Source organism: Waltera acetigignens, from assembly GCF_025567015.1.
Lineage (GTDB): Bacteria > Bacillota > Clostridia > Lachnospirales > Lachnospiraceae > Acetatifactor > Acetatifactor acetigignens.
Window position 1 is genome coordinate 11,726 of record NZ_JAOQJO010000010.1, and the last position, 57,671, is coordinate 69,396.

The window sequence follows — 57,671 nt, forward strand, 5'->3', positions numbered from 1 at the left end:
AGAAGTTCACAGATGGCATTGGCTCCGGCACGGGAAATCACCACGTCTGCCATGGCGAAAATATCCTTTAGTTCCGCCTTGATATATTCAAACTGTTTATATCCGGGTGTATTTAACAACAGGTTGTCGATTTTGTCCTTACCGCAGAGATGTACTACCTGGAAATCCTCCAGAAGCTTCGGCAATGCATCGCGGACAGCCTTGTTCACGTTAGCTGCACCCAGACTTCCGCCAATGACCATGATGACAGGTTTATTGGCAGTAAAGCCGCACATGTTCAGTCCGGCCAGCCGGCTGCCCTGTGCCAGCTCCGCACGAATGGGAGAACCGGTCAGGACAGCTTTGTCGGCAGGGATATTTTTCATAGTCTCCGGGAAATTGCAGCATACCTTTTCTGCCACGGGAATGCACAGCTTATTGGCCAGTCCCGGTGTCATATCCGATTCGTGGATGATACAGGGAATATGTAAGGAAGCTGCAGCGCGGACGACCGGGACGCTTACGAAGCCACCCTTGGAGAAGACTACATCCGGCTGGTAATTTTTCAGGTAATTTCTCGCTTCCACAAATCCCTTCATGACACGGAACGGATCGGAGAAGTTCTTCGGATCCAGGTATCTGCGGAATTTGCCCGTAGAAATGCCTGTGTAAGGAATGTTGAAATCCGCAATCAGCTTTTTCTCAATGCCTTCATAAGATCCCACATAGGCAATTTCATAGCCGGCCGCCTGCAACGCCGGTAATAAAGCAATATTGGGGGTTACATGTCCGGCAGTTCCGCCGCCGGTCAATACGATTTTTTTCATAATAAAATCCTTCTTGTCGGTGAGATTACTGTGCGATCATTTCTTCCAGGGCATGAGCCAGCTGGTCAGGACAGGAGGTAGGCTTGAAACCGCAGCGGATCCCCTTGAGACGGCTGATTGCTTCTTCCGGCTTCATTCCTTTTACCAGAGCACTGATTCCCTGCAGATTACCGTTGCATCCACCGGTGAATTTTACGGAATCAATAACACCATCCTTTAATTCTACATCGATCGAAGTGGAACAGGTACCTTTTGTCTTGTATATCATATGTAAAACCATCCTTTTCAAACTGAATTTCTAAGGAGTGATTATAGCAGATTTTTGGCATTTATACAACAATATGTACAAGGTTTTCTTTTCACGAAAAATGTAAAAGAAATACTTTTTCTGTTCGGCAACGTAGAAGAATGACGATGAAAAAACGTACAAAACAAGCCTCTAATACGTTATACTCTAAGGAAGCGATAGAAAGGAGCGCAGGTTATGTTTACGATTTTCAAAGAAGAAAAAGTGATCACAACCGGAATTCTGGTATTTCTGGGACTTAGTATTCTGGTGCGTCTGCTTCTGGCAGGATTTTACCATACGATGATAAAAGAGACAGATAATATGGCAACGACGAATAACCGCCTGTTGAAACAGTGTAAAGTAAAATTTGCAAATTGTTACCAGTTAAATGGTGGAGTATCAAACATTCCGGTGTTTGTGGACAAGTTCCTCAACCGGCTGGCGTTTGGACACCTATCCTTTGATGCCTGGTATCATCTGTCCGGCCAGTGCATGCTGTTTTCCATTGTGTTTGCCGGTATCGGGATCTGCAAGGGGATCATGGGCGGAAGGATGCTGGGGGAAATCCTGCCTTTTTACATAGTAAGTTTTTTAGGGATGTATCTGTATTTTTCTCTGTCGGCCATGATGGATATCAAGGGGAAACGCAGGGTTCTGAAGACGAATCTCATAGATTATCTGGAAAATCATCTGTCGGGCCGGATCTCTGTCACGGAACAGGATTATGAAAGACTCTACGGACCGGGAAGCCTGGGGGAGGAGATCAGTGCGGCCGGAAGAACGAGAGGACGACAGCAGAGAGCTTCCGGCAGGCGGACGGTGGAACTGATGCCGATCAGCAGCAGAATGGCGCAGCCAGAAGAAACGGGAGATCGTCTGGACAGAGAAGTATTTTCCGTAGAAAATGCCGCACATGAAAAGCCGGGAGAAAAAGTGCTGCCGCAGAGACCGGAGGATCCCGCCAGAGTCACGGAGGAAGAATTACAGGCATTGCTTCAGGAATTACTTACAGTATAGCGGAAAATGTCAGACGTCCGAAAGAATTCAGAAAACATTCCCCGGATCTATAGATATGTCTTGAAAATGAGATGTAACTTTGTTAAAATAAAAACGGATTTTTTAAGTAAGTAACGCAAGAATGCGTGATATATCTGCAAGATATAAGGAGGAGCATTATGAGCAGACAAGTTACATTTGATTATTCCAAGGCCGGCTCTTTTATTTCTGAAGAAGAGATCGGTTACATGAAGAAGCTTACCCTGGATGCGAAGGAGACCCTGGTATCCAAGACCGGCGCAGGCAATGATTTCCTGGGATGGATCGATCTTCCCGTAGATTACGATAAGGAAGAGTTCGCCCGCATCAAGGCAGCAGCGAAGAAGATCCAGAGTGATTCCGACGTTCTGTTGGTTATCGGTATCGGTGGTTCTTATCTGGGAGCCAGAGCGGCTATCGAGTTCTTAAGCCACAGCTTCTACAATGTACTGGATAAGAGTGTACGTAAGACTCCGGAGATCTACTTCTGTGGTAACTCCATCAGCTCCACCTATCTGAAGCACCTGATGGATGTAGTAGGCGACAGAGATTTCTCCATCAACATGATCTCCAAGTCCGGTACCACCACAGAGCCCGCTATTGCTTTCCGTGTATTCAAGGAGAAGCTGGAAGCTAAATATGGCAAGAAGGGCGCGGCAGAGAGAATTTATGCTACCACCGATAAGGCGAAGGGAAGCTTAAAGCATCTGTCTGATGAGGAAGGTTACGAGACCTTCGTAGTACCCGATGATGTGGGAGGACGTTTCTCCGTACTGACCGCGGTAGGTCTGTTACCGATCGCTGTCAGCGGTGCTGATATTGACAAGCTGATGGAAGGTGCAGCCAGCGGAAGAAAGCGTGCCCTGGAGAATGATTTCGAAGAGAACGATGCTTTACAGTATGCGGCTCTGCGTAACATCTTACTGCGCAAGGGCAAGAGTGTCGAGATCCTGGCGAACTATGAGCCCGCTGTTCACTATGTAAGTGAGTGGTGGAAGCAGCTGTTCGGTGAGAGCGAAGGTAAGGACAACAAGGGTCTGTTCCCCGCAAGTGTGGATCTGACCACCGATCTGCATTCCATGGGTCAGTTCATTCAGGACGGTTCCCGTGTAATGTTCGAGACCGTGATCAATATCGACACTCCGAGAGAGGAGCTTACGATCGGTGAGGAGCCTGTAGATCTGGATGGTCTGAACTATCTGGCAGGCAAGACCGTTGATTTCGTCAATAAGAGCGCTATGAACGGAACCATTCTGGCACATACTGACGGTCAGGTTCCCAACTTCATGGTAACCGTTCCCGAGGTAAATGAGTTCTATCTTGGCGAGCTGTTCTACTTCTTCGAGTTCGCGTGTGGTGTCAGCGGATACCTGCTGGGTGTAAATCCTTTCAACCAGCCCGGTGTAGAGAGCTACAAGAAGAACATGTTCGCTCTGCTTGGCAAGCCCGGTTACGAGGCACAGAGAGAAGAACTGCTGAAGAGATTGTAAGCCACAGAGGCGGGATCACTCCGGCAGTAATATGTTTCAAAAGCAGAAAAGGACAGCGTAATGAATTGATTTCATTACGCTGTTGCTGTATGATGGAATAAGTAAGTAGGGCGATAGCCCGGAAAAATCGTTTATTCTACTATGTTATTATGCTATTACGAAAAGAAAACAAAAGACAGGAGAAATTGCTAGAGATGAAGATTGTTTTACTGGAGAGAAACAGCGCCGGCACGGATGTGCCGGTGGACTGCTTTAATGAATTGGGAGAAGTGACCAGTTACCCGAATACCGTTACTGCACAGGAAGTGGCAGAGCGTGTGGGCGATGCGGATGTCATTGTCTGCAACAAGGCTCCCATGAAAGAGGAATCCCTGAAGGATTGCCCCAATGTGAAGCTGATCTGTGAGCTTGCCACCGGATACGACAACTGTGATCTGGCATATTGCAAGTCCAGAGGCATCAAGGTGGCAAATGTGGTGGACTATTCCACAGCCATGGTGGCACAGCATACTTTTACTCTGGCGCTGGCATTGAGCCAGAAGCTGCCCTACTATGATGAATATGTAAAATCCGGCGCTTACAGTGCACAGGATCGTTTTTCTAATTTTGACAGACCTTTTTATGAATTAGAAGGTAAGACATGGGGCATTGTAGGAATGGGGAATATCGGCAGGAGAGCCGCAGCGATCGCTACCGCTTTCGGCTGTAAGGTAATCTTTTATTCCATCACGGGCAAGAGCACCTGTACGGATTATCCGCAGGTGGACAAGGATACCCTGTTAAAAGAGAGCGATTTCCTGTCCCTGCATTGTCCGTTAAGTGACTTATCCCGTAATTTCATTGATAAGGAAGCCCTTCGTAAGATGAAAAAGACAGCAATCCTCATCAATGTGGCAAGAGGCCCCGTGGTAAATAATGCTGATCTCTATGAAGCACTGGTGGCCGGAGAGATTCAGGCAGCAGGTCTGGATGTCCTGGAAAAGGAGCCTTTGGAGTTATCTAATCCTTTAAGCCAGTTAAAAGACAGTAACAAGCTGATCATCACACCGCACCTGGCATGGGCCAGCGTGGAGGCACGTACCCGTTGCGTACAGGGCGTCTACGAGAACATTAAGGCATTTATGCGTGGTGAGAATCGTAACGTGGTAAATTTATAAGCCATACGGTGGTATAGAATTTCATAAACAGTGATTAAGATATACACAAATGTCTTTGGAATGCTTGCATTTAAGGGGATATTTGTGTATATTTGTTATTTGTAGTTAACTATTTATAGGGCGAAGTAACCACATGAGCAAAAAGAAAGCCTCGTAGAGGCGATTTTGCGAATGGGGTTCTGAATAGTTTTGTTAACCTTAGCACAGAGAAATGAGGAACAATATGGTAGAAAAAATAAAGGCACTTTGGATCAAGTATGAAGAGATCATTGCATACCTGATCGTAGGCGGACTGACCACGGTCGTATCCTGGGCAGCAAAATTCCTGGCAAACTTCCTGTTATTTGACAACACAATGTATCCCACACCCTTTCAGAATGTTGTATTAAGTGTTATCAACTGGACGGCGGGTGTCATTTTCGCATATTTTACCAACCGTAAGTTTGTATTCAAGAGCAATGCTCCGATGCTGTCCGAAGCACCGAAATTTGTACTTTCCAGAGTATCCACGCTGATTCTGGATATGGTAGTGATGCAGGTACTGACCGCAATCGGTGTAAATCTGCTGGTGGCAACCCTGATCTCCGCAGTTCTGGTCATCATCGGCAACTATGTATTCAGTAAGCTGTTCGTATTCAATAAGAAAAAAGATACGGAAGCGGAAGAAGCCAAATAAGTAGATCAATAGTAGAACATAATATAAAAGCAGCCCGTAGACGGCAGAAAATCTGTCGATCTTCGGACTGCTTTTTGTGTGCATTCTATTTCTCTGCTATGCCAGATAAGCCTTCAACAATTCCAGCGTTGCGGCAACTGCATCCTTGTGGGAACGCTCGTAGCCGTGGGAAGCGTAGACACCGGGGCCGATGAGTCCGTGTCTGGCATCAATACCGGCGCTTAATGCGGCATCAGCATCGGAGCCGTAGTAGGGGTAAACATCTGCGGCGTAGTCGACATGATTGTCCTTTGCGGCCTGGATCAGGCCTTTGACGACATCATAATGATAAGGTCCGTGGCCGTCCTTGACGCAGATGGATACCTGACGATCCGTGCATTCCAGACCCTCTCCGACGCAACCCATATCTACGGACAGCAGTTCCTCCACATCTTCCGGAGCGGAAGCGCAGGCACCGTGACCCACTTCCTCGAAGACCGTGATATGCTGGTAGACCTTACGGGACAGCTTCAGATCCTCGTCTTTTACATATTTTGCGAAGCCAAGCAGAATAGCGGTGCTGAGCTTGTCATCCAGAAAACGGCTCTTGATGTAACCGGACTCCGTGATGCGGGTCCGGGGATCCATGCAGACGAAGGAACCGTTCTCAATACCCAGTGCCTTGACATCTTCCCTGGAAGATACCTTTTCATCCAGCAGGACTTCCACGGAATCGAAGGTACGCTCGGACTTCTGGTAATCGCCGTTGACATGGATGGAAGCATCCGTCAGCTGTACGGTGCCTTCGTATACTTTGCCGTCCAGCGTATAGATACGGCAGTTCTCGGTCTCGATATTGTTGGCGTTTAAGCCGCCGACCTTAGTCAGACGGAGACGGCCGTTGATCTTGATCTCTGCCACCATGCCGCCCAGCGTGTCTACATGGGCCATGGTCAGAACCGCGTTGCCTTTACCGCAGATCTCTACGAGAACGCCGCCCTTTTTGGTCTTGACCGGTTTGTAGCCGAGGCGCTTGTATTCTTCACAGAGGTAATCCGTTACTTTTTCCGTGAAGCCGGAAGGACTGTCGATAGCCAGCAGGGCTTCGGCCTGTTTTAAGATATATTCAATGTATTTCTTTTCTTTTTTCATGTTAATATGCATGCCTTTCTATTGCCTGCAAAGCCTGTGTAGCAGGCATTGTTTTCGATCCACAGGACAGCCGCCCGGATCAGATCCGAGGCATCATAGCCTCTACCAGCTTGGCGGAGTGGAGCGCTGCGGCCTTTTCAAAGGTAGGATAATCCATCTCGGCACTGTCATCCGCCTTGTCGGAAATGGCACGGATGATGACAAAGGGAATACCGTTCAGGTAAGCACCGTGGGCAATGGAAGCACCCTCCATCTCGGCACAGTCCCCCTGAAATTCTTTGATCAGGCGGTCCTTGACTTCTTTGCTGGAAATGAACTGATCTCCGCTGACTACACGCCCGGTATGAACGTGAATGTCCGGATTGACCTCCTGACAGGTGCTGGCAGCAACCTCGATAAGATGCTCATCTGCAAGGAATTCCCGGCATCCCAGCTGGGGAACTTCCCCAGGCTTGTAACCGAAAATGGTGGCATCTACATCATGGTGCAGGGCATCCTTGGAGATCAGAATATCTCCGATGTCCAGAGCGGCATTCAGGGATCCTGCCACACCGGTGTTGATGATGGCAGTGACCTGAAAAAGGTCTGCCAGAATCTGTACGCAGAGAGCGGCATTGACTTTGCCGACACCGCTGCGGACGATGACTACGGGAGTACCGTTCAGGGTACCCTCGTGAAATTCCATATTTGCTTTGGTCGTGATATTAGTGGTGGTCATGTGAGCCTTGAGAGTTTCCACTTCCAGCTCCATGGCACCGATGATTCCGATTTTTTTCATGTGTGTTTCCTGTTCTTTCTTAAATAATTGTAATCACTCCGGATATACCAGACGGCTGTCGTCAATGCCGTACAGCACATTATCCAGATAGCGTTTTGCCAGATAGTTGGCCATACCCAGATTCATATCCAGATAGTTGCCGCAGTCTTTGGGAGAAGCACCGGGTACCTCACCCTTGTAATCGCGGATGAATTCAAACATTTCCACCATCAGAGGAACAATATCCTTAGAAGAGAGATCTCCGGCCAGCAGCAGATAGAAGCCGGTACGGCATCCCATGGGGCCGAAGTAGACGGTCTTGTCCTTGTATTCCGGATGGTTGCGCAGGAAAGTTGCCCCCAGATGCTCAATGGTGTGTACTTCTGCGGTATTCATCACAGGCTCTTCGTTGGGACTGGTCATACGCAGATCGAAGGTGGTGATGACCTCTGCACCGATGTGATCCTTGCGGGATACATAGACACCGGGCTGAAGCTTGATATGGTCAATGGTGAAGCTTGCTATTTTTTCCATGATATTCTCCATTCCGCACAATCTTTCAGGTTAATAATTGCGCTTTTTCTCTGCATAGTATACACTAATTCAGTAGAAAAGAAAATAGCCGGAGGGATAAGAGTATGAAGCATTCAGCGGAATATTATATAGAGCATCTGGAAATGGAGCCCCATGTGGAGGGCGGTTATTTCAAGGAATGCCTGCTGGAAAAAGAAGAGAGGAACCTGTGGAGCAGCATTTATTTTATGCTGGCAAAGGGGGAAGTGTCCCATTTTCATCGCCTGAAGTCGGATGAGGTATGGTATTATCATGACGGCAATGCGTTGACGATTTATATGATCGATGAGGCCGGAAAACTCACAGCGGCGAAACTTGGGCTGGACCTGGAAAAGGGAGAAGTCCCGCAGGTACTGGTTCCGAAGGGAATGATCTTCGGGTCTGCCATGGAGGAAGAGGGTTTCAGTCTGGTGGGCTGTATGGTTTCACCCTGTTTTAAATATGAAGAATTTGAACTGTTTGAACGGAAAAAACTATTGGAAAAATATCCGGAACACAGCGATGTGATCCTGCGTCTGACCCGTGAGTAAGCACTTACATTCGCAAAGTAGCGCAATAAAGCGTTGCATTCTGCCATTTTGTGTGCTATACTGGCTTCGCGTGCAGATGACTGCATGCACAATAAGGGTAATGAGAGGGAGAAAGAAAATGAAAAAATTTGTTGGAATTATTGTAGCAACTGTACTGGCATTTAGTCTGGTAGGATGTGGTCCTGTAGACAGCGTAATTCAGAATATTGCAAGTTCCGGATCCAATACCAGCAGCAAGAGTGGTGTGGTAACCGCAGATGATGACGGCTATGCAGAAGGACGTATGGGAGATGTAATGAGAACTTACTTCTTCGATTACACTGTAAACAGCGCATATACCTGCAATGACTATGAAGGATATACCCCTTCCGAGGGAAATAAGCTGTTAGTAGCAGAAATAACCGTTAAGAACACCGATCGTTCTACCGTTACCATGTATGACACCGATTTCCAGATCCAGTGGGGCGATGATGATAACGATGACGCATACGCTGCACCTATCACCTACTATGGTAACACTGTAAGTGACGAACAGCTGCCGGAAGAGTATGATCTGGGTGTTAACGAAGAGAAAACCGGTCTGCTGGTATTTGAAGTACCGGAAGATTCCAAGGATTATTCCATTTCTTATCTGGAGCAGTTCTCCAATGACACTGAGGGAGATGTATTCTTCGTATTCTTTACTGCAAAGGATAAGTAAGAGAAAACAAATAAGTAAGACTGGCGGTTTTGCCTGTAAAAAAGAACCGGAGTACTGTGAATCACAGTGTTCTGGTTCTTTTTTGCAGTTTATTTTTAATTTATAATTATATAATTTTTCCTTAATTGACATACTTATATATGCGTGTTATAGTACAACTAGAACAAGGGAGAGGAAGAAAGATCAAGAGATTGATCGAAGATCCTCTGACTGGTTCCGAAATTCTCCGGCGGTTGCCGGAGGACAAAAGGTAAGAGGTATCGAAAGACACCGACATATGTTTAATAGAAAAGGAGAGATGACTTATGTTATTACCTAGCATTTTTGGAGAGAACTTATTTGATGACTTTTTTGATGATGTACCTTTCTTTGACAACAGAGCAGAGAATCAGATAGAGAAGAAACTGTATGGCAGACATGCACATAATGTAATGAAGACCGATATCAAGGAGACCGATGACAACTATGAGTTGATCGTTGATCTGCCCGGCTTCAAGAAAGATGAGATTAAGGTTTCTCTGGAGGATGGTTATCTGACCATTGAGGCTGCCAAAGGTCTGGATGAGGATGAGCAGGAGAAGAAGACCGGTAAATACATCCGCAAGGAGCGTTATGCCGGAGCTTGCCAGCGTAGCTTCTATGTTGGTGACAACCTGACTCAGGAGGATATCAAGGGCGAGTTCAAACATGGTATCCTGACTCTGAATGTTCCTAAGAAGGAAGCAAAGCCTGCGGTAGAGACCAATAAATACATCGCTATTGAGGGATAATCTTTGAATACAAAAACCGTTGCCCCGTAAGGGGCAGCGGTTTTTTGCGTTATACGAAATAGTTGCGTAGAATCTCAGGATGACTGTCTTTTCCGTAAGACAGCCCGTTCTTTTTTTATAATATATTGTTCCAGTCCCGGAACCGGATTGTTGAGACGGCAGCCGTAGAGAAACAGCCCGTTTTCCAGTTCCTGTATCCGTGCAACCAGTCCATAGAGATGGAAGTTGAAGTTTTCGGCGGTTTCATCCATATGATCATTCAAGACGGCATGGACGGTCTGATTGACCTCCAGTTTTAAATCTTCTTTGCTGACCACGGAAAAGCCGTTGTAGCTGATGTCCTTGATGATGGCATCGTGGGCGGCACGGTTTAGGCCGCATTGGACAGCAGTTTCGATACCGACATAGCAGCGGTAGCTTTGCCGGCGGTTATAGGTTTTGCTTCCGGCGATGGAGGAGACAGTATAGCACAGTGTTCCATCGGAAAGCTTTACTACATTGGTAGTAACGTTTTTGAACAGCTGCGGTTTATCCTCCGGAAGTGTGACAATGAGATCTACGACGAGTCCTTTTCCACGGAAAGAGATAATTTTATCATCAGTAAACACACCCTGCGCCAGCAAAGTGTGCCTGCGAGGATATACCTCCAGAATTTTGGATTCAAATTGAAGCTGCTCGGTATTAAGATTGATCAAAAAGCTAAGGGATAACCCTGCTGTCAAGTCATCGATCTGCATAAGTCTGGTGATCTCCTATCTTTACAAAATCATTTAATTCACCATTTTTGCATTGGGATAGATGCGTTCCATCCGTGCATCCGGATAATGCGTATCTAAAAATTGTTCCAGTCCGTTAAGCTCTGTTGTTTCCACGGAATAGGAAGCACCGTTGCGCTCCGTATATCTGGCCAGCGCCAGTGCGGAGATCAACATGTTCACAATCATAAATACAATCAAAATATTGCAGACAATTGTGCCGGTTCTTTTCGGAATCTTTTCAATACAGCCGGAAAGCTTCGGATAGATCAGTTTCAGCCATACCACAGCGGCAATTCCCCAAAAGAAGCAGTACAAGAGGTTGATACGGCCGCCTAAGTTAAAGGCAAATCCGCTGTAGTCCCAGAAAATCGTGCCGAAGACCATTTCCGTGAAGACACTGCAGATATATTCGTAAGCACCGCCCAGCAGGGTACCTGCCAGAAAAATAGTACTGTCGCTCTTGTTGCGGTAACGGTAGAGCAGCAGGGTAAGGAAGGCACAGCCCAAACCCCAGACAATACTGAAAGGCCCGTAGATGACACTGCTGCGGCTCATCCATACACCGGCGGTGACACGGCAGAAGATCGTCTCTGTAATGTCGCCTAAAAAAGCACCGATGAAAAAGAGGGAAAACAATTTATAAAAGCAGCAGCCCTCAGCAAAAATGGTGGACTTCTTATGTTCGGCTCTGGCCTTTACCAGAGCATCCAGGCTGATAGAAGGATATGATTTCTGCAGTCGCTTCTGTATATGTCTTGTCAGGGCATTTTCCAGAAAACGGGAAGTCTGGCCCAGCCCTTCTGTAATCTGATCCAGGCGGGCGGTCTGCTTTTCCAGAGAGGCCTCCACCCGGTGCTTTGCCTGTACCTGTAGGCTTAAAGTAGATAAAGCGGAACCAACGGCATCCAACAGGAGCAGCCCGCCCAGCACCAACAGAAGTACAACGGAAAGCAAGTGCGGAATGCGGTCAAAAAGTCCGCATAATAACGGATCTGCAAACATTACCGTCACAACACTTAAAGCACCCCACAGCAGGGAAAAAGGCAGGCAGATGTAGCCACCTACGTTGTAGCGGAAACGGGAGTAATCCCACAGTTTTTTCTTATAGACTTTCTCGAAAAACATTCCCGTGAAATATTCCAGCAGGGAAGCCAGAACAAAACCACCCAGGAACAGGAAAAACGGGTCTTCCGTTAGTTCCGGCAGGAAAATCTCGAACAATATGGCACCAAAACCGTAGATCGGGCATAGGGGACCCGCTACGAATCCGCGGTTAACGAATTTCCGATGCTGCACCGCAGCAGCACATACCTCAATACACCATCCAATAAAGGAATAGAAGAAAAACAACCAGAACAGGCATAACCAGGTTATTGTCATAGGGGCACCTCTTTCGTCGAAGAATGTCGAATATTGTCTTGTTCCATCATATCACAACGGCATGATAGAAACCATGACTAAATTACAATGTTGGAAAAATGTACAAAATGGTGATAAAAACCGTTGGAAAAGTGTACGAAGCCATCGACATATTCTTCGGTAGGCTCTACACGGTAATTTCCCTGCCCTATCTGAACTAAGATCTCGGAAATCTCGGCGATATGATTTATCTCCTCCCATTCATTGTCTGTTAGACCGTCCTGCTGCAGACTTTCCCAGGCAATGTCACAATTCTTGTCCTCGTGTAATTCCTTCATATTGTTGTAATAGGTCTTATCTCCGGTGACGGCATAAGGCTGTACGGCAGCGGTCAGCGTTTTGGAACCCAGACGGTATTGGCTCATATACATGGTAGCTTCCAGCTGTTGAGAATTGATCCGGCTCAGATATAGATTGGATCCCACGAACAGGATCATCATGACGATACTGATGATCAGTATCCGATAGGTAGACCTTGTTAAAAAGATAAAAAAAGCGTAAAATTATTTTGAGGACCACCGGTGATGGCTTGCACCCTATACAGGAAGATGGTACTATAAAACGTAAGAGGCATGATTCGGAAAAGAGAAGATAACGGTAAAAATAACGATAAATAAAGAACCAGGGGTGGTTACATGAAAAAAAGAATAGTTGCCGTGACTTGTGTGCTGATGTTTTGTCTGGGGTTGATCGGATGTGGGACTGAACGAGCCGACAAAACGCAGCAACTGATCCGGGGTGCGGCACCGGGGTATAATGACGGTCTCATCCGGGTGGGGATGATCCAGACGGGAAAAGAGTCTGACTGGAGAGATGCCAATACCAATGATTATCTGAATACGTTCACCAAAGAAAGAGGCTACGATCTGATCTATATCGACGGCAATTCCAGTTCGGAGCGCCAGGTAAAAGCCATGTACGATCTGATCCAGCAGAAAGTAGATTATATTATCCTGCAGCCCATCGTGGAGACCGGATGGGAGGATGCTATACATGCCGCAAAGGAAGCTGGGATACCGGTCATCGTAGCGGATCGTAAAATCGCTGTGGATGAAACGGAATACGTGTCCTGGATCGGTTCGGATTTTGAAGAGGAAGGCCGGAAAGCTGTAACGTGGCTGGATCAATATTTAACAGAGCAGGGACGGGAAAACGAGACAATCCACATTGTCCTGCTGGAAGGAACTGAAGGAGCTACCGCTGCCATCGGAAGAACGAACGGTATTTTACATGGAGTGGAGGAACATCCGAACTGGACTATCGTAGACAGGGGATGTGCCAATTTCACTCAGGGGGAAGGCCAGACCTATATGGAAAATCTGCTCAGCAAAGGAACGGTAAAGGATATTGATGTTATCATTTCGGAAAATGATAACATGATCTTTGGTGCCATGAAAGCACTGGACCGGAACGGCAAGAGCTATGGGCCTGAGGGAGACATCATTATGATCTCCTTTGACGCTTTGCACGAAAGCTTTGAAAATATGATGGCGGGGAAATTACATGCCACCGTGGAGTGTAATCCGCTGCTGGCATCCACTGTGGAGACGGTCATAGAAGAACTGGAAGCCGGCAGAGAGGTGGACAAGATCTATAACACTGAGGAAAACATCTATACCTATGAAAATGCAGCCGACTATATAGATCAGAGAAAGTATTGATTTCCGAGGATTACGAATGAAAAAATCATTAAAGTATAAAATCGTTCTGGCTATTGTTATCATCGTATGCATTATGGACGTGAGCTTCATATTTGTAAACTACGTCAATTATATGAATGTCAATCGGAATTACACAGATTCTCTGGCGCAGACTGTGGCGAATACCTGCAGACTGGTGGTAGACGGAGACAGCGTAACGGGCTATCTGGACAACAGACGGAGAAATACGGCGTATTACGAGGTATGGAATAAACTCATTGACTATCGCAACACCAGTGAAAATGTATTGCAGATCAGCGTGGTCAATTTCAGGGATGGTGGAGGCTGTTATGTGTATGACACAGATCTGACAGAAAACGGAGCATTTTTAGGAGATATCCGCCCCTATGATGAGGTACAGAATGCTATAAAAGACGAGTTGATCGCATGTGAGAAAATAGAACCGTTAGAGTATAACGGAAGAAGCGATTACTACATTCCGCTGAATTCCTCATACAATATTCCGGTGGCTTATATTATCGTAGGAATTTCCACAGAAAATGTCAGAAGGGAGCAATTGACTTATTTAGGGTATATTACCATCATTGTTACATCGATTACGGTGCTTTTCGGAGTCTTTATGATCTGGTTTATGCAGCACAATGTGCTGGGACCGTTAAATGCCATGTCCAAGGCGGCTTCCAGCTATTCTATTGCCATTTTGCGGGATGGTAAGGAATCTCCCATCAGCCGGATGAACATCAGAACCGGAGATGAACTGGAACGGCTGTGTGAATCCATGAAGAAAATGGAGCATGATATCATTGCGTCCAGTTCCCAGCTGGCTATTGCCGATTGGAACAGCAATCATGACAGCATGACGCAGCTCTACAACAAGAGACACTACAAAGAACAGTTAAAAGAACTGCAGAATGACTGTACCATCGGTGTAATTTATTTCGACATTGACAATTTGAAACGCATGAATGATACCTTCGGACATGAAAAAGGCGATGCTGTGATCCTGAAAGCAGCGGAATTTATCCGGAGGTATCTCACGGAGCAAGCAAGCGGATTCCGTATCGGCGGAGATGAATTTGTAATGCCGATCAGAGATTGTACGGAAGAAAAAGTACAGGAACTGGTAAGTACCATGCGTGGAGATGAGAAAGGAAATTTATCGGATGTAACAGCAGAGTTTTACTGCCGTCTTGCAATCGGCGGAGCCTTTCGCAAGACAGCAGAAACTCTGGAAGAAACTATAAAACGGGCAGATGATGAAATGTACAAGAATAAACATTCCGTGAGAAAAGCCTGAAATTTCAGGCTTTACTGAATAGTCAGCCGGAAGCTGGCATCGCTGCCCTTCAGCCGGATCCGGTACAGATCATGATCCCATGCCGTTTTCAGGCGTGCGTCCGTGATCGGTAAAGTTTCTATGGCAAGTAGATCAGCCCCTTCGAAGGAGGTAGATGCTTCTCCGATGGAGAGTTTACCGTCAGAAAGAATAACAGGTTTTTCATAAGTAATAAAATTAAGAATAACATCTTGTGCATTTGTATGGTCTTCCAATACGACAGTGTTGGAAGACTTTTTTAATGTCACCCTGCGGCTATAGGTCAGACCCGGTACAACGGCTCCGGCATCGGGATAGGCGGCAGCCAGTTCCATGGAAATAGAAGGTTCGGCTCCGGTCAGCTCCGTCACCACTTTTTCCGCACGGTATTCCACACCGTCCTTCTGATCCGTACCGCAGATTGTAGGCAGGTTGTGATACCCTGACTGCATGGTCCAGATCTCGTAACGTCTGGGAGAGAAGGTCTTCCGGGTGTAGGTCTCCACACCGATATCCGCCAGAATGGGCAGTCCATTTTTGTATAAGGTGATGCTGCCGGTATCATTGTGGTTGTGGCTGTCGGCATTGTCTCCGGCTTTGACTGCCAGATCCAGAGTATCGGAATGCACGAGGAACAGCCCTACGCTGGGATAATAGACATCCCGGTGGGAAAGTGTTCCGGAAGTATTCTGCTGCATCAGTTCTTCATAATGAAATACGGTCTGCATACGATAGAATAGATTCCCACCGTTCACTTCATCTGTGACAAGCTGACCCTGTCCCGCCTGAAAATCTTTTGCAGCGAACAGGCAGAGATCCGCCTGCCCGGTGGCTTTGCCGAAGAGATATTCCCGAACCCCGGCGCGGCCGGCGATGGGAGAGCAGTCAGCAAAATTGAAATAGTATTTATCATTCACATGCACGTTCAGAATATAGGATGCAATATTTTTTACCTTATCCCACCGGAACAGGGTGTCGAAATGACCGTCGGTAACCGTGTTCAGCACAGTCATGGCACCGTACAGGCATAGTCCTGCATGGCGATAATATTGGGCACCCTCCTCGCAACAGCCGTCATTGCCGTAATCCTTGAGAAAATAATCACAGCTTTCAGCGGCCTTATGCAGAATCGCCTGCAATGTGACAACTGTGTCAGACGTATTCTCCGGCAGGAACAACGGAGCATTTCCACAGAATGTGCGCACCGGAGAGGACAACCGAGAGGACATTTCCACACTCCAGGGCATCAGGAACGTGGTCAGCAGTACATTCTGTGTACACCATACGGTCCAGTTGCACATAGGCTCATCGTCATGTCCCATCCACCAGAAATGTGCGGTCAGGTAGGGCAGCAGGATCCGGCGCTTCAGATTGTCCTCGATGCAGGTCAGGATAAAAGGGCTGACCGCATTCAAATCGTCTTCCAGCAGATAAGCCGCACAGGCCAGCAAAGCTCCGGTCTCGCAGGCGAACAGATCCATGACGGGCCTGGTCACATCCGGCAGGATCAACTGCGGGGTATCGCGGATATAGGAGTTATGCGCGGGAAGCTGCCAGGCAGTCTCTTCGCAGATAGAATAAATACCGTTGAGAATATCATTCAGAAAACGTCCCTGATGCTCCACACATTCTGCCTGAATCAGATCATTCAGGGCATTGCGTTTGGCAAAATAGAGGGCTTCAAAAGCAGCCCGGTCACCGTCTTTTTTAAAACGCATGTAATCTGTGGCATGTATCACCGGGAATTCATATCCCAGCTTTGCCTCACCGGCCTGAATCAGAAGTTCCTTCAATGCTGCCGGGAGTCCTTCATAAGCCTTTCGGTCCACAGCCTTCGGAAATGGGTGAAAAGGGTGGCTGTTTCCGTGGAATGCATTTGCTGTCTCCAAAAAACGCTTTTCTATACTTATCGGTTGTGAATTCATTTCTCTGATCCTGCCTTTCCATATTCATAATTCCCAATAAGAGACAAACCGTAATAGCAGTTAACTGAACTTATTGTTGACGTATTCCGTGGGGGAGACACCTTCCACCCGTTTAAATACCTTGCTGAAATAGAAGGCACTCTCGAAGCCCAGAGCCTCTGCGGCCTCGTAGACCTTCATATTTTCTTCTTCCAGCAGCCGTTTGGCTTCCGTGATCTTGCAGATGTTGATATATTCACTGAAGCCGGTATCGTTGTATTTGCTGAACAGCTGGCTTAAGTAATTCGGGCTGATGCCGAATACCGCTGCTACTTCATTCAGGGACAACCGCTCGCTAACATGTTCATTAATATATTTCCGGACGTTAGTTACGATGTGGTTTTTATAATCCTTTCGACGGGATTGGAACAATTCGCACAGCTGTCCGCAGAAGAATTGCAGCCACTGGATCACGTGATCCACATTGGACTGCTTATAGAGGGAACGGTAGCCATCCGGATCGTCTGCAAAAAATCCGGATACGATAGATTCGCCATCCTGCAGCAGGGAAATCGACAGATAGAGAATATTGCTGGCAGCGTCCAGAGCCTGCACATAGTGCCCAGGGTGATCCCGGAACAGATCGCAGAGGGACTGAATTGTAGTCTGCAGAATATCCGGATCATACTCTTCAAAGGCTCTGGTGAGATCATTTTTAAACAGGCTGATGTTAAAAGAATTCTTGGCGTTTTCCTGCGAATGATCGGTATCGAAAGCTATAATTGCGTCCTTGGATTCCGTATTTCGGAAGATCTGTCTCGCGTACTGGTAGGAGTCACAGATGGTAGCGGGAGTCTGAACCGGGATGCCGATGCCGCAACGCAGTGTTACATTATAGTAATTCTGCAGTGTTCCGCTGATGCTTTGCAGAATGTCTGTCAGACTTTCCACATAATCATCGGTATCGGAGGAATCCGCAAAGCAGAAAATCAGTGCAAAATGGCGCAGATCCAGAGACAACGCATAAAGAGGCAGATATTTAGCCCCCAGTTCCCGTATCATCTGTAACGAACTGGTGAACAGAGGCATCTGTTTTTCGGCAGACATCTGGTCGGCCTGAGGGCTGATGATCTCTCCGTAACAGCACACATAAGCACCGTAATCGAAATTCAGATTCAGATCTCTGCTCTGCAGACGGAACTGTTCTTCGGACTCGAACAGGTCATGCAGGAGACTGATCAGGAATTTGTCGTAAAAAGGATGAATATTTACGGCGGACAGCTGCTTTTTACGAGATTGGGAAATCTGTGTGAGCACCCGGCCTATGGCATTTTTCAGTACTTCCGGTGTCAGTTCCAGTTTGACCAGATAATCGGATACCTGATAAGACAAGGCATCCCTTGCCATCTGGAAATCCTCATAGCTGGTAAGAATGATAAAATAAGGGCAGTTATCCCCATAGCGTTCTCTGCATGTTTTCGCAAGCTCCAGACCGTTCATGACCGGCATTTTAATGTCCGTGATCACGATGTCAGTAGATTTTTCTTCAATAATCTTCAGCGCCGCCTGACCGTTCATGGCAGTTCCACAGATCTCGATATTCATTTCGTTCCAGTTCAGCATGGAACGGATTCCAGCCTGAACCAGAGGTTCGTCATCCACAATTAAAAGCTGATACATAGTAACTCCGTTCTGGACAGCTTCCTGTCCGGATTAAGTGTTTTCAGATGAAATAGTTTCGGATGAAACAGTTTCATTGTTATGCAGAGGAATATTCGGTATGTGTATGGACATAGTCGTATATTCCCCTTCTTTGCTTTCTATGGTAATGCCATATTCTGCACCAAATTGGTATTGTAAGCGTTTATGCACATTGCTGACACCGATTTCCCGGAAGAAATCCGCGGAACTGTCGTCGTTGGAGCGTAATACCTGTGCAGCTTTATCCGCTGTCATGCCTACACCGTCATCTGTGACATCAATACGGATCTTTTCGGTGTTGTCCGATGTCTCATAGCCGACATGTATCCGGATGTGTCCGGCACAGCCCTTCGGTTCGATACCGTGGAAAATTGCATTTTCCACCAGAGGCTGCAATGTAAACTTGATAATCTCACTGTTGTACAGAGATTCATTATCCACCTGAATGTCCATGGTAATGGTGCCGCCGTAGCGGTAGCTCTGAATGGTGAAATAGTTCTCCAACAGAGATAATTCTTCCCGGATATCGATCAACAGGCTGGTGCCTTTGGAAATACTTTTTAACAGACGGGACAGGGAGGTGGTCATCTCGGAGATACCGGTTGCCCCCTGTATGGTTGCCATCCATTTGATAGAGTTCAGTGTATTATACAGGAAATGAGGATTGATCTGGCTTTGCAGCATCTTGTATTCCAGATCCTGTTTCTGTTTCTCATCTTCCAGTCGTTTCTCCATAAGTTCCGATACATTTTCCGACAGATCATTGATTCCCCGTCCGATATCCCCAAGTTCGTGATCCCATTCCACAGAAGGGTCTCTGGAGAAGTCTCCGCCGGCGATGCGTACCATCCGTGTCTGCAGCCTAGATACAGGTACCGTGATCATACGATTCATCAACAGCATCAGAACGACACCGATAGACAAAATGCCGATCAGGATGCAGGCAAGGATTCCCATGAACAAAACCGCCTGATTGGTCCGCTCCGCATGTGAAATACGCTGACTTAAGTAGCAGTCCGGCATATTTAACGGAGTGGTGACCAGAATCTGTTCTCCCATGGTAGCACTGTGGATTTTGGAAATCTGTGTGGTGCCCGTGAGAGAATATGTGCTCAGGTCATCCAGAATACTATATTCGGGCGTAAATTCCTGCAAGCCTCCGTTTTCATAAATATAGGTATGTCCTGCAATGGACAGATAGAGAAAGCTGTCTGACGGACAACTGTAATCCTTCAAAGGTATGGTGAACAGATCTGCGGATATTTCGATGAACAGATATCCTGCCTGCCTGTTATTGTATTGGTAGGTAATGGGACGGATCACAGGTAATACTTTACGTCCCGCACGGTGAAAAGGATCGGATACAATACCGGGCGAAAAATCATAATCATCGGCAGTCAGTAATTCTTCATAATAAGGAAGCTCCGGAATCAGCGTTGCAAGATCTGCGGTAGAAGAGTACGTTGCGGTTACCACCTGCAGATAATGCTCCTGTGAGACAATGGCAATTCTGGGCATATAATTATAAGAAGAATTCCGGCTGCATTCCTCGTAGAAGGAATCATAAGTGGATACGGACAGGACAGAGCCGGGATTGGGGTTATGTTCAATATAATTGGCAATATTGGAATCTGTCTGGCAATATCTGACCAACCGGTACACTTCATCAATACTGTTGTCCATGGATTCCGACAACAGTCGCAGGCTGGTCTCGGTGGACTGGATCAGAGTGTTCTGCAGATAGTGCCGGAATATGTAATAACTGAACAGGCTGATCAACAGGCACATTCCCAAAATGGCACTCAGCGTGAAAATCAATATGCGATTTCGTATGCTTTTTGAGTGATAAACAGTCTTTTTCATGCATTCAGTATAACATAACGAAAGAAAAAAGGTAGTTGGAAAAACAAGATACTAAAAAAAGTGCATGTTAAAATAAAAAAATACATTTTCTGAAAGCGCTTTCTGAAAAAATGTAAACAAATTATAAAAAATTGTGAATACTATTATAAATTTTTCCATGTCATGTCTCGGCCTTTTTCGTTATACTTTAGTTACAGTCAAGGAACCGATAACAACGGATTCGTAACAGACGTAACATAGTATCAAATTAACAGGAGGGTTTACATGAAAAAGAAAGTATTAAGTTTAGTACTGACAGCAGCAATGATGACCACCATGCTTGCAGGCTGCGGCAGCTCCGATAACGGCAGCACAGCAGCTTCCACCGGTGAGGCACCCGCAGCAGCAACCACTGAGGCTGCAGCAGCTTCCACGGAAGCAGCACCTGCAGAAGAAGTTACTTTAAAGTGGGCTATCTGGGATCAGGAGACCACACAGTACTGGGGTGACATTAAGGACGCATATGAAGCATCTCATCCCGGTGTAACTATTGAGATGGTAGATCTTGGTTCTACCGATTACATGACCGTTCTGGCAACTGAGCTTTCCGGCAGCGGATCCGATTTCGATGTAGTAACCGTCAAGGATGTACCCGGATATGCAACGCTGGTACAGAAGGGATCTATTCTTTCCCTGGATGATTACATCTCCAAAGATGGCGTGGATTTAAGCAAATACGCAGGTGTTACCGATCAGGTAACTGTAGACGGAAGCCTGTATGAGCTGCCTTTCAGAAATGACTTCTGGGTACTGTTCTATAACAAGGATCTGTTTGATGCCAAGGGTGTTGCTTATCCTACCAACGATATGACCTTTGATGAGTACGATGCTCTGGCAAGAGAGATGACCGATACCACCTTCGGCTCTCAGGTATACGGTGCTCATTATCACACATGGAGAAGTGCAGTTCAGCTGTTCGGTGTTCTGGATGGTAAGCATACTATTTTGGATGGAAACTATGATTTCTTCAAACCTTACTATGAGATGGTTCTGAATCAGGAAGCTGACGGTGTATGCAGAAAGTACACGGATCTGAAGACCGAAGGTTTACATTATTCCGCAGCATTCTCCGGTGGAGACGTAGCAATGATGAACATGGGCTCCTGGTTCATCGCAACCATGATGTCCAACCTGAAGTCCGGCGAATATGATTCAAGCCTGTGCGGTAACTGGGGTATCGTTAAGTATCCCCATGCAGAAGGCGTAGAGCCCGGTTCTACTCTGGGTACCATCACCGGTCTGGCTGTAACCACTGCAAGTGATACTCCCGATGCGTCCTGGGATTTCGTTAAATGGGTAAGCGGTGAAGAAGGCGCAGCAGTTATGGCTTCCAGTGGTAACTTCCCTGCAATGATGACTGATGAAGTAGTAGACATGATCTCCGGTCTGGAAGGATTCCCCACCGATGAAGCCAGCAAGGAGGCTCTGACTGTATCCAACCTGTACCTGGAAGTTCCTTACGCTCCCAATGTATCTGAGATTAACTCCGCTCTGGATTCCTATCATGGAAGCATCATGACCGGTGAGATGAGCATTGATGATGGTATTGCTGCAATGAATAAAGCGGTAGCTGACCTTCAGGCTCAGTAATGAAGATCTTCTCTATAAAAGTATTGAATGTTTGTTGAATGTTGAATAAGACTTAAGGGGTCGTACCTACGGCCCCTTTCTTATCAGAAAAAGACGCAAAAGATGACACAAAAAGCGTTTGAAAGGAGAATTGTTATGCGGAAATTAAGCCGTCAAACCAAAAGAGATCTGGTGGCCTACTCCTTTATTGCACCTAACTTTATCGGTTTCTGCGTATTTACTTTGATCCCCATTATTTTTGCCTTTGCCCTTGCTTTCATGAAGTGGGACGGGAGTAACCCGATCCAGTGGGCAGGCATCAGTAATTTTACAAGACTGTGGAAAGATACTTTCTTTATCGCAGCATTTAAAAACACCATTATTTATTGTATCGGTACCGTGCCTCTGACCATGATCGCATCTCTGGCACTGGCCATCGTGTTAAATCAGAAAGTAATAGGAAGAGGCATTTTTAGAACTCTTTCCTTTTTCCCATATGTAGCTTCTCTGGTAGCAATCACCGCAGTATGGAAAATGCTGTTCCACCCCTCCAAAGGACCTGTGAACAACATTCTGCTGAATGTTTTCAATGTACCGCAGGATCAGCTTCCCCAGTGGTTCACCGGCGGACTGGTACTGTTCTCCATGATTCTGTTCAGTGTATGGAAATATATGGGTTATTATATGGTAATCTACCTGGCAGGCTTACAGGGAATCTCCTCTGAACTGTATGAGGCAGCCAGTCTGGACGGTGCAAATACCTGGCAGAAATTCCGTTATGTGACCTGGCCGCAGTTGTCTTCCACGACCTTCTTCGTAGTCGTCATGCTGACCATCAACTGCTTCAAGGTGTACGATATCGCCATCATGCTGGCAGGCGGTGGAAGCGGAGAGTTAACCACTTCAGCAACCGTTCTTGTATACTACATCTATCAGAAAGCATTTATTGACTGGGATCTGGGCTACTCCAGCTCTGTAGCAATGGTACTGTTCCTGATGGTACTGTTCGTAACGATCATTCAGTTCCGCGGTCAGGCAAAGAGGGAGAAAGCATAATGGCAATCTTGGCTTTGAAGGTTCTCGATAAGGACAGCAACACCATCTGCGTCAGCAGCGGTGAGGATTTTGTGGATCTGGTCTGCACCCATACCTATGAAGAGGGTGACCGGATCGTGCTGGAGACCGATGAGAAAAATATACATGTACATTTACAGGTGGATGATGCTCTTGGGGATGCTTTCGTATACATAACCGACAATGTATCCTATTATGTTCCCTTCGGGGAAAAAAGGATCAGCATGTCCCCTAAGGTATTTTCCGGAAATAAACATTATCTCTATGCGGAAGTCGCAAGAGAAGATGAAATCACAGCTTACCGGAACCTGGCACTGAATCCTGCGGATCAGCATATGGATGTTCCCTGTTATCCTCATGCGACAGCCAATGTGGAGACCAGAGGCGAGAGTGTATTCGCAGCGAAAAACGCCATTGACGGTGTCCGGGCGAACCGCTCCCACGGAGAATGGCCCTACGAATCCTGGGGAATCAACATGCAGGATGATGCAGCTATGAAGCTGGACTTCGGCAGACCGGTACTGGCAGACAGGATCGTGTTGTACACCAGATCCGATTTCCCGCATGACAACTGGTGGCAGCAGGTAACGATCCGGTTTTCCGATGGCAGTGAACAGGAATTTCCCTTAGAGAAGAGCAGCAGGGCACATGTACTGCCGATCCCCGAGAAAGAGATCACCTGGCTGGAGCTTTGCAACCTGATCAAAGCAGAAGATCCATCCCCCTTCCCGGCACTGAGTCAGATTGAAGTGTACGGCAGGGTAAAACGTTAGGAGGCGCACAGATTATGAAATCAGCACATAAAAAAGCCGTTTTTGGCAAAGTGATCGTATATGCGATTCTCATTCTGATCGCAGTGGTCATGATCATTCCTTTCCTGTGGATGCTTTCCGCATCCATCAAGAGTGACAGAGAAGTATTCCAGATGAATCCTTTTGTATGGATCCCTGCGAACCCCAAGTGGGACAATTACGTGAAGATCTGGACGAAGATTCCCTTTGGCAGATTCGTGGGAAATACGGTATACTTGACATTGATCGTTACTTTCTTACAGTTACTGACCAGCAGCTTTGCAGCATATTCCTTTGCAAAACTGGACTTCCGTCATAAGAACGGATTGTTCCTGGCATACATCGCAACCATCGCAATGCCCTGGCAGGTATACATGGTACCTCAGTTCATCATGATGAGAAGAATGGGACTGAACGATAAGCTGCTTGCTATGATCTGCCTGCAGGCGTTTTCCGCATTCGGTGTATTCATGATGAAGCAGTTCTATGAAGGCATTCCCGACGATCTGTGTGAAGCCGCCAGAATCGACGGTATGAGTGAGTACCGGATCTATGCCAGCATCATGCTGCCGTTGTCGAAACCGGCACTGTCCACACTGACGATCTTCACCTTCGTGGCGACCTGGAACGACTATCTGGGACCTCTGATCTACTTAAAGAGTCAGGAGAAGAAGACCATTCAGCTGGGATTAAAAATGTTCATCAGCCAGTACTCTTCCGATTACGGTCTGATCATGGCAGGATCGGTATTGTCGCTGATCCCGGTGCTGATCGTGTTCCTGGTATTGCAGAAATACTTCGTAGAAGGTGTTGCTTCTACGGGACTGAAGGGTTAGTGTTACGCTCAGGCGCAGGCAATATTCCATCCAGACACGCTTTTGCGCACTGGCTTTTGACATGGAAGAGACCTGCACCTGGGCTGTTTTTATATGAAAATAGTAACTGTTCAGAGTAAAAAGCAAGCATCGAAGATGCGGTTTTGCAAATGGAGTTCTGAATAGTTACTGAAAATAAATGTCAGAACGATAAAAGATCAGGAGGACAATAGAAAATGATTACGTTTGACGAGAAAAAATATTCTCAGATAACAGAAAAAGAGATCAAAGAAGCATTGCGGTTTTCCACGGAGCAGGTGATCCGGGATCTGCCGGAATTTACCGATCAGTTCCAGAATGCCTACAGCGAGAACGGTTTCTATCAGCCGATTCCGAACAATTACTGGACCTGTGGGTTCTGGACCGGAGAGATCTGGCTGGCTTATGAATATTCACAGGACGAACGCCTGAAAAAAGCAGGTGAGGTGCAGGTGAAGAGCTTTTTGGACCGTATTGACAATAAGATCGAAGTAGATCATCACGATATGGGATTTCTGTATTCTCCTTCCTGCGTGGCAGCTTATAAGCTGATCGGAAGCAAGGAAGGCAGGGAAGCAGCTATCAAAGCAGCAGATCAGCTGATCACCAGATATCATCCCGTAGGCGAGTTCATTCAGGCCTGGGGCCCCATGGATGCTCCGGAGAATTACCGCCTGATCATTGACTGTTTACTGAATCTGCCTCTGTTGTACTGGGCATCCGATGAGACCGGAGATCCGAAATACCGTGACATTGCGGAGAAACATATTCATACCGCTGTTGCCAATGTGATCCGTGAGGATTATTCTACCTGGCATACCTTCTTTTTTGATATGAAGACGGGAGCACCGGATCATGGTGCCACCTGTCAGGGTTACCGTGACGGATCCGCCTGGGCGAGAGGCCAGGCATGGGGTGTCTACGGTATGGCACTGGCTTACCGCTATACCGGAAGAAAAGAATATATTGATCTGTTCCGGCATGTAACAGAGTATTTTCTGGCACATCTGCCCAAAGATCTGGTACCTTACTGGGATCTGGAATTCACCGACGGGGATGACCAGCCGAGAGATTCTTCTTCCGCTTCCATTGCAGCCTGTGGAATGCTCGAGATGGCGAAATACCTGGAGCCGGAGGAGGCAGAGCATTACATTACACTGGCAAAACAGATCATGCGGTCTGTCTATGTGGGCTATGCCGTAAAGGATCCGAAGGAATCCAACGGACTGGTGCTGCACAGCACCTACTCCAACCATTCTCCTTACAATACCTGTAATCATTACGGCGTGGATGAGTGCAATTCCTGGGGAGATTACTTCTACATGGAGGCACTGACCCGGTTATTGAAGGATTGGAGAGAGTACTGGTAGATTATATTAAATTGATATCATACGAAGCCCATACAGATACGCATGCCTTGATGTAAGGTCTCCGAGTGTGGATTTTCTAAAGAAAAGTGGCTTAGTTTTTCTCATTATGACGGGCCCGCCTACAGTCGACATCCATGTCGACGATCGGCTGACGCGAACATCGTGTTCGCTTTCGCCCTGTTGCCAGACCACTTTTCAAGAAAATCTCACACTCTACGACAAACATCTTCGGCATGGCATCCTGTCTGGGCTTCTGTAAGAAGTATTTCTAATATAGGAATATAGTTACTACGTTTGTTATTTTGGAGGGACTAACTGCATGAACTTACATAGCAAAAAAGATTTTCAGGACTGTATGTTATCGATATTAAATCCGTTAAAGCCTTATTACAGTGAGGAAAAAGCGAGACTGACCCTGGGCGTTACCATGGCACATTATGACATCGGTGCCACATGGATGGAAGCCTTTTCCCGTCCCTTATGGGGACTGGTGCCTTTCTGGGCAGGCGGCGGAAAAGAGCCGGAATTCGAAGAGATCTATCGCAAGGGCCTGACGGCCGGAACCGATGAGAAGAACCCGGAATACTGGGGAGAGTGCACCTCTTTTGACCAGAGATTCGTGGAGATGGCAGCCATTTCCTATGGCATTATGTTTGCCCCCGAAGTGGTATGGGATCCTCTCACGGAAGCACAGAAGGAGAATCTCTGCAACTATTTAAATAAGATCAATGAGCATCCTCTGCCGGTGTGCAACTGGATCCTGTTCGCCGTACTGGTGAACATTGCAATGAAAAAGGTGGGACGCCGGTATAGCCCCGAGATGCTGGAAGAATATCTGGAAGGGCTGGAGACCTTCTATCTGGGTGAAGGCTGGTATCAGGACGGAGATTCCGGTCAGAAGGATTACTATATTTCCTTTGCCATCCATTTTTACAGCCTGATCTATGCCGTGATTATGGAGAAAGATGACCCGGAGCGGGCAAAAAAATACAAGGCGAGAGCCATGGAATTTGCAAAACAGTTTATCTACTGGTTCGATGAAGAGGGTGAGGCCATTCCTTTCGGCAGATCCCTGACCTATCGTTTCTCTCAGGTCAGCTTTTTCAGTGTCTGCCTGCTGGCAGGACTGGAGCCGTTCCCGGTTCCCGTGATGAAAGGTCTGATCGCAAGGCATCTGCGCACCTGGCTGAAGCGTCCGATCTTCGACAGAGATCATGTGCTGACCATCGGCTATGGATATCCGAATCTGACCATGGCGGAGCGGTACAATGCCCCCGGTTCTCCTTACTGGGGCATGAAGGTGTTTGCCTTTTTGTTGCTTCCCGATGATCATCCCTTCTGGAGTGTGGAAGAGGCACCATTGCCGAAGCTGGCACCGGCCTGTCCCCAGAAGTATGCCGATCTGTTTGTCTACCATTACGGCAATCACACCACAGCATTTGCACCAGGCGTCTACAGCCCTAACGGACACGGCCAGATCGTGGCAAAATACGGAAAGTTTGCTTATGATACCCGGTTCAGTATCAGCGTGGCAAAGTCCTGCTACGAGCTGCATGAGAATGCCCCGGACAATATGCTGGCGTTCTGGATCGATGGTTATGTCTATGTGCGCCGGATCTGCGAGGAGTCAAAGATCACGGAGAACGGAGTATGGTCGAAGTGGAGTCCCTATCCCGGCATTACGGTAGAGACCACGATCACCCCGGATGCCGGTGGACATACCAGAGTACATAAGATCACCAGCGAGATTGACTGCGTGGCCTACGACTGTGGATTTGCAGTCAGCAGAGGTGATTTTGAAGAGGTCGGCTTTGCGGAAAAGGTGGACGGTATGTCCGCCCAGGCCAGCAACGAATTCTGCAGTTGTACTGTCAGTGCGGTATTGGATGAAAATACACAGGTTAACGAAGTGGCAGACAAACCGCCCGTAGGCTACATGATCACCGTAGATCCCAACACCAACCTGCTCTACACCAAGACCAAGATCCCGGCAGTGAAATACCACATCCGCAAGGGATCCCAGGAAATCGTCACCAGAGTGGATGCGGAAGTAATCTGAATATATAGAAATTGCAGTGGAGTTTTGCTATTTGCAGGCTCCATTGTTTTTATATGAAATAAAAGTATTATGTATACTGTAAATTGTTGAAACATAAATATTAAAAAAGTATATAGTTGCATAATTTTTTACATTATATGTAAACACTTACAAAAATAATCATAAAAATCATAGAGAAAAAAGGAAGTAAAAAGTAATTTATTGCATTTTGTACAATCTGTCTCATTTTTTATAATAAAGATGTATTGTTATAAATAATTATGGGAGGATTGTATGAAGCAAAAAACATGTAAAGTAGCGAAAACAGTATTGACTCTGTTGCTTTGTGCAGGTCTGACGGCAGGTTCGGTGCCGATAGATGCATTGGCAGCGGATGTACAGTCAGAACAGCCTGTTGGGGGCACAGAGACTGATACAGAAGCCGGAACAGAAGGCAATACGCAATCCACAGGTTCTGTATCTGATGGAAACGTAGTTATAAAGGAGAGAGAAGAAACAGGAACGGAGAGTGGTGCCCCACAGGCGGATTCCGTATCAGAAGGAGACGGAATCGCATTAATAAGCCTGGAAGCTTCCAATACACATATTGCAACTTATACAGGAAAAATTCCGGAAGGAATCACATGGGCTGCAGATGTGACGGTAGATACTTTCAGCAAGTCGTACAGCGTGGTTACGGCAAAGGCGGCGGACGGAACCAGCTATACGGTTGAGGTTGTACCGGAAGGAATTGTATACTTTATTGACAATGTAACATCAGACTTTTCGGAAACTACAACAGAGCCTTATGAAGCAGTAAAGACATTAGCAGGTGACCAGCTGATAAATAAAGTCTATGATCAGCAAAAGACGGCGGATACTGCATGGGGTCTGGTAGATACGGATGCGACAACCAAAAAATATAACAATACGACTACTGATAAAACAACCACCGGTATTTATGGAAATAATGCCATAGGAGAAACGTTGTCTTATGATCTGTATCTGGAGGCAGGCACCTATACTATTACTTCAGGACATAGAGAATGGTGGGACAAAACCCGTCCTATGGATGTGCTGTTAAAAACAGACGCAGGAGAAACAACCATTGGAAGTGTATCTGTTAGCAAAAGTGTAAAAACAGCACAATTTTCTTATACTTTTACGCTGGATACTGCCCAGACGGTTACTTATACCTTAAAGAGTACGGCAAAGCAGGCTCCTGTTTTAAGCTGGCTTGGAGTATCAAAATATATCACAAAGGAATCGGAATATTTTGGACAGGCTCTGGAAGACAATAATCAGCTCACTGTTCTTTCTGATGCTTCCTTAGAAGCAGACAGCGGCACAGGAAAGCAGCTTTCTGTGACAGGTGGCTGGACTAGTGGTGGTATCTCTAAGGCAGGCGCAACCATAAAAAATGCACCTGATTTTTTCCAGAGAAATCAGTTTACATATAATCTCAACTTAAAATACAATTACATACAAGAAGGAACGGGGAGTCGTGCTGCTGTTTTCCTTGGTAATTCCGATTCCACTGCTTTCCGTGTAATTCCGGCAAAGTCCCAGAGTCAGTCTGTGCTGAGAGTGGGTACCAATGCAGGAGCAAAGGATTATCCTCTGACAACGGCTCTTACTGCAGGGGACTGGCATGCGCTTTCTATTGTGTATACCGAGGATGAACAGCAAGGCTATGTGGCATTATACTGTGACGGAGCAAAGGTACTGAATGCCACTGGAATAGGTTTTAAATTAAGTAATACTACCAATCTGGCTGCCGGAATCGGTGCAGCTTATGGAACCAGCTATTTGTGCAACGGTACTTATGACAATATTGTTGTCATGGCAGCAGCAGCAACAGAGGAAGAAGCCATTACGGAAACACAGGCAAGACTGGATGCCATCAAAGGCGCTGTCCAGACAGACGGAAACATAGTGATATCCGGTGCAGATGTTGACAAGGCAACAGCCAATATCAATGGTCTGACTTATAAGGGCTTTGGTATGTTAAATGGTAACAGTACCAGTAACCTGCTGCTGGATTACAAGGCAGAGCATTCAGATCAATACTGGGAAATGATGCGGTATCTTTTCGGTGGAGAATATCCTTTGTTTACCCATATCAAGATGGAAATGGGAAATGACGGAAATAATTCTACCGGAGCAGAAGCCTGTACCATGCGTTATGAGAACGAAGAAGCGGATGCTTCCCGCTCTCCGGGATTTGTCATGGCAGCCGATGCGAAGAAGATCAACCCGAATGTCAAGATCAGTATTTTGCGTTGGGAGATGCCGGCATGGGTTGCTTCCAAATGGAGCAGTGACCGTACCGGTGCAGGATATGAAGCAGTTTATAAATGGTACAAGGAGACCATTTTTGATGCCTATGAAAAATATGGTTATGTCGTAGATTTCGTAGATCCTGATAAGAACGAGACAACAGACCCTAATGAGGACTTTATCAAATGGTTTTCCAACCGGGTAAAAAAAGAAACAGATTTCCCGGACTATATGGATCAGGCAGCGATTGACGCTTATCACAATATCAGAATTATTGCTTCTGACGAGAATAAGACCCTGCAAATCGTACCTTCCATGAGAAGCGACAATGATCTCTACAATGCAGTAGATATCATTGGTTTCCATTATCGTACCAGTGCCACGGAGGATTACATCAAAATGGCGGATGTGGACGACAAGGAGGTATGGTACAGCGAGGGGTGTGCAACCTTTGGTTATACAGAGTTACAGGAAAACAAGACGAGTGAATACGGTGGTGGAACGATCGGAGGATATCAGAGTCCGTTGGCTCTGGCAGACAGCTTTATCAATGCGTTTACCGGATCTCGCAGAACCCACTATATTTTCCAACCGGCTATCGGTTCCTTCTATGAAGGCATCCAGTATGGCCATAAAGAGCTGTTAAGTGCCAGAGATCCCTGGAGCGGTTATATCCATTATGATCCGGCACTGTACATGATTGCACATTTCTCTCAGTTTGCAGTCACCGGATGGGAGGATACCGACCCTTCCCAGAATGAAATCTGGCGTGTTATCACCGGTGCAACCTCCGGATCCTTCGGCTCCAGTGACAATGAGCATCAGACAGCAGGGATGGATGGGAAAGCCAGCTATATGACACTGGTATCTCCGGATAAAAAAGACTTTTCTGTAATTTTTGTAAATAACACAAGAAATCAAAAAACCTTTAAGATTACTGCAAAGGATATGGCAGTAGCCTCCGATGCAACCTTAAAAATATGGACAACCACAACAGATAGCTATTTACAAAAGAGTGATACAGATGCAGAACAGCAGAACGGTTGCTGGTATGTAACAGTTCCGGCTTATGGGATGGTAACAGCAACTACACTGAATACGTCACCTGCAAGAACACCGGAACAAGAAATCCATAACGAGGACAGAACGGTTTTGGATACTGACAGTACCGGACGCAATCAGAATACAACGGATAATGTACTTTATGCGGATGATTTCGAGTATACAGAAGAACCGGAAATGGAACAGTATAATGCCAAAACCGGGAAAACCACCAGTGTAGATTATCTGACAGCAAGAGGCAATGAGCCACGTTACATGTTGGATACGCATGGCGCTTACATTGTAGAGAACGGCAGATTAAAATCGGAACTGACGACCAGTGTGGGACAGTGGAACGGTGGAGAACCTTCAACGATCGTCGGTGATTTCCGTTGGATGGACTATGTTACCACGATAGATGTGCAGATACCGGATGCATCTGCATCGACCTATGCGAGACTGGGTATCCGTACCCAGACAGGCATGAACTGGAACCAGAGCGGCTATACGCTGGAGATTAACGGTGCCGGCTCTTGGAAGCTGTACCGCATAGGCAGTGCTGTAGCAAATGGAACGGTAACAGCCACAACAGATGGCAAATATGAATTAAAGCTGGCAGCCCTTGGCGACATGATTACCGCGTTTATCAACGGAGAACAGGTCACAAGCTATCAGGACGCATCTCCGATGCTGTCCGGTCGCGTCAAGATCAGCAACAACTGGCATCAGGTATATTATGATAACCTTCTCATTGAGAAGATTGCAGGAGGATGTGCTTATGCGTTGTCTATGGTGGATGGACAGGATGACAGCGTAAGCTATGAGGGAAGTTGGACAATCGACAATCCCGGAAGCGGCAGTGCGGACAACTGGTATCGTACCTTGTCTGTATCAGGCGGAAGCGGTGCAACAGTGAGTTTCCCTATCCATGGTGCGGGATTTGCAATTATTGGACCTAACAACGCCGGGACGAAGCTGGATGTCTATGTAGATAACAACCTTGTAGCGGAGAATGTTTCGACCACAGCAGCTGCAAGTCGTTATGAGTCTTACAGCTATAGTGGTCTGAGCCTTGCAGATCATAATATCAAAGTAGTAGTAAAGAGTGGAACCCTGAAAATAGATGCACTGTATGCGTTGGGTGAGACAACCCAGATCGGTGATGATGTGCTTGTCAGCGTAGAAACAAAATTTCCTGCAGCTTATGCAGTTGAGCAGAATCAGACCCTCAAGAATTTGCCGGCTACGGTAGAAGTAAAAACAGGAAATGGAACTGTAGTGACCAAGCCTATCGTATGGAGCAATAATACGGCGGAACATTTCTCGGAAGCTTATGCGACGACCAGTGTCACCGGTGTGGTGCAGGATGGTGTCAACAGCTTCGGAGCAAGTCTCGGAGTGACGATTCCGGTAGAAGTGGTGCCGGAGAATACGGTATATTTTATTGATATGGTAAAGGGAACTCCGGATGCAGATGCAAAAACGGAAGCCTTTGCAGCAGTGAAGGAACTCAGAGGAAGTGCGCTGTTGAACCAGACTGCGGATCAGTTAAAGACCTCCGGCAATAGCTGGGGGCTGGTAGATACTGACGCGGGAACCAAGAGTTACACCGATACTACAGATAAGACAGCAACCGGTATTTACGGGAACAATAACGAATCAGGCGAAACTCTGACCTACGCGCTGACTTTAGATCCCGGTAAATACACCATTACCTCTGCACACAGAGAGTGGTGGGGAATGACCAGACCGATGAACCTGACAGTAACAGTGGATAATATTACACTGGATGCCGGAACGATTCAGGTAGACGGCAGCAATCCGAATGCTGTAAATACTTATTCTTTTGACGTAAGAACCAAACAGACCGTAACCTATACGATCACTGCAACCGGAACACAGGCTCCTGTCATCAGCTGGCTCGTTGTCAGTCGGACCGGAGATGCCGAGGAAATTCAGCCGAATGACAGTATTCCCGGTACATCAGGCAGTGTCATCCGTGATACGAACGGAAAGGCGATGCAGGCACACGGCGGTTCCGCAGCAGCCATGAAAGAAGGAACCGGAGAGGGATGCGTCAATATTGACCTCGATGGTGACGGACAGATCACAGAGGGTAAGACCGTATATCTGTGGTATGGAGAAGATAAGACCAACAACACCAGACCGGTAGATGGTGTAAAATGTTATGTTTCTACCGATCTTTACAACTGGACCGACAAGGGAACAGTACTGTATCTTCAGAGCAGCATCCTGCCGATTGAAGAATCCGCAGAGAAAGCAATCACTTCCTCCGCAGGAGCAAATGGAACAGGAACGACCCAGAGTTATCCTGCAATGCAGCTCAGTAATACCAATTTCGAGACTCTGAAGGCATGGGGAAAGCTGTCCGCAGCACCAGAGGGTGTCACCGAAGCGGAATTCCGTGATGTCAAGCTGTTCTTAAGAGCCTATGTCACAGAGTTTGAGAAAGAGCCAACGAGCGCTGAGGATATATCCTGGATTGCAAAGAGTTATGATGAGACAAAGGTAGAGGCAGGTAGCTTCCTGTACCCTGACAGCAAGACCAATGGAACCCAGACCGTATCCAGATTACAGCTTGCTTTCGAGGGAATGTATGGTAATTATTGCATTACTGAGCGACCTAAGATGGTCTATAATGAAAAGACAAAGAAATTTGTCATTATTTTCCATGCAGATGGACCTTTGTACAACAATGAAAAGCTGTACAACTGGGTGAAGAACGGTATGCAGGGCAACTGTGAAGCCAGCAGATACAGCCGCGCTATGGTTGGTTTTGCAACAAGTGATACACCATTCGGACCTTTCGAAGTGGTAAATATGACCCGTATGAATTATGATGAGAGCCTGAATGCACAGCGGTTGGGCGAAGCCAGAGACATGACTGTGTTTGTCGATGATGTGGATGCAAATGCAGACGGAGCAAAGGATGCTTATGTAATCTACTCCAGTGAGATGAATGCAAAGCTGTATGCATCTCTATTGAACAGTGATTATACCGGGCTCGCTGCCAAGGGTAATACAGCGGACAATCAACAGATGGCAGCCCGTCTGGTATCTGACAATAGCAGAGAAGCACCCGCTGTCATGAAATACGATGGTTGGTATTACATGATTACGAGCGGAACGGATGGCTGGAACAGCACCGCACATACCTACTATCGCAGTCAGAACATTCTAAGCGGCTGGGAAAAAGTAGGAAACCCGGCAAAGAATGATACCGGAAAATGTTTTGATACACAGGTGACATATATTATTCCGATTGATGCACCTGCAGGAAAGTTCATTTATATGGGAGACCGTTGGAATGGCAACAAATTGTTCGACAGCCGTACTGTCTGGCTGCCCTTACAGGTAGATGCCACTTCCCATACTATTGCGATTCTGAATCGCACCAACTGGAAGACAGAAGAACTGGAAGATCTGATCCCGGTTGGCATACAGACTGCACTTCCCAAGATCACATGGACGGACGGCAGTAATTTGCCGGAGAAAGTCACGGTAAGCTATAAGGGACAGACTGTGGAGAGTAAGGTTGCCTGGGACAAGAGTTCTTATCAGGTCATCGGCAGAACCACTGTCACCGGTAAACTCATCGATTGCCGGAACGCGGAGATCTCAACAGAAATGCTGGTATGTCCGAAAAATGCAGTTTATTTTGCAAATGCATCGAAAGCACCGGTAAGTGCAGATTATACTTCCATCATGAAACAGCTCGGCAATACATTGTTACATACAGTGGATGTATATGATGGCGCCTACAGTACAGAAACAGGATTTGGATATGTAGGAGCAGAAGGAAAGCTGCGTAACAGCACAGATGACATTTATCAAAGTATGCGTTATGCAACAGACAAGACCCAGAGCATCAGTTATCGGTTTGATCTGGAAGCCGGAAAATATAATGTTTATGTGGGTATGTTTGACCCCTCCAGCTGGTGGGATGGAAAACGCTATGCGGATATCAGTCTGAATGATAAGGTAGTAACAGAGAAATACAATTACCAGAATAATGTAAACGATACTCTTACGTATGAAAATGTAGAGGTAGGCGAAGAAGGAACTCTGACGATAACTATTTCGCCGAATGCAGCTACATCCAGTGCCGTTCAGGTCAGCTTTATTGTAGTGGCAAAAGCGCAGAAGGATGCAGAAGTTACCCCGACTCCGGAGCCTACGGCAAGTCCAAAGCCTACGGCAAGTCCAAAGCCTACGGCAGCACCTACGGCAACGCCCTCAAACGATTCCAATCATGAGGATGACAAGGACAACAACACCTCGAATTCTCCTGTGGCAGCAACCGCAACTCCGGTTCCGGTAGCAACAGCAAGACCTGTTCGTCCTACAGTGGGTGCAACACCAAGTGATATGGTAAATGCGACACCGACCGTTCCGGCAACAACACAGAAGACAGAAAAAACAGGAGCAACCATAATCAATGCAGCCGGTGAGGCTGAGGCAATCGGATGGAAGGATATCCTTGAAAATATTCGTCAGAATGTAAGTGATAGCAGCAATAAAGAGATCTATATTGTGGCAGGCAGCGACACCGTTGTTCCTGCAGAAGTATTGCAAAGCGTAATGGGAAGCAACCTGTCTCTGAGAATCGAAATCGAGGAGGAACTGGCATGGATCATTGAAGGACGGGAGATCACAGAAAATGTAGGAGATATTGATTTCGGAATCCTTAGGTCAGCGGATCGGATTCCTGCTGAACTGATAACACAGACGACACAGGGACATGATTATATTCCTTTGTCACTGGTACACGACGGAAGCTTCGGCATGACCGCAAAACTGTCAGTCCGTCTTGGTACAGAGAATATCGGTAAATATGCAAATCTCTTCTACTATAACCCTGACAATGCAGCAATGGAGTTAGTTGCGTTCGGTCAGGTGGCAGACAGCGGATGGGTTGAACTCAACTATGAGCATGCCAGCGAATATCTGCTGGTTATGGCTGACGAGCCTATGGATGTAGAGAATCTGTCCAAGGATGCTTCGTCGGAAGCAGTTTCCGCAGAAAATGACAACACAGAGAGCCAGAACCGTAATCACAGCAAAGCAGGAAAAATTTGGATTCCTATTGTGATTGTAATAGTATTGACAGGATGTGCTGCAGGATATTTCTATCTGCGTAAGAAAAAGTAAAAGAGTATATATATTCTGTATGATCTAACATTAAAAACCGGCGAAATCTTATTTGACATGGCTGTCATTAAGATTTCGTCGGTTTTTTGTATACGGTAGGTTATGCAGGATTTTAAAATCACGAGACATCATTGATAAGATTGGGTTCAGTAGGATACAGAAAGTTGTATTACTTTGCGGAGTAAAACAAGAAAAGACAGAAAGAAGTATCTGCAAATAAGAAGTATATAAAATGTTTAGATTTGGACAGTAGAAATAAAAACGTTTTTATGCTATCATGCATATAACAGTAAGAGGTGATAGCTATGAAAATAGAACGAATTGATGACAAGACAGTAAAGTGCTTCCTGTCCAATGAAGAATTGGAAGAGTACGAGATTGATTATAAAGATTTTGTGGTCCGCAGTGAAAAAGCCAAAGAGGTTGTGCAGGAGATTATCGAGCAGGCCGAGGAAGAGGTGGGCTATAAGCCGCCGAAGTATGCTTTTGACCTACAGATCATGATGGTACCGGATGAAGGATTGATGCTGGTATTTTCCGAGAAGGAACCGCTGGAGAATAAAAACGGTGCACAGCTGTTACAGGCGTTGCAGGAGATGAAGCGTGTCTTCGAGGAGAAAAAGGCAGAGATCGGCGCTACGCTGGGAAAACAGGCGAAGGAAGAAACGGAGAACAATGCCGGGAAAAATAAGAAAGCAAAGGGAAAAGCAGAGGAAGCGGCAAAGCCCCAGTTTGCAATTTTTGCCTTCCGCAATATCGGCAGAGTGATCGAATATGCCGCCGTATTACCGGCGAACCTGCGGATCAACAGCACGTTGTACCGGATGGAAGACGGCACCTGCTATGTCTATGTGCAGAAGGGCGGTGCGTCCTACGAGCGCTACAGCAGAGCCTGCATCCAGGCTATGGAATTCGCAGCGTTGTATGCCGCAGACGAGCAGAAGATAAGATATCTGGAAGAACACGGTGAATGCCTGATCCGGGAGAAAGCACTGAAGAAACTGCGTGCATAATACTGCACCATAGGAATCTGCATGACTGCTTGTAGATTAAGCAGATTCAGGATATGCTCCATGGGGTATCTCCCGCTACCTTCGCCATATCCTCCGGCAGAGGTGCTGTGAACTGCATTTTCTCCCCGGTGATGGGATGGACAAAGGACAGCTTCCAGGCATGCAGTGCCTGACGCTGTATCAATGCCATATCGGGATTGTACAGATAATCTCCGATCAGGGGATAACCCAGGTATTTCATATGAATCCGTATCTGATGGGTGCGGCCGGTCTCTAAAATGAGAGAGACCAGGCTGTGCCCGTTTTTTTCGTCCAAAACCCGGTAATGGGTAACAGCGGATTCCCCTTTTTCAAAATCCACACAACGCTCAATGATAGAACCTTCTTTTCGCCCTAAAGGTGCGGTAATCGTACCCCCAGAAGGCAGCACAGAGCCTTTTACAATGGCAAGGTATTCCCGTGTGATACCGGAACTTGCCTTGTTGGCGATCATGGTGGACAGCATTCCGGCGCTGACATAATGCTTGGCTACGATGGTCAGTCCGGAGGTATCCCGGTCCAGACGATTAATACAGCGGAACACAAAAGGACAGTTCTGCTGTGCAAAATAATAGGCAAGACTGTTTGCCAGGGAATTGTAATAATTGTTCATGGAAGGGTGGATCGGCATGCCTGCCGGCTTATTGATCACCATGAGATCCTCGTCCTCGTAGATGATATCCAGCGGCAGCTCCACCGGTGGGATTTTTTCCGAGGAGTGTTCCTCGTGGATATGCAGCGTCAAGGTATCTCCCGGCTGCAATATATGATTCATGAAGCAGGGAATCCCGTTTGCCTGCACGGCGGTGGGGTCTTTTTTTAACTGCACCAGATTCTGGGAAGAAAACCCTTTCTGCTTCAGGAAATGGCTGACCGGCAGGGGGGATATGAAATGATCTGTTGTATAGGTTAATGTACGTTCCATAAAAATTGTGCTTTCTAAATTATTATTTATGATACATAACGATGGTATTTTTCATACTCTCTTTGCTTGGGCGGCTATCGTGATCAAATTTGCGGTACAATTTATCCACGGCGGCTGCTTTATACGGGTGAACTTATTGTATCATAACACAATTCCCACGTTGTAATAAACAGCTATTCTCAGGATCGGGCAAAATCGGACAGTCCAGGGAGCAAATAATGTCATTTCAGAAGCAGATTATGTTTTCTATAATATCGTTAAAAGCACAAGTTTGTGCTTCTGCAAGCACAGATTATGAAAAAGCTGATGCCCGAAGCAGAGGAATATTGCGACAGAGATTGGGTAACAGAGCAGATTTGCAACGAAAATAATGAGTGAGAAAGGTATGGTGGTTAGTATGGAAAAATACGCATGGCGCGGAAAAATTGTACCGGGAATGCAGGAAGAATATAAGAAGAGACATGACAATATCTGGCCGGAGATGAAGGAAGTTCTGGCAAACGCAGGGATAGTGAATTACTCCATCTGGATGCAGGGCGAGGAGCTGTTCGGCTATTATGAATGTGAAAAGGGTGTAGAGTACGCTGCAAAAGTGCAGGCGGAGAGCGATGTGGTAAAAAAATGGGATGAGTATATGAAAGACATTCTGATCATGGAGAAGGATCCTGTTACAGGAGCACAGCCGCTTCTTACACAGGTATTCAGTTTCAGATAAGGGAGGCTGTGGATATCTTATGGAAAAATATTATCTGGCCGTGGATATCGGTGCTTCCAGTGGACGACATATTTTGGGACGCCTGGAGAACGGCAAAATAGAGCTGGAAGAGATCTATCGTTTTGAGAATGGCATGGATCATAAGGACGGAAAGCTTCTGTGGGATGTGAACCGTCTGTTCGGCGAGATCGTTGCCGGCATGAAAAAATGCAAAGAACTGGGAAAGATCCCGGTGAGCATGGCTATTGACACCTGGGCTGTGGATTATGTTCTGTTAGACGAAAAGGATCAAATTCTGGGTGATACTTACGGTTATCGTGATCACCGCACGGATGGCATGGACGCGGAGGTGGCGAAGATCCTGCCGGAGACCGAACTGTATGGAAAAACAGGTATCCAGAAGCAGATTTTCAATACCGTTTATCAGCTGATGGCAGTAAAGCAGCAGACTCCGGAGCTTTTACAGCAGGCAAAGACACTTCTCATGTTGCCGGATTACTTCGGTTTCCGTCTGACGGGCAATAAATTGTCGGAGTACACGAACGGTTCCACGACACAGCTGGTGAATCCCGATACCTTCCAGTGGGATAAGGAGCTGATCCGTAAGCTGGGTTACCCGGAGGATATTTTCCTGCCGCTGCAGATGCCCGGAACGAAAGTGGGCCAGCTGCTTCCGGAGATTCAGAAGGAAGTAGGATTCGATCTGGAAGTGGTACTGTGCGGAAGCCATGACACCGCATCGGCCGTAATGGCAGTTCCTCAGACAGAAGGAGACGGCATTTATATCAGCTCGGGAACCTGGTCTCTCATGGGAATCGAATCCCTGAAACCGGTCATTACAGAGGATGCCGCAGCGGCCAACTTTACCAACGAGGGCGGTTACGATCACCGGTTCCGTTTCCTGAAAAATATTATGGGACTGTGGATGATCCAGTCCGTAAGACACGAATATAACGATGCATACTCTTTTGCACAGCTGTGCAATATGGCGGAGGAAAGCAAGGAGTTCCCTTCCAGAGTGGATGTGAATGACCAGAGTTTTCTCTCTCCGGACAGCATGGTGGAAGCCATCAGACAGTACTGTCATAAGACAGGACAACCGGTACCGGAGTCCGTGGGAGAGCTGACTTCCGTAGTATACCGCAGTCTCGCACAGTCCTACGGAGAGACCGTAAGAGGTCTGGAGAAGATCGCCGGGAAGACCTATGACAGCATCCATATCATCGGGGGCGGTTCCAATGCAGCATATCTGAACCAGTTGACAGCGGATGCTACGGGCAAGACCGTATATGCGGGTCCCGGTGAGGCAACCGCTATCGGCAACCTATTGGCGCAGATGATCCATGCAGGAGATCTTGCAGATCTGAAGAGTGCCAGAAAATGTGTCCGGGAGTCTTTTGAAATTAAGACATTTGCTCCGGCAAAGTAATAAAAAGCGGCTTGCGAATGCGCAGGCAAAGCGGTTACTTAAAACGTGACCTTAAGAAAAGGAGGAAATTATAAATGTTAGTAAACACAAAGGCAAAGATCGGTGTATTTTCCATCGCTCTGGGAGCATATCTGCCCCAGTTCCCCCAGCTGGTGCCTAATTTTGAGGCACAGTATGAGGATTTCAAGAAGACGATTCCCGATACTGTAGATATCGTTGATGGTGGCATGGTGACCACCAAGGAACAGGCTATGGCAGCAGGTGATAAATTCCGTGCTGCAGACGTAGATCTGGTATTCCTGCAGTTGCTGACCTATGCAACTTCCTATAACGTACTTCCCGCGATCCGTGATCTGGATGTGCCTGTAGTATGTATCAATGTGCAGAAGAAGCTGGCGCCGGACTATGCCAATACCGATATTCCCATCTGGCTGGGTGACCTGTATGCCTGTGGTGCCGTAGGTGAGGCTGTGGCAGACCTGGAGCGTGCAGGCAAGAGACATGCTGTAATCACTGGCGTGGTAGAAGGCGGCGACCCCGAGGTGGCAGCTCAGATCGAAGATTGGTGTAAGGCAGCTCAGGTCCGCAGACGTTTCCGTCAGACCAATATTGCCCAGATCGGCCGCCCTTATCCCGGAATGATGGATCTCTATATCGATGAGACCAACCTTTACAACAGAATGGGCCTGTATACCAAGCAGTTTGACTGGGAAGATATGTGGGCTATTGCAGATGATATTACCGATACCGAAGCTATTAAGGCGAAGGCACAGGACATCATCGATACCTTCGAAGTAGAGGGTGGCGCTACCGCAGATGACGAAGATATTCTGGATATGGCAAAGCATGTGCTTGCTTTCGAGCAGTGGGCGAAGGATGAAGACTTAAGCATGATCGCCTCCCATTATGCCGGTAAGGCACAGGGAGTAGCCGGTAAACTGGATTCCATGCTGATCCCTGCATTTTCCATGCTGATCAAGCAAGGTACCGCATGTGCCGTAGAAGGTGATATGAAAGTTGCCATGGCAATGTCCATTCTGAAGACGATCTCCGGTATGGGACAGTTGTCCGAGATGTACTCTATTGATTTCAACGAGGATATCTGCATCATCGGTCATTCCGGATCCGGCGATGCGGATATCTCTCTGGCACATAAGCCCACCATGAAGATCGTTAAGGTATTCCACGGCAAGGTAGGCGGCGGATATCTGACTCAGTTCTATCCTCCCGTAGGCCCGGTGACCTATCTGGCTATCACGCAGGATAAGGACGGCAACTTCAAGTTCGTTGTGGCAGAAGGCGAGAATCAGCCCGGCCCGATCTTCACTTTCGGTGACACCAATATGCGTACCAAATTCTCAATCCCCTGCAGAGAGTTCGTGAACCGTTGGAGCGAGGCAGGCCCTACCCATCATATGGCAGCAGCTGCCGGCAGACATATTGACACGATCCTGAAGGTTGCTAAAATATTAAATGTGCCGGTAGATATCATTACCAGATAATAGCATTTGTGTAGAAAATGCTTATAATTTTGAAAATTATGTCTGCGGCCGGGAGGTTGCAGACGATAGAAAGGTTAGGTATTATCATGAAATTTTTAGATGCAGAATTTGTACAGGGATTTATCAGAATGGCAGATGACGGCTGGCAGCAAGGCTGGCATGAACGTAACGGCGGCAACCTGTCTTACCGTGTGAAGCCGGAAGAGGTAGAACTGGTAAAGGAGAACTTTGAGCCGAAGGAGTTCCAGCCCATCGGCACCACAGTTCCCGCACTGGCAGGAGAGTATTTCCTGGTGACCGGCAGTGGCAAATATTTTCGTAATGTCAGCATTAAGCCGGAAGATTCTATCTGCATGATCGAACTTGATGACAAGGGTGAGAATTACCGTATCGTATGGGGTCTGGTAAACGGGGGCAGACCTACCTCCGAGCTCCCCAGCCACCTGATGAATCTGGAAGTGAAGAAGCTGCAGGATCCCGACTACCGTGTGGTATATCATGCACATACCACCAATATCATTGCGCTAACCTTCGTGCTTCCTCTGGAGGATAAGGTATTCACCAGAGAACTGTGGGAGATGGCAACCGAGTGCCCCGTAGTATTCCCGGATGGTGTGGGCGTAGTGCCCTGGATGGTACCGGGCGGCAGAGAGATCGCAGTAGCTACCTCCGAACTGATGAAGAAATACGATCTGGCCATCTGGGCACATCATGGAACCTTTGCCGCAGGCAAAGACTTCGACCTGACCTTCGGTCTGATGCATACCGTAGAAAAATCCGCAGAAATTCTGGTGAAGATGTTGTCCATGCAGCCGAATAAGAGACAGACCATTACCCCCGATGATTTTCGCCATCTGGCAAAGGACTTCGGTGTGACCCTTCCGGAAAAGTTCTTATATGAAAAATAACGATCCGAGGGACACACGAAGGAGCCTCGAACCGTTATATCTTGAATGCCTGACGTTATCGGCGCGATTTTAAACGCGCCTCGTTAGGTGTCATATCATACATTTTTTTGAACTGTTTGTAGAAGAAGTTCTGATTCTCATAGCCTACAGACAGGGCAATCTCAGACACCGGCAGCGCGGTGTGGGACAGCTGATTCATAGCGACTCGCATACGCTGCCGTGTTTGTATTTCCTTAAAGGTAGTGCCGGAATATTTTTTGATCATACGGCTCAGGGAAGAGGGGGTGTACCCAATCTGTGCAGCCAGTTCGTGAAGAGTCCCGGTATCATAATGCTCCGCCAGGTATCTGCGTACCACCACCATCAGGACATTGCTCTGCTCATCTTTCTGGTCTAATAAAATATTTTCCGCATTGCTTAAGATATGCATGAACAGCAGGGCAAAGGTGTGTTCCGAGAGCTTATGCCAGTTCTGAGGCTGCTGTAACAGAAGGAAGACCGCATTGTGGATGAGGTTCTGGATGCAGGGATTGTCGGAGACGGTAAAGTACAGATACTGACCGACACAACTGTCACCTTCCAGCGCATTGATGATAAAATCCGCCAGAATATTATCCTTGTTGATCAAAGTCAGGATATTCTGGAAATAGGCGGGGCGGATGATGATGTTAATGCCCAGATCTTCCTGGCCGCAGGCTATTACCGCATGTTCGATATGTTGGTTCATAAATAGAAGTTCCCCGGGGCGGAGACAGATCTCTTCTTCATTTATGACATGTGTGACAGAACCGGAGAGACAATAAAAGATCTCCACGTAATCATGTTTATGCTTTGGAAAATCCACAAAGCGGGTGTGGCGACGCAGAGTAATATCATCTTCGGAGTGTTCCAAAAATTTATCACTCTCTACTACAAAATCCTGTTTGCTGGTGTAGAGATTCTTCTGAACGGCAATATTACCGTCTAAAATCTGTTGTTCCTCCGGTGTGATATAGGCCGGATCCAGAAAACCGTTCTCATACATATCGATCGTCATTCCTTTCAGCAACCCGCAATTTTGAACTGCGGGCAGGTTTTTCGACTGAGTTTATTTTACAGGAAAGAGACAAAAACCTCAAGATGTGTGCAAAAAGTGATTCTGCATTGCACGTGTCATTTTTGTGTTGTATATTAATAATGATTGTGAACAATAAGCAGCTTTGCACCGGCAGTCCAAAGTGTGCAGGTTGTGGAAAGATATGAGGATTTGTATGGCAGATACCACAGTTAAAAAGATCATCTGCAGTTCCTGTGGGGCAGAATTTGAGGATACCCTTCCGAAGTGTCCCTATTGCGGAAGCCTGAATTACAAGGGCGCCGAAGCGGAATATCTGGGGAAACTGGAAAGCATGCGGCAGGATATGCAGCAGTTGGAGCAGGTACCGGAGAAGGAACTGAAGAAAAAACTGAAAAAGAAACAGAAATTTGTGATTAAGCTTCTGATCTTATTGGCGGCATTGGCAGCGATACTTGCGGTAATTGTGTTCCGGGTGCGGTATATAGAACCCAGGGATGCCAGAGCGGATTATCTGTGGGAAAAAGAGAACTTTCCGATACTGGACCGTCTCTATCAGGAGAAGGATCTGGAAGCACTGATGGATTTTTATGAGCAGGCTGTCGAAGAGAACAGAACCATAGACCGATGGGAACACAGTGGTATTTTCCGCTGGCTCATGAGCTGTCGGGATGCGAGGGAATATCTGGCACTGGAGCAGAGTGGAGAGACTTTGAATGAGTATCAGCAGGCATTGCTGCTGGATGATTATTGGATGATGCGGGGACTGGACTACAGCGAGGTCATTCTGACGGAGAAAGACAGGGAGTATATCCGTCCTTATGTGGAAGCAACCCTGAACAGTCTGGCAGACCGTTATACGTTTACCGCAGAAGAAGAGAAAAAATTCGAGGATAGTCTGCGAAATAATTACGGTTATCCCAGATATGAGGATTGCGAGGAATACATTAAGAAGCATAACGAATAGGAAAGGATCATAAAAGCAATGATGAAATGTAAATATTGCGGGGGCAATCTGACATTGGAGCAGGCATATTGTCCGCATTGCGGAAGACCGAATGAAGAAGCCGCACAGCATGTCAAAGACATGGAGCATTACAAGAGCAACTTTGAGGATACCAAAAGTGATGTCTATGAAGTGGCGGAGAAAAATACGGAGATCATGTCACATATGATAATCATCACAGTGCTGGTGATCCTGTGTGTGGTGGTGTTTGTAGTATCTGCACGTAGCTGGAGCATCCACAGAGGCTTGCTGCAGTTTGATGCAGGGATCCGGCAGAGCAGCTATATGAAACAGATGGAACAATATCTGGAAGATGAGGATTACATAGGTTTATCAGCTTTTTGCGACAGGCATTACATCCGGCCTTATAGCAGTAATAATAATTATGAAAAATATCAGCTGCTCATGGAAGCCAGCGGAGCGTATCGTTACTTTTATGAAAGTCTGATGAAGGCAGTTACTATCAACTCTGGCAATGTATCCATACTTCCTGGTCTGTATGAAGATATTTCGGATTATTACGAGCAGCTGGAAAGGATTCTGCATCCTGTGGATAATGATTATAGGGCAAAACAATATCGGGAACTGCCGGAGGAGCAGAAGGAAGCCATTCTCCGGATGGAAGAGAATGAGAAGGCACTGCTGCAGACCTATTTTGGCATGACCCCGGAAGAGGCAGAGAATTTCGGTACGATGTCAAATGCACAAAAAATCTTATTCCTGGAAGAAAAAGGCGAGGTGATGGGTTATGGTAAATCTGAAGAGTAAGCTGGAACAGGCACAGAAGCAGAGAGGCGCGCTGCTTGTGATGAATCTGGTGATCATAGCCCTGTGCCTGCTATTGTTTTGGGGAACCATTCATATGTTCCGGCAATTAAATGACGCCTTTTCCCGTCCTGCGAAGACCAACTGGATGGAGAATAATGTACAGAGTGAAAACTATGCTTATTTAGTAGTAAATTATCATGAGGATATGGTGTACGGCGGCTTGCTGTCCGGAACGAAAAAGGAATGCTATGGTGTGGCGAGATATTTTGAGGCGGCGTCCATGTATAAGGCATTTCTTCAGACCGGCGATACAGAACGTGCCACCAGAGAAAAGGAGAAGATGGATGCCGCATATGAAGAAATGGGTGACTGGAATATTGCAGCGGACAGCATCCGGGAAAGACTTGGACTGGACTGACAGATTTGCTGTAGGAATACCTGCGATATTACTGGCAACCTGTCAGACAGTGGGATGCCGGATCAGTATAGAATACCATACTTCCGTACATAGAACGATGCAGTCTTGGCTGGAACAGGTTCCTATAGCAGGTTGGATTTTGTGGTGGATAGCAGAGACATTACTTTTTGGACAGATGCTGCGATGGCTGTTTGTACATGCAGGGAGAGATAAGGCAGTTCAGGAGGATGGTATCGGGAAAGGTATCGGAAAGAGAATATTTTTGATTTTTGCAGGATTGTTGATAGCCTGGCTGCCGGTGCTTCTTTCCAATGATCCCGGATTTTATAATTATGATATTTACGGGCAGGTGCCTCAGGTGATGTATCCGGAGGTGCCGTATAATACACACCATTCGTTACTCAGCACGTTGGTCATGGGAGGCGTTATCACATTAGGATACCGGATATTCGGGACGATGGAGAAGGCAGTATTTCTGCACTCCTGCTTCCAGATGACACTTTGTGCGGCGGCCTTTTCCTACAGTCTGGATTTCTGGTATCGGCGATTGAATAGAAAATGGCTGTTGGGAGTCGGATTTTGTTTTTATGCTTTTCTGCCGACGATTGCCTTGTTTTCCGTCAGTACGACCAAGGATGTGGTATGCTCTCTGGCACTTTTTATTGCATTTCACCTGTTGTATGAATTGTATGAGAATACGGAGGGATTTTTTCGGAAGAAAGAGAAAATCGCAGCATTATCGTGCAGCCTGATCGTGGGAGCGCTGTATCGGAAAAATGTAATTTATGCGGTTTTTCTTTATCTGGTGTTGTGCGCGGTTTTCTGTAAAAAGCAGAAAAGAAAGATCATTTCACTGTTTGCGGGAACGATTCTGCTGACCATGCTATTGTCTGTGGGAATGGAAACTCTGCTCCATGCGGAAAAAGGTTCCGCGGTAGAGGCTCTGTGTGTACCGCTCCAGCAGATTGCAAGGGTATATACAGATAAGGGAGAAGCGGCGTTTGACAGTGAGGAATTGCAGCTGCTGGATCAGATCATGGACAGAGAACAGTGGTCACAATATAATCCGTTTCTGGCAGACCGGATCAAAAATTATGTGAATAATGAAGAACTTCTTCAAAATAAGTGGGAGTATCTGAGACTATGGTTCCGAAAAGGATGGCAGTATCCGGGATGTTATCTGAGAGCCTTTCTGGATAATACGTATCAGGCCTGGTATCCGGGGACATCGGTTGTGGATGATCCGGACGGTGATATTTATTACTTTGATTTCGAGGGAAGAAATGTACTGGAAATGAAGACGATCAGTTCCCGGCTGACAGAATTTTATCGTAAGATATCGCTGGAATATTATTACCAGAAAATTCCGGTGATCCGTGCGTTGTTTGCAATCGGCACCTATTTCTGGCTGGCAGTGATCCTGTTTTTCTACGGCATCCGGCGGAGGAGGGCAGAGATATGGAACAGCTGGCTGCTGGTTCTGGCACTGTGCCTTACGGTCTTTCTGGGTCCCATATCCCTGGTGCGTTATTATCTGCTTTTATTTTATGCAGCTCCGGCAGGTATCTTCTTATTAGCAGATAGAACTTGACAAATCCCGGAAGCATGCACTACAATTACTTGCATACGACAATGACGATGAAAAGGATCAGTACGATCGGAAAGCATCCCAGAGAGAGGGGAAGGACACGGTGACGTGCGGCTGGGAACCCCTTATGACAGAGGATCGGAAACCTCCCTTGGAGTCCTGTGCGAGACGCAATGTACCTGGAAGCGGCGAAGCACAGCGTAGAACCGGCGTTAACGGTGACAGAGCAGGATACATATTTGTATCAATCAGGGTGGTACCGCCGAGTGATCGGTCCCTTTTTCGGGAGCGATGACCCGGCGTTTTTCGTTTCCGTAGATCGTATGAGCAGTTTATTTTCAGAAAAAGAAAAGGAGAGAGAAAATGGCAGACAAGAAAATGGTAGAAGCGATCACTTCCATGGAAGAAGATTTCGCCCAGTGGTATACCGATGTAGTGAAGAAAGCAGAGCTGTGTGATTACACCAGCGTAAAAGGATGTATGGTAATTAAGCCCGCAGGCTATGCGATCTGGGAGCTGATCCAGAAGGAGCTGGATGCACGATTCAAAGCAGTAGGAGTACAGAATGTATATCTTCCCATGTTCATTCCTGAGTCCCTGTTGGACAAGGAGAAGGATCATGTAGAAGGCTTCGCACCCGAAGTAGCATGGGTTACCCAGGGAGGATTGAATGAGCTTCCTGAGAGACTCTGTGTCAGACCTACTTCAGAGACCCTGTTCTGTGATTTCTATAAGAATGACATCCATTCCTACAGAGACCTGCCTAAGGTATACAATCAGTGGTGTTCCGTGGTACGTTGGGAGAAGGAGACCAGACCTTTCCTGCGTTCCAGAGAGTTCCTGTGGCAGGAAGGACATACCGCACATGCTACTGCAGAAGAATCTCAGGAGAGAACTCTGCAGATGCTGAATGTATATGCGAAGTTCCTGGAGGAGGTTCTGGCTATCCCCGCGATCAAGGGACAGAAGACCGAGAAGGAGAAATTCGCAGGTGCAGTTGCAACCTATACGGTAGAAGCGCTGATGCATGACGGCAAGGCACTGCAGTCCGGTACCAGCCATAACTTCGGTGACGGTTTCGCCAAGGCTTTTGGCATCCAGTTCGCAGACAAGGACAATACTTTAAAATATGTACATCAGACCTCCTGGGGTATGACCACCCGTCTGATCGGAGCACTGATCATGGTACACGGTGATAACGAAGGTCTGGTGATCCCTCCCCGTGTGGCACCCATCCAGATCTGCATTGTACCCGTTATGCAGAAAAAGGAAGGCGTTCTCGACAAGGCGTATGAGCTGAGAGACCGCCTGGCGAAGAATTTCCGTGTCAAGGTAGATGACAGTGACAAGACCCCCGGCTTCAAGTTCGCAGAGGCTGAGATGAGAGGTTATCCGATTCGTGTGGAGATCGGGCCTAAGGATATCGAGGCAGGCAAGTGTGTGATCTGCCGCCGTGATACCAGAGAGAAGACCGAGGTAGCTCTGGAGGATCTGGAGACCAAGGCAGCCGAGATCCTGGAGACCATGCAGAAGGAAATGCTGGAGAGAGCAAGAGCACATCGTGACAGCCATACTTATGTGGCACATAACATGGAAGAGTTCGAGCAGATCTTCAACGAAAAGTCCGGATTTGTCAAGGCTATGTGGTGCGGATGTCAGGAATGCGAAGACAAGATCAAGGAAAAGCTTGCTGTTACCAGCCGCTGCATGCCTTTTGAACAGGAACAGATCGCAGATACCTGCGTATGTTGTGGAAAACCTGCGAAAAAGATGGTATACTGGGGAAGAGCATACTAAGATAATATGTAACTATTCAGAGCTATGTAAATATCGTCAAATATTCGTCGAATGCTGGCATTCGTAAGAATATTTTATGATATTTATAGGGCGAAGTAACCACATGAGCAAAAAAGAAGCTCCATAGGAGCGTTTTGCGAATGGGGTTCTGCATAGTTATGTAAATATTAATAAGGCAGATGAAGACGCAGGCCGGTAGTATTGCTACAGGGTCTGCGCCTTATTTTTCAATGATAATGCTCGGAAATGAGGAAAAAGATGATCTATAATACATTTGAAATGCATCAGGAGGGATCCCTTCCGGGAGCACATTTAGTTACCTATATTCAGGAGTATTCGGAGGCAATGGCAATTAACGACAGACCTCTGATCCTGTTGTGCCCGGGAGGCGGCTATACCAGAACCTCCGACAGAGAGGCGGAGCCTATGGCACTGAAATTCCTGGCCATGGGATATCATGCGGCAGTGCTGCGCTATTCCTGCGCTCCAGCGGAATATCCTACTTCCTTAAAGGAACTGGCTTACAGCATCAAGCTCCTGCGGGAGCATGCGAAAGAGTGGCACATAGATCCTCACAAGATTGTAGTGGAGGGCTGCTCTGCGGGAGGACACCTGGCAGCCAGCCTTGGGGTGCTCTGGGATGAAGATTTCCTGGCAGAGAGCCAGGGACTTTCGGCATCCGAGCATGAGCTGCTACGTCCAGACGGACTGCTGTTATGCTATCCGGTCATCACTTCCGGAGAGTTTGCCCACAGAGGATCTTTTGAGAATCTGTTAGGCAGCAGACAGGAGGAGCTGGGAGAGAAGCTGTCCCTGGAGAAACAGGTAACAAATAAAGTGCCGAAGACCTTCATCTGGCATACCTTTGCGGATCAGTCGGTACCGGTGGAAAATTCCCTGCTGTTCGTCAGCGCTCTCCGCAGAGCCGGAGTGCCCACGGAATTCCATATGTATGAAAAGGGAGCGCACGGACTGGCACTGGCGGATAAGCTGACAGAGACCAACGATGGCAGAGCCGTACAGGAGGAATGCACCTCATGGATCCGGCTGGCGCATACCTGGCTGGAAAGCCTTTTTGCAGGAGATGTGGAAGACGGACTGCACGCACAGGGCAGAGAATGGTAAGAATAGTAATAAGAGAAAATGAAAAACGCAAGGAGCAGTCATGGAACAGGCAGATACGATCATTCAGATCCCTCATTTCTACGGAAGTCTGAAGGGAATGCAGAACAAATTTGATAAATATGCAAGGCAGGATGCGTTCACCGGATCCACCAGAGAGGAATGGGAAGCCTGGAAGGAGACTTCCAGAGAGACATTAAAAGACCTTCTGGGGTGGAAATACATGGAGACCTGTGATCTGGCCCCCCGCGTGGAAGAAGTCGTGGAGCTGGAGAACGGCATCCGTCGGGAAAAAGTGATCCTTCAGGTAGAGCCGGAAGTGTATATGCCTATGTATATACTGATCCCGCCGAAGCAGAGCGAAGAGAAGCAGAAATGTTTTCTTGCCCTTCCGGGGCATCAGGGAGCAGGTAAATTCAGCGTGGCAGGACGCAATGATATTCCCGCGGTAAAACGGATGATCGAATTCTACCATTATGATTACGGTATGCAGCTGGCGAAGCGTGGTTATGTGGCAATCTGTCCGGACTGCAGAGGCTTCGGAGAACGCAGGGATGAGGCATTGCAGAAAGGAACGGATGAGAAGTCCTTCCTGACCAGTACCTGTTTTCATTTGGCACACATGGCTGAGCCCTTGGGAGAGACCGTGGCAGGTATGTGCACCTGGGACGCTTCCCGGCTGATTGATTATGTATACGAACGGGGCGAATGGGATACTGATGATTTAGGCGTCGTGGGATTTTCCGGCGGTGGTATGCAGACGCTTTGGATCTCTGCTTTGGATGACCGTGTGAAAAAATGTATCATCAGCGGATATCTCTATGGATATCGTGACGCATTGTTATTACTCAACGGTAATTGCAGCTGTAATTATGTTCCCCATCTGTGGGAACACTTTGATATGGGAGATATTGCATCGCTCATTGCGCCGAGACCGCTGGCGGTCCAGTCCTGCCGGGATGACCATCTGAATGGTCCCAGAGGACTGGTGAATGTAACGGAGCAGCTAGATATTGTGCGGAAGGCTTACAGCCTGTACGGAAAAGAGGAATACCCGATCCACGATGTCAGAGAGGGAGACCACTGCTGGCATGAAGAGGTATTGGATATCGCACTGCCAAGACTGTAAGATATTTATAACCCCTGTTAATAGTTACAAAATATGGAGGAACGTATGGAATATATCGTTCTGGATCTGGAATGGAATCAGAGTAACACCGGCAAAGAGGATGCTGTGGAGAAGCTGCCTTTTGAAATCATAGAGATCGGTGCCATCAAACTGAATAAAGAACGTGTCATGGTCAGCGAATTCAATGAACTGATCAAGCCACAGGTCTACCATGAGATGCACAAGATCACCAGCAAACTGATCCATATTCAGATGCAGGAGTTGGAGCGTGGGAGGCCGTTCCCTGAGGTCGGAGGAGATTTTGTCAGATGGTGCGGACAGGAGGAGTATCTGTTCTGTACCTGGGGCACGCTGGATCTGACGGAGTTACAGCGGAATATGGCATATTATGAGATGCCGCTTCTGGCACCGGGACCGCTGCCCTATCTGGATGTGCAGAAGCTGTTCGCCATTGCCTATGAGGAGCGCAAGATCCGCAGAAATCTGGAATATGCCATTGATTTTCTGCATATTGAGAAGGATATTCCCTTCCACCGGGCGTTCAGTGATGCCTACTATACGGCAAAGATCCTGATCCGGATCCTGGAGGAGCACCCGGAGGTAGTGGTGAATCTGTCCTACGATACCTTCTGTCCTCCGAAGGACCGTGGGGATGAGGTGAAAGCGCAGTTTGATACCTATGTAAAATATATTTCCAGAGAATTTAAGGACAAGACAGAAGCCTTCGCAGATAAGGAAGTCGTGTCCAGCAAATGTTATCTCTGCCATCGTAATCTGCGCAAGAAGATCAAATGGTTCAGCGCCAACGGCAGGCATTATTACTGCGTGGCTTATTGCGAGAAGCACGGCTATCTCAAGGGCAAGATCCGGGTACGCAAGGCATATGACGGCGGCGTATATATCGTCAAGACCACGAAGCTGATTCCTAAGGAAGAGGCAGAAGCTATTGCGGCCCGCAGAGATCACGCCAGAGAAGTGCGCAAGAGACATAAGCACAGCAAGGCGAGGGATGCCGGGGAATAGGGACAGAATATGCAAATTACATTTTAGAGGGAGGATGGCAGCGGCTACGAGGCAAGATTTACGACCTGCGGAATCTGTACCCTTATGAAGGAACTGGGACTTACTGAGCTGATCCCTGCCATGTGCCAGTTTGACTACACCATGAGCGAGGCGGGCGGTGTCACCAATTTTGTCAGGGAATACACCCTGGCTTCCGGCGGATCTTATTGCGACTGCGGGTATAAGAAAAAGTTTAAGTAATTTGAAATAATCATTGTATTTTTACAACATATAGAATATACTAAAAATAACAGAACCCAACACGCCTCTCAACGATGCGGACCACGTTGGGTCTTTTAATTTTAAGGGGGAAAATATATTGGGGGACTAAAGCAACATCCATTACCGATGACAATAGACGAACAAATAGAAAACTTGAAATCACTTGGCTTAATTATTGAGAATGAGGAATATGCCAAGAAGATATTAAATGACATATCCTATTTCCGATTAATTAAGGCGTATAGTTTAGGATTTAAACCTAAAAATGGGAAATATGAAGAAGGCGTAACATTTGAGCAGATTGTAGAGTTATATCTGTTCAATGCTAATTTCAGACAAGTGACATTTGCTGAGATAGAAAAAATAGAAGTAAATGTCAGATGCAGAATTGCAAATTATTTTGCGGAAGTTTATGGAGTTCTTGGATATATGGAACCCCAAAATTTTGTGGACGAAGAATATCATCGGGCATTTATGGCTGATATCGAAGAGGAGGTTCGGAGAAACTCAAAGGCGCCGTTTGTGAGAAATTTCAAAACTAATTATGCAGGTGGAAATTTGCCTATATATGCGTTGGTGGAGGTATTTAGTTTTGGCACTCTTTCAAAATTTTACAAAAACATGAAAAATGCTGACAAAAAGGCAGTTGCCAAGAGTTTTGGAATTGGATATACATATCTGGAAAGTTGGTTGGAGAGCATTTCTTATGTTCGCAATGTTTGTGCGCATTATGGGAGGTTGTATAATGCAAAACTTTCAAAGACGCCTATTCTTTACAAAGAATATACACAAGCCGGTATAGGAAACAATAGAATGTTTGGTGTATTATTGTGTATGAAACAGATTTTAAAGAATGACAAGCATTGGAATCTTTATGTAGATCAAATAGAATTGCTAATAGATAAATATGAAAAAGTAGATGTGAAAACGATGGGTTTTCCGGATGACTGGAAGAAATTGGTGGAACAGAAATAGGTGTAATAGAAGAGTATACAATGGAAAACACAGTAGATACCGGGATTCTACTTCCGGGAGGTGTACTTATTTCTGAAAAGAGAATAGTATGATCTCAGACACAGGAGGTAAGCACATGGATCTCGTCAAGATAGGAAAATATATTGCAGGCAAAAGAAAAGACTTAGGTATGACGCAGAAGCAGCTCGCCGAAAAACTGGGTATGAGTGACAAATCCGTATCCAAGTGGGAGCGGGGCGTGTGTCTGCCGGATGTATCCGTCTATTCGGAACTCTGCCAGATCCTCGGTATCAGCATCAATGAATTCCTGGCAGGAGAAGATATTGTCCGGGAAAATATTGACAAAAAATCGGAAGAAAATATTATCGGGCTGGCAACGGACAGTAAGCAGAAGCAAAAACGATTGAAATACATTATAGGTATTCTGCTTGTCACGGCGGCGATTGTTGTTTTGACGGTCGGAATCATGATATTCCGGAAAAATATGCCACAGAACTTTATCGTCCCGGTGGACAAGGACAGTATTGAAATGAAAACGGCGGAAATGCTGTCAGGCGTAGACGGTGCCTTTATGTATAAATACACGGCAACGAATGAATTTAAAACTCTAGATATTCATATTTGGCAATACCGGGAAGGAAAGCTGGTAGACAGACAAAGGGCAGGGCTTTCGTATGAAGGAATGGATTCACCGCAGAATGGAACGATTATTATTGTACCGCAGTTTAAGGATCGTACCGTGAAAATTATTATTGCAGATGATGAATCGCAGGTAGATATGCTAATCCCAATCCTGGAGGATGTTCCGGAAGGAGAGCACTATGGATATGGAAGAGCTGCAACGGAAATTCAGGAGAAAACAGATATTGTCTATGATGAACAGCAGCCGCTTCTTGCGCTGATCTATGATAATGACGAAGCGAGAACTTTTGATTTTAGTTATATTGTGAACGACCAGCTGGATGCCCTTGAAATGGATGATTATGTGTACTATTTTTCTTTTGAGTTCCGAACGGAATAGATAAATAAACCCCATTCCGTGAAAACAGAATGGGGTTCGTTTTTAGTTTGCTGCTTTTGCCTTTTTCTCTCTCTTTAAAAACAGGTACACACAGATACCGGCAAAAGCAATCGTTGCGACGATCAGTATCGGCAGTACCGGTATGGAACGGATATCTGTACTGATGAGCTTCAGTCCCTGATACAGTGTGAAGACGCCGAATACAGAGAAGATGGCGAAGGCGAGAGTATTGAGCAGCCCTTCCGGAGTCTTGCTCTTTAACAGATAGCCTAAAAGCATTCCCAGGATGTCTGCTAAAAACAGTCCCAGAGAACAGCCGATCCATACGATCAGTGCGGAACTCATACCTTCATTGGCACCAAAGGTGATGGCGGTAAGCTGTGTCTTATCTCCAAGCTCGGCTACGAAAAAGGTACAGAAAACTGCAAGCGGTGCGAACCGGATCCTGGATTTGCCGCTGCCTTCCTCTTCCTCATCATTGCTGCCTGCAAGTGTTGATGCGGCAAAATAAAGAAATGCAAGTGCAGCAATGATCTTGATGAGCCAGCCGGGAATGAATTCGCTGACGAGCCCGCCGGCGAGGACAGCCAGACCGTTCAGTACCAGGATTGCGGCAGCGGTTCCAAATATAATATCTCTTAATTTGTATTTTGAAGTAAGGGCGATCAGCATAAGCTGTGTTTTGTCACCCATCTCTGCGATGAATTCCGTGAGAAATACCTTAAAAAACAATATCATTTGTACGGCCCTCATTTATCTGATTATGATATAAACCGCATATGCTGCGTAAAGAGCCACCATACAGAAGCCTTCGACTCTTCCGATTTTCTTTTTGCTTCCTGCGAAGATCCATACACACACAGTAAATGCGATCAGTACACACAGATCAATGATGTTTTCTGTAATGATGCTGATAGGACTGATGGCGGAAGCGATACCCAGTACCATCAGGATGTTAAATACGTTGGAACCGATGGCATTACCCAGTGCCATATCGACTTCATTTTTCCTGGCTGCAACGATGGAAGTCACAAGCTCCGGAAGAGATGTACCGATGGAAACGATGGTAAGTCCGATCAGTGTCTGCGTCATTCCCAGGTCGCTTGCGATTCTGGATGCAGCATCGACAGTGAGATCCCCACCGAAGGCGATCGCAGCAGCACCGCCGACAATGAAAACAATGCTGAGCGGTACGGAGATCAGCTTGATCTCTTCATCGGAACCGCCCTCAATCTCTACTTTTTTTCCTTCTTTATTTGCCTTTAAGGCAATTCTGATCATGTAGAAGATATATCCGGCAAAAAGACCTATGAATATCACACCATCGAAATGTCCCAGTGTCATGTTGGCCTGATCACCAAGTCCCATGGTCCCCAAAAGCAGTAAAAGACCGGCACAGATCAGGGAAAGGGGGATATCTCTCCGGATAGTTTCCCGCGCAACCTCTACGGTGGCGATCATTGCACATACGCCGATCACGACCATCAGATTAAAGATATTGGAACCGACGACATTACTGACCGCAAGCTCATTGTTGCCTGTGATAGAAGCCGATACACTGACCGCTGTCTCGGGGAGAGAGGTTCCCATTGCTACGATGGTAAGACCGATGATGATGGACGGAACATGCAGTCTCTTTGCTACACTGGAGCTTCCTTCTACGAAAAAGTCCGCACCTTTAATCAGCAGTACAAAACCGATTACAAGGAATACAAGAACAAGGGCAAACGGGGCATTGTTAATAAGTTTCTCCATGTTTTTCTCCTTTGCGTGATCCATTATAGTGTTGTCAGCCGAAAGCTGTGCGATGATAAGTATCGACAGAGATAAAAAAGACTCATGTATATCAATTATCTGCCAGTGTGTATTATACACAGCCCGTTAATAGATATACATGAGTCTCATTATTTAAGATTTGCCAGATTATACTCTAAAATTATAATCAGAATGTTGACAAATCACACCTTCGTGCTAACTACTCCCTCATGGAATATTCAATTCTTGATAAATAATATCAAAATCAATTGCCGGTGTCAACAGGTGAATGAAGAATTCGTAGGGAGTGTTTTGCATTATTGGTTTGCACTGTCTGCATCAATTACCGATTGAATCTGCTGCATCAGAGAGTCATAGTTATCCTGGTTATCAATTCCCCCAAGGATCGGATCCCCTACAATATTGCCATTTCTATCGACAAGTATGGTTGTAGGAAAAG

General features: G+C 46.7%; 47 protein-coding genes, 1 pseudogene and 1 other annotated feature (1 of these 49 cut by a window edge). Of the genes and pseudogenes, 32 read left to right on the forward strand and 16 right to left on the reverse strand.

Annotated elements, in window-relative coordinates:
* Both OCV96_RS10350 and OCV96_RS10355 read right to left on the reverse strand, forming a co-directional pair.
* Positions 1 to 806, reverse strand: an 806-nt coding sequence (locus OCV96_RS10350) for an undecaprenyldiphospho-muramoylpentapeptide beta-N-acetylglucosaminyltransferase (protein ID WP_262594470.1), incomplete at its 3' end; no start/stop codon positions are given.
* Positions 807 to 831: 25 nt separating this feature from the next.
* Positions 832 to 1,074, reverse strand: a complete 243-nt coding sequence (locus tag OCV96_RS10355) for a TIGR03905 family TSCPD domain-containing protein (RefSeq protein ID WP_022311989.1) — start codon at positions 1,072 to 1,074, stop codon at positions 832 to 834.
* 216 nt (positions 1,075 to 1,290) lie between these two features.
* Between OCV96_RS10355 and OCV96_RS10360 the strand changes: the two genes are divergently transcribed.
* The 4 genes from OCV96_RS10360 to OCV96_RS10375 all read left to right on the forward strand — a co-directional run bounded on the left by OCV96_RS10360 (position 1,291) and on the right by OCV96_RS10375 (position 5,453).
* Positions 1,291 to 2,112: a hypothetical protein gene (locus OCV96_RS10360; RefSeq protein WP_118731160.1), complete on the forward strand. Its 822-nt coding sequence runs from the start codon at positions 1,291 to 1,293 to the stop codon at positions 2,110 to 2,112.
* Between the two features lie 158 nt (positions 2,113 to 2,270).
* Complete coding sequence (locus OCV96_RS10365) at positions 2,271 to 3,620, forward strand: glucose-6-phosphate isomerase (protein ID WP_022153088.1); 1,350 nt, start codon at positions 2,271 to 2,273, stop codon at positions 3,618 to 3,620.
* Positions 3,621 to 3,814: 194 nt separating this feature from the next.
* The gene (locus tag OCV96_RS10370; protein ID WP_118668560.1) at positions 3,815 to 4,777 is read left to right on the forward strand and encodes a D-2-hydroxyacid dehydrogenase; all 963 of its coding nucleotides are present in this window, start codon (positions 3,815 to 3,817) and stop codon (positions 4,775 to 4,777) included.
* A 223-nt stretch (positions 4,778 to 5,000) separates the two neighbouring features.
* Entirely contained in the window at positions 5,001 to 5,453 is a 453-nt protein-coding gene (locus OCV96_RS10375) for a GtrA family protein (protein WP_022311992.1), read from the forward strand.
* Between the two features lie 96 nt (positions 5,454 to 5,549).
* On the opposite strand, the gene OCV96_RS10380 is transcribed toward OCV96_RS10375, so the two are convergent.
* The 3 genes from OCV96_RS10380 to OCV96_RS10390 all read right to left on the reverse strand — a co-directional run bounded on the left by OCV96_RS10380 (position 5,550) and on the right by OCV96_RS10390 (position 7,875).
* A complete protein-coding gene (locus tag OCV96_RS10380; protein WP_262594471.1) occupies positions 5,550 to 6,584 on the reverse strand; it encodes a M42 family metallopeptidase in 1,035 nt (344 codons plus the stop codon).
* 79 nt (positions 6,585 to 6,663) lie between these two features.
* Positions 6,664 to 7,362: a 5'-methylthioadenosine/adenosylhomocysteine nucleosidase gene (locus OCV96_RS10385; protein WP_117466494.1), complete on the reverse strand. Its 699-nt coding sequence runs from the start codon at positions 7,360 to 7,362 to the stop codon at positions 6,664 to 6,666.
* A gap of 33 nt (positions 7,363 to 7,395) precedes the next feature.
* Positions 7,396 to 7,875, reverse strand: coding sequence for an S-ribosylhomocysteine lyase (locus tag OCV96_RS10390; protein WP_022311995.1), 480 nt, complete (start codon positions 7,873 to 7,875; stop codon positions 7,396 to 7,398).
* Between the two features lie 104 nt (positions 7,876 to 7,979).
* On the opposite strand from OCV96_RS10390, the gene OCV96_RS10395 reads away from it, so the two are divergent.
* The 3 genes from OCV96_RS10395 (at position 7,980) to OCV96_RS10405 (ending at position 9,914) form a co-directional block, all read left to right on the forward strand.
* Positions 7,980 to 8,444 carry a cupin domain-containing protein gene (locus tag OCV96_RS10395; RefSeq protein WP_117466495.1) on the forward strand — a complete coding sequence of 155 codons (465 nt, stop codon included), beginning with the start codon at positions 7,980 to 7,982 and terminating at the stop codon, positions 8,442 to 8,444.
* Between the two features lie 118 nt (positions 8,445 to 8,562).
* Positions 8,563 to 9,144: a DUF4352 domain-containing protein gene (locus OCV96_RS10400; protein ID WP_262594472.1), complete on the forward strand. Its 582-nt coding sequence runs from the start codon at positions 8,563 to 8,565 to the stop codon at positions 9,142 to 9,144.
* A gap of 305 nt (positions 9,145 to 9,449) precedes the next feature.
* A complete protein-coding gene (locus OCV96_RS10405) occupies positions 9,450 to 9,914 on the forward strand; it encodes an Hsp20/alpha crystallin family protein (RefSeq protein WP_022311998.1) in 465 nt (154 codons plus the stop codon).
* A 74-nt stretch (positions 9,915 to 9,988) separates the two neighbouring features.
* Here the strand turns inward: OCV96_RS10405 and OCV96_RS10410 are convergent, their stop codons facing one another.
* The 3 genes from OCV96_RS10410 to OCV96_RS10420 all read right to left on the reverse strand — a co-directional run bounded on the left by OCV96_RS10410 (position 9,989) and on the right by OCV96_RS10420 (position 12,516).
* Positions 9,989 to 10,651 (reverse strand): PilZ domain-containing protein, encoded by a 663-nt coding sequence (locus OCV96_RS10410; RefSeq protein ID WP_262594473.1) that lies wholly within the window; start codon positions 10,649 to 10,651, stop codon positions 9,989 to 9,991.
* A gap of 33 nt (positions 10,652 to 10,684) precedes the next feature.
* Complete coding sequence (locus OCV96_RS10415) at positions 10,685 to 12,052, reverse strand: putative ABC transporter permease (RefSeq protein ID WP_262594474.1); 1,368 nt, start codon at positions 12,050 to 12,052, stop codon at positions 10,685 to 10,687.
* A gap of 77 nt (positions 12,053 to 12,129) precedes the next feature.
* On the reverse strand, positions 12,130 to 12,516 hold the full coding sequence (locus OCV96_RS10420; protein ID WP_262594475.1) for a hypothetical protein: 387 nt from the start codon (positions 12,514 to 12,516) through the stop codon (positions 12,130 to 12,132).
* Positions 12,517 to 12,726: 210 nt separating this feature from the next.
* Here OCV96_RS10420 and OCV96_RS10425 point away from each other — a divergent pair, with 210 nt between their 5' ends.
* Together OCV96_RS10425 and OCV96_RS10430 are read left to right on the forward strand one after the other, a co-directional pair.
* Positions 12,727 to 13,752 carry an ABC transporter substrate-binding protein gene (locus tag OCV96_RS10425; protein WP_262594476.1) on the forward strand — a complete coding sequence of 342 codons (1,026 nt, stop codon included), beginning with the start codon at positions 12,727 to 12,729 and terminating at the stop codon, positions 13,750 to 13,752.
* A 16-nt stretch (positions 13,753 to 13,768) separates the two neighbouring features.
* A complete protein-coding gene (locus OCV96_RS10430) occupies positions 13,769 to 15,049 on the forward strand; it encodes a GGDEF domain-containing protein (protein ID WP_262594477.1) in 1,281 nt (426 codons plus the stop codon).
* 11 nt (positions 15,050 to 15,060) lie between these two features.
* Here the strand turns inward: OCV96_RS10430 and OCV96_RS10435 are convergent, their stop codons facing one another.
* Genes OCV96_RS10435 through OCV96_RS10445 form a run of 3 tightly spaced genes read right to left on the reverse strand, consistent with a single transcriptional unit; the run spans position 15,061 to position 20,490 of the window.
* The gene (locus tag OCV96_RS10435) at positions 15,061 to 16,992 is read right to left on the reverse strand and encodes a heparinase II/III-family protein (protein ID WP_262594478.1); all 1,932 of its coding nucleotides are present in this window, start codon (positions 16,990 to 16,992) and stop codon (positions 15,061 to 15,063) included.
* A gap of 60 nt (positions 16,993 to 17,052) precedes the next feature.
* On the reverse strand, positions 17,053 to 18,651 hold the full coding sequence (locus OCV96_RS10440) for a response regulator (protein WP_262594479.1): 1,599 nt from the start codon (positions 18,649 to 18,651) through the stop codon (positions 17,053 to 17,055).
* Between the two features lie 33 nt (positions 18,652 to 18,684).
* Complete coding sequence (locus OCV96_RS10445; RefSeq protein WP_262594480.1) at positions 18,685 to 20,490, reverse strand: sensor histidine kinase; 1,806 nt, start codon at positions 20,488 to 20,490, stop codon at positions 18,685 to 18,687.
* A gap of 309 nt (positions 20,491 to 20,799) precedes the next feature.
* Here OCV96_RS10445 and OCV96_RS10450 point away from each other — a divergent pair, with 309 nt between their 5' ends.
* The 8 genes from OCV96_RS10450 to OCV96_RS10485 all read left to right on the forward strand — a co-directional run bounded on the left by OCV96_RS10450 (position 20,800) and on the right by OCV96_RS10485 (position 37,776).
* Positions 20,800 to 22,164, forward strand: coding sequence for an ABC transporter substrate-binding protein (locus OCV96_RS10450; protein WP_022312007.1), 1,365 nt, complete (start codon positions 20,800 to 20,802; stop codon positions 22,162 to 22,164).
* 135 nt (positions 22,165 to 22,299) lie between these two features.
* A complete protein-coding gene (locus OCV96_RS10455; RefSeq protein WP_022312008.1) occupies positions 22,300 to 23,199 on the forward strand; it encodes a carbohydrate ABC transporter permease in 900 nt (299 codons plus the stop codon).
* On the forward strand, positions 23,199 to 23,990 hold the full coding sequence (locus tag OCV96_RS10460; RefSeq protein WP_262594481.1) for a DUF7402 domain-containing protein: 792 nt from the start codon (positions 23,199 to 23,201) through the stop codon (positions 23,988 to 23,990). The genes OCV96_RS10455 and OCV96_RS10460 overlap by 1 nt, the downstream gene beginning before the upstream one ends.
* A 14-nt stretch (positions 23,991 to 24,004) precedes the next feature.
* Entirely contained in the window at positions 24,005 to 24,844 is an 840-nt protein-coding gene (locus tag OCV96_RS10465) for a carbohydrate ABC transporter permease (protein WP_022312010.1), read from the forward strand.
* Between the two features lie 215 nt (positions 24,845 to 25,059).
* Positions 25,060 to 26,232: a glycoside hydrolase family 88 protein gene (locus OCV96_RS10470; RefSeq protein WP_262594482.1), complete on the forward strand. Its 1,173-nt coding sequence runs from the start codon at positions 25,060 to 25,062 to the stop codon at positions 26,230 to 26,232.
* Positions 26,233 to 26,551: 319 nt separating this feature from the next.
* Positions 26,552 to 28,291 (forward strand): DUF2264 domain-containing protein, encoded by a 1,740-nt coding sequence (locus tag OCV96_RS10475; RefSeq protein ID WP_262594483.1) that lies wholly within the window; start codon positions 26,552 to 26,554, stop codon positions 28,289 to 28,291.
* A gap of 273 nt (positions 28,292 to 28,564) precedes the next feature.
* On the forward strand, positions 28,565 to 36,763 hold the full coding sequence (locus OCV96_RS10480; protein WP_262594484.1) for a hypothetical protein: 8,199 nt from the start codon (positions 28,565 to 28,567) through the stop codon (positions 36,761 to 36,763).
* A 305-nt stretch (positions 36,764 to 37,068) separates the two neighbouring features.
* A complete protein-coding gene (locus OCV96_RS10485) occupies positions 37,069 to 37,776 on the forward strand; it encodes an adaptor protein MecA (RefSeq protein WP_262594485.1) in 708 nt (235 codons plus the stop codon).
* 46 nt (positions 37,777 to 37,822) lie between these two features.
* Here OCV96_RS10485 and OCV96_RS10490 read toward each other — a convergent pair whose 3' ends face one another.
* Positions 37,823 to 38,740: an RluA family pseudouridine synthase gene (locus tag OCV96_RS10490; protein ID WP_262594486.1), complete on the reverse strand. Its 918-nt coding sequence runs from the start codon at positions 38,738 to 38,740 to the stop codon at positions 37,823 to 37,825.
* Positions 38,741 to 39,137: 397 nt separating this feature from the next.
* On the opposite strand from OCV96_RS10490, the gene OCV96_RS10495 reads away from it, so the two are divergent.
* The 4 genes from OCV96_RS10495 (at position 39,138) to rhaD (ending at position 43,294) form a co-directional block, all read left to right on the forward strand.
* Complete coding sequence (locus tag OCV96_RS10495) at positions 39,138 to 39,455, forward strand: L-rhamnose mutarotase (RefSeq protein ID WP_227064724.1); 318 nt, start codon at positions 39,138 to 39,140, stop codon at positions 39,453 to 39,455.
* A 19-nt stretch (positions 39,456 to 39,474) separates the two neighbouring features.
* Entirely contained in the window at positions 39,475 to 40,884 is a 1,410-nt protein-coding gene (gene rhaB / locus OCV96_RS10500) for a rhamnulokinase (protein ID WP_262594487.1), read from the forward strand.
* Positions 40,885 to 40,958: 74 nt separating this feature from the next.
* Entirely contained in the window at positions 40,959 to 42,386 is a 1,428-nt protein-coding gene (locus OCV96_RS10505; protein ID WP_262594488.1) for an arabinose isomerase, read from the forward strand.
* Positions 42,387 to 42,472: 86 nt separating this feature from the next.
* Positions 42,473 to 43,294 (forward strand): rhamnulose-1-phosphate aldolase, encoded by an 822-nt coding sequence (rhaD, locus tag OCV96_RS10510; RefSeq protein WP_262594489.1) that lies wholly within the window; start codon positions 42,473 to 42,475, stop codon positions 43,292 to 43,294.
* Between the two features lie 55 nt (positions 43,295 to 43,349).
* On the opposite strand, the gene OCV96_RS10515 is transcribed toward rhaD, so the two are convergent.
* Positions 43,350 to 44,330 carry an AraC family transcriptional regulator gene (locus tag OCV96_RS10515; protein WP_118504465.1) on the reverse strand — a complete coding sequence of 327 codons (981 nt, stop codon included), beginning with the start codon at positions 44,328 to 44,330 and terminating at the stop codon, positions 43,350 to 43,352.
* 214 nt (positions 44,331 to 44,544) lie between these two features.
* On the opposite strand from OCV96_RS10515, the gene OCV96_RS10520 reads away from it, so the two are divergent.
* From OCV96_RS10520 to OCV96_RS10570, 11 genes and pseudogenes are all read left to right on the forward strand, one after another.
* Positions 44,545 to 45,315, forward strand: a complete 771-nt coding sequence (locus tag OCV96_RS10520; protein WP_262594490.1) for a TFIIB-type zinc ribbon-containing protein — start codon at positions 44,545 to 44,547, stop codon at positions 45,313 to 45,315.
* An 18-nt stretch (positions 45,316 to 45,333) separates the two neighbouring features.
* A complete protein-coding gene (locus tag OCV96_RS10525; protein ID WP_262594491.1) occupies positions 45,334 to 46,122 on the forward strand; it encodes a hypothetical protein in 789 nt (262 codons plus the stop codon).
* Positions 46,103 to 46,540, forward strand: a complete 438-nt coding sequence (locus OCV96_RS10530) for a hypothetical protein (protein WP_262594492.1) — start codon at positions 46,103 to 46,105, stop codon at positions 46,538 to 46,540. The genes OCV96_RS10525 and OCV96_RS10530 overlap by 20 nt, the downstream gene beginning before the upstream one ends.
* On the forward strand, positions 46,476 to 48,131 hold the full coding sequence (locus OCV96_RS10535) for a DUF6020 family protein (RefSeq protein ID WP_262594493.1): 1,656 nt from the start codon (positions 46,476 to 46,478) through the stop codon (positions 48,129 to 48,131). The genes OCV96_RS10530 and OCV96_RS10535 overlap by 65 nt, the downstream gene beginning before the upstream one ends.
* 38 nt (positions 48,132 to 48,169) lie before the next feature.
* Positions 48,170 to 48,410 (forward strand) — a binding site (T-box leader).
* Between the two features lie 81 nt (positions 48,411 to 48,491).
* Positions 48,492 to 49,925, forward strand: coding sequence for a proline--tRNA ligase (proS, locus tag OCV96_RS10540; protein WP_118504457.1), 1,434 nt, complete (start codon positions 48,492 to 48,494; stop codon positions 49,923 to 49,925).
* A 258-nt stretch (positions 49,926 to 50,183) separates the two neighbouring features.
* Positions 50,184 to 51,050 (forward strand): alpha/beta hydrolase, encoded by an 867-nt coding sequence (locus tag OCV96_RS10545; protein ID WP_262594494.1) that lies wholly within the window; start codon positions 50,184 to 50,186, stop codon positions 51,048 to 51,050.
* A 40-nt stretch (positions 51,051 to 51,090) separates the two neighbouring features.
* Entirely contained in the window at positions 51,091 to 52,176 is a 1,086-nt protein-coding gene (locus OCV96_RS10550; RefSeq protein WP_262594495.1) for an alpha/beta hydrolase family protein, read from the forward strand.
* Positions 52,177 to 52,221: 45 nt separating this feature from the next.
* Complete coding sequence (locus tag OCV96_RS10555) at positions 52,222 to 53,199, forward strand: 3'-5' exonuclease (protein ID WP_262594496.1); 978 nt, start codon at positions 52,222 to 52,224, stop codon at positions 53,197 to 53,199.
* Between the two features lie 42 nt (positions 53,200 to 53,241).
* Positions 53,242 to 53,439, forward strand: a pseudogene (locus OCV96_RS10560) (L-2-amino-thiazoline-4-carboxylic acid hydrolase); the annotation flags it as partial.
* A 147-nt stretch (positions 53,440 to 53,586) separates the two neighbouring features.
* Positions 53,587 to 54,435 carry an Abi family protein gene (locus tag OCV96_RS10565; protein ID WP_262594497.1) on the forward strand — a complete coding sequence of 283 codons (849 nt, stop codon included), beginning with the start codon at positions 53,587 to 53,589 and terminating at the stop codon, positions 54,433 to 54,435.
* A gap of 115 nt (positions 54,436 to 54,550) precedes the next feature.
* The gene (locus tag OCV96_RS10570) at positions 54,551 to 55,456 is read left to right on the forward strand and encodes a helix-turn-helix domain-containing protein (RefSeq protein ID WP_262594498.1); all 906 of its coding nucleotides are present in this window, start codon (positions 54,551 to 54,553) and stop codon (positions 55,454 to 55,456) included.
* A gap of 42 nt (positions 55,457 to 55,498) precedes the next feature.
* Here the strand turns inward: OCV96_RS10570 and OCV96_RS10575 are convergent, their stop codons facing one another.
* From OCV96_RS10575 to OCV96_RS10585, 3 genes are all read right to left on the reverse strand, one after another.
* Entirely contained in the window at positions 55,499 to 56,194 is a 696-nt protein-coding gene (locus OCV96_RS10575) for a TMEM165/GDT1 family protein (protein ID WP_262594499.1), read from the reverse strand.
* Between the two features lie 15 nt (positions 56,195 to 56,209).
* Positions 56,210 to 57,211 (reverse strand): calcium/sodium antiporter, encoded by a 1,002-nt coding sequence (locus tag OCV96_RS10580; protein ID WP_227733778.1) that lies wholly within the window; start codon positions 57,209 to 57,211, stop codon positions 56,210 to 56,212.
* A 317-nt stretch (positions 57,212 to 57,528) separates the two neighbouring features.
* Positions 57,529 to 57,671 carry the 3' portion of a TlpA disulfide reductase family protein gene (locus OCV96_RS10585; RefSeq protein ID WP_227063950.1) on the reverse strand. Its footprint extends 775 nt past the window's final position, so 143 of the gene's 918 nt are visible here — the last part of the coding sequence; the start codon falls outside the window, past its right edge; the stop codon is at positions 57,529 to 57,531.

Excerpts from the sequence above, each read along its gene's own strand:
- OCV96_RS10355 (WP_022311989.1), bottom strand. The coding sequence starts at position 1,074 with ATGATATACAAGACAAAAGGTACCTGTTCCACTTCGATCGATGTAGAA.
- OCV96_RS10360 (WP_118731160.1), top strand. The coding sequence starts at position 1,291 with ATGTTTACGATTTTCAAAGAAGAAAAAGTGATCACAACCGGAATTCTG.
- OCV96_RS10365 (WP_022153088.1), top strand. The coding sequence starts at position 2,271 with ATGAGCAGACAAGTTACATTTGATTATTCCAAGGCCGGCTCTTTTATT.
- OCV96_RS10370 (WP_118668560.1), top strand. The coding sequence starts at position 3,815 with ATGAAGATTGTTTTACTGGAGAGAAACAGCGCCGGCACGGATGTGCCG.
- OCV96_RS10375 (WP_022311992.1), top strand. The coding sequence starts at position 5,001 with ATGGTAGAAAAAATAAAGGCACTTTGGATCAAGTATGAAGAGATCATT.
- OCV96_RS10380 (WP_262594471.1), bottom strand. The coding sequence starts at position 6,584 with ATGAAAAAAGAAAAGAAATACATTGAATATATCTTAAAACAGGCCGAA.
- OCV96_RS10385 (WP_117466494.1), bottom strand. The coding sequence starts at position 7,362 with ATGAAAAAAATCGGAATCATCGGTGCCATGGAGCTGGAAGTGGAAACT.
- OCV96_RS10390 (WP_022311995.1), bottom strand. The coding sequence starts at position 7,875 with ATGGAAAAAATAGCAAGCTTCACCATTGACCATATCAAGCTTCAGCCC.
- OCV96_RS10395 (WP_117466495.1), top strand. The coding sequence starts at position 7,980 with ATGAAGCATTCAGCGGAATATTATATAGAGCATCTGGAAATGGAGCCC.
- OCV96_RS10400 (WP_262594472.1), top strand. The coding sequence starts at position 8,563 with ATGAAAAAATTTGTTGGAATTATTGTAGCAACTGTACTGGCATTTAGT.
- OCV96_RS10405 (WP_022311998.1), top strand. The coding sequence starts at position 9,450 with ATGTTATTACCTAGCATTTTTGGAGAGAACTTATTTGATGACTTTTTT.
- OCV96_RS10410 (WP_262594473.1), bottom strand. The coding sequence starts at position 10,651 with ATGCAGATCGATGACTTGACAGCAGGGTTATCCCTTAGCTTTTTGATC.
- OCV96_RS10415 (WP_262594474.1), bottom strand. The coding sequence starts at position 12,052 with ATGACAATAACCTGGTTATGCCTGTTCTGGTTGTTTTTCTTCTATTCC.
- OCV96_RS10425 (WP_262594476.1), top strand. The coding sequence starts at position 12,727 with ATGAAAAAAAGAATAGTTGCCGTGACTTGTGTGCTGATGTTTTGTCTG.
- OCV96_RS10430 (WP_262594477.1), top strand. The coding sequence starts at position 13,769 with ATGAAAAAATCATTAAAGTATAAAATCGTTCTGGCTATTGTTATCATC.
- OCV96_RS10435 (WP_262594478.1), bottom strand. The coding sequence starts at position 16,992 with ATGAATTCACAACCGATAAGTATAGAAAAGCGTTTTTTGGAGACAGCA.
- OCV96_RS10440 (WP_262594479.1), bottom strand. The coding sequence starts at position 18,651 with ATGTATCAGCTTTTAATTGTGGATGACGAACCTCTGGTTCAGGCTGGA.
- OCV96_RS10450 (WP_022312007.1), top strand. The coding sequence starts at position 20,800 with ATGAAAAAGAAAGTATTAAGTTTAGTACTGACAGCAGCAATGATGACC.
- OCV96_RS10455 (WP_022312008.1), top strand. The coding sequence starts at position 22,300 with ATGCGGAAATTAAGCCGTCAAACCAAAAGAGATCTGGTGGCCTACTCC.
- OCV96_RS10460 (WP_262594481.1), top strand. The coding sequence starts at position 23,199 with ATGGCAATCTTGGCTTTGAAGGTTCTCGATAAGGACAGCAACACCATC.
- OCV96_RS10465 (WP_022312010.1), top strand. The coding sequence starts at position 24,005 with ATGAAATCAGCACATAAAAAAGCCGTTTTTGGCAAAGTGATCGTATAT.
- OCV96_RS10470 (WP_262594482.1), top strand. The coding sequence starts at position 25,060 with ATGATTACGTTTGACGAGAAAAAATATTCTCAGATAACAGAAAAAGAG.
- OCV96_RS10475 (WP_262594483.1), top strand. The coding sequence starts at position 26,552 with ATGAACTTACATAGCAAAAAAGATTTTCAGGACTGTATGTTATCGATA.
- OCV96_RS10480 (WP_262594484.1), top strand. The coding sequence starts at position 28,565 with ATGAAGCAAAAAACATGTAAAGTAGCGAAAACAGTATTGACTCTGTTG.
- OCV96_RS10485 (WP_262594485.1), top strand. The coding sequence starts at position 37,069 with ATGAAAATAGAACGAATTGATGACAAGACAGTAAAGTGCTTCCTGTCC.
- OCV96_RS10490 (WP_262594486.1), bottom strand. The coding sequence starts at position 38,740 with ATGGAACGTACATTAACCTATACAACAGATCATTTCATATCCCCCCTG.
- OCV96_RS10495 (WP_227064724.1), top strand. The coding sequence starts at position 39,138 with ATGGAAAAATACGCATGGCGCGGAAAAATTGTACCGGGAATGCAGGAA.
- rhaB (WP_262594487.1), top strand. The coding sequence starts at position 39,475 with ATGGAAAAATATTATCTGGCCGTGGATATCGGTGCTTCCAGTGGACGA.
- OCV96_RS10505 (WP_262594488.1), top strand. The coding sequence starts at position 40,959 with ATGTTAGTAAACACAAAGGCAAAGATCGGTGTATTTTCCATCGCTCTG.
- rhaD (WP_262594489.1), top strand. The coding sequence starts at position 42,473 with ATGAAATTTTTAGATGCAGAATTTGTACAGGGATTTATCAGAATGGCA.
- OCV96_RS10515 (WP_118504465.1), bottom strand. The coding sequence starts at position 44,330 with ATGACGATCGATATGTATGAGAACGGTTTTCTGGATCCGGCCTATATC.
- OCV96_RS10520 (WP_262594490.1), top strand. The coding sequence starts at position 44,545 with ATGGCAGATACCACAGTTAAAAAGATCATCTGCAGTTCCTGTGGGGCA.
- OCV96_RS10525 (WP_262594491.1), top strand. The coding sequence starts at position 45,334 with ATGATGAAATGTAAATATTGCGGGGGCAATCTGACATTGGAGCAGGCA.
- OCV96_RS10530 (WP_262594492.1), top strand. The coding sequence starts at position 46,103 with ATGGTAAATCTGAAGAGTAAGCTGGAACAGGCACAGAAGCAGAGAGGC.
- OCV96_RS10535 (WP_262594493.1), top strand. The coding sequence starts at position 46,476 with ATGAAGAAATGGGTGACTGGAATATTGCAGCGGACAGCATCCGGGAAA.
- proS (WP_118504457.1), top strand. The coding sequence starts at position 48,492 with ATGGCAGACAAGAAAATGGTAGAAGCGATCACTTCCATGGAAGAAGAT.
- OCV96_RS10545 (WP_262594494.1), top strand. The coding sequence starts at position 50,184 with ATGATCTATAATACATTTGAAATGCATCAGGAGGGATCCCTTCCGGGA.
- OCV96_RS10550 (WP_262594495.1), top strand. The coding sequence starts at position 51,091 with ATGGAACAGGCAGATACGATCATTCAGATCCCTCATTTCTACGGAAGT.
- OCV96_RS10555 (WP_262594496.1), top strand. The coding sequence starts at position 52,222 with ATGGAATATATCGTTCTGGATCTGGAATGGAATCAGAGTAACACCGGC.
- OCV96_RS10565 (WP_262594497.1), top strand. The coding sequence starts at position 53,587 with ATGACAATAGACGAACAAATAGAAAACTTGAAATCACTTGGCTTAATT.
- OCV96_RS10570 (WP_262594498.1), top strand. The coding sequence starts at position 54,551 with ATGGATCTCGTCAAGATAGGAAAATATATTGCAGGCAAAAGAAAAGAC.
- OCV96_RS10575 (WP_262594499.1), bottom strand. The coding sequence starts at position 56,194 with ATGATATTGTTTTTTAAGGTATTTCTCACGGAATTCATCGCAGAGATG.
- OCV96_RS10580 (WP_227733778.1), bottom strand. The coding sequence starts at position 57,211 with ATGGAGAAACTTATTAACAATGCCCCGTTTGCCCTTGTTCTTGTATTC.